This window comes from Clostridium sp. YIM B02500, from assembly GCF_022324665.1.
Lineage (GTDB): Bacteria > Bacillota > Clostridia > Clostridiales > Clostridiaceae > Clostridium > Clostridium beijerinckii.
The window spans coordinates 168,651-226,321 of record NZ_JAKGTE010000004.1 but is presented as its reverse complement, the minus strand read 5'-3'; the positions used below and the strand labels follow the sequence as shown (position 1 = coordinate 226,321).

Here is a 57,671-nt window from a genome sequence, read left to right as displayed (position 1 = left end):
TACAACTTTTTGTATTACACTCATAATATATGGTTCAATGATGTTTTCGAAATTTGCAGTATCAGCTTTATTATGGAACTTAATCATATAATTTTTAAAATACTCTTCTATATCACTTTCCATTTCTTCTTCAAATTCTTTACCTTCAATTCCTTTTGCTTTAAGTTCCCTGGTTTTAGCATCTAACATTTCATAAATATTTTGATTTTGCTCATTTTCTTCAAAAATCATTTGCTTTTCATTTTTGTCAAAAACACAATATCTATTATTTATATCAATTAATTTATTCCATAATTGTCTATGCTCGACTTCCTTATATAATCCTTCTCTTATATAAGGTTGCAATTCTAAACTGCTAATCCTTATATCTTCCTTTCTATTTGAAAGAAAATCTGCATAGGCTTTAGCACAAGTTAACTGTATATCAGATTTTAACTGCCCTATATTATTTGGACAATCATAAGATAAAAAAGCTTTTAAGGAATTTACTGATACCTTAATACTCTTTCCTAAGCGTCCAGATTCTTCAATCATGAATTGTTTTATAAGATTAAATCTTTCTTCCATCCCTCTATTTCTCAAAGGTGGTATAGTTATTACCATCGGAATTCTTCTTGTAAAGGTTTGAAGTAAATTCATGTTTGGGTCTTCAGTTGTAGCCGTTATTATAAGAACCTTTGCACTTCTTTCACTATCAGTTTCTCCAAGTCTTCTATATACACCTCTATCCATAAAGGTAAAAAACATTTCCTGTCCCTCTGCTGGTAGTCTATGAACTTCATCTAAAAATAAAATTCCCCCATCAGCTTTTTCTAAAAGACCTTGCTTATCAGAATCAGCACCTGTATATGCACCTTTTTTCACTCCAAATAATTGTCCAAGCAGCAATTGAGGATTATTAGCATAATCAGCACAATTAAATGTTATAAAAGGACTATCTTTAGGTTTTATTTTCATTTCAACTGCATACTTATATATCAATCCAGCAAAAGTTGACTTCCCAACACCTGTTTCTCCAAGGAGTAACATATTCATTCCATTAGGGGGGTATAGTATTGCAGCTTTTGCTTGCTCAATTGCCGTATATAAACTTGGATTAGATTCTGCAAATCTATTTATCATTGACACTTCAGATTTATCAATTTCTTTATCTATAAAAATAAATAGTGTTGGTTTTCCCTTTATCTTTTTTACTTTCCCTTCGCTTACTAACTTATTTAAATCAGTACTGACATTTCCTCTAGTAAGATTTAACTCCTCTGCAATTTCAGTTGCTGAAAACCCTTTCGCATCTGTACTCGTTTTCTCTTTAAGCTTCATAAGAATTAATTCAATCCTCTTCATAAATCACTCCTCTTTCTTATCTCCACTCTTATATAACCTTAAATATTATTTTTTATGCGTACACAATATAAAATTTTAATATTTAAATATTAACACATACTAATATTCTGACTTATACTAAAAGCTATGTTCAGTTAATGATTCTTAAAATTTTCAACAAAAATTGTTGCAAATTATTACTTTAAATTTAAGTATATCATAATAGCATTAGTAAAAAAATATATGCATTCGCCTCTTATTCAGCCTTTAACTTATAAAAACAAGAAAATGCTAAGCATCAATATTTTCAACTAATGCATAGCACTTTCTTTAATTAATATTTTTTCTCTATTTACATCTCTTAATAAAATTACTTTTACTTAATATTATTGGAGTTACAGGTTCACCATAAAAATCTTCTGCCTCTCCAATTACTTTGCATTCGAATTTCATTAACATATTTAGAGTTGCATCTCTTGCTTCAATGTAAATTTCGTCAGTATAAGAATTAAAAATTTCTTTTAATGAAGCTATAGCAAGCTTCTGACCAATTCCCATACCTCTCAATCTTTTATCAACAGCAAATCTTCCCCAATGCCATTTATCCTTTTCTTTCCATGCTGATACTACTCCAATAATATCTTCTCCTACTCTTGCACACCACCAAATTGGTTTTAAATACTCACTCACTGGAACCAATTCTGCTGGAATGCTTTGCTCATTAGTAAATACTTCTGTTGCTAATTCAATTGCTTCTTTTATATAATTTTCAGAAATTCTTTCTATTAATATTCTAGAATCATTCTTCTTGAGATTGTTTTTTAATGCAAGAACGCGAAATAATCTAAATGCTCCCACAATATTTTCTGTATCCTCACTATCGCCTAAATTTAAAATTTCATTAATAAATTTATTTGCTTCATGGTCTCCACTATTTATAGCCTCAATACCTAATGGAAGAATACAAGTATCTTTCATTCTTTTATCAGCTTCTGATTTCTTCAGCTCCAAATAATTTTTAGCCTCCAAATTATTAAGTATCCTGCTTAACGAAGCCTTATCAATACCTAAATTTATTAGCAATTCATTAAAAGGAGTTTTTCCATTTTGTTTTATGTAATTTAATATATGAGCTTGAGCCAGTGTTAATTCAGAATTTAGGCAATTGTGATTAAGCAGCCCTAATTCTCTCACAATTAATCTTACCTCTTTTCTAATTATCTCTTCGTTTCTCATATTCGCCTCCAAATTAATTGATATTATCAACAATTATAACTCACTTTCGTTTTTATTACAAGTTGACTTCATAAATCAATTTATAATTTACAGAGCTTTTATGACTATTACAGGAAAGAAATAACGTGCTACATTATTCTGAATTCTTATGCTAAAAATATGGCATAATTATGATTCCATTAAGAGCAATAAGCTTAATGATGAATATTATTTATTCTAAGATAAGCTGCTTTAATTTATTCTTTGTTTCATCATCTATAGGCATTTGAATGGTGATACTTGCTCCCTCTATTTCTGTGGACCTAAATGAAATATAACTTAGGTATAAATCCCCTACTAAAGGATGATGCAAAAGTTTTTGACCTTCTGGTGTTCCCATAATACCTTGATTATTCCACCATTTATTAAATAGAGAATCTTTTTCATTTAATTCATTTATAATTGCATTTATTGTATTATCATTCTCATAATAGCCGTAATTTGCTCTCAATTGTTCAACACGTAATTTAGAATGCCCTTCCCAATTATCTAACAGTTCTTTTAGATAATCATCATTAAAAGCTCTCCAAACCGAGTTTCTTTCTTTTTCATCCATTTCTTCATAATTACCATAAACTTTTAGTGCCGCCATATTCCATCCAATCATTGTTAATTTACTATCAGTAACATAAGCTATACTTGGATTTTGATTGTCTAAGAATTTTTGTAATGTATTAGAAATAGTAACAGCTGCGAAGTCTTCTACAGGTAATTTCTTATCTGATAAATTAAATAAATATCTTTTTTCTTCATTATTTAATTGCAAAACCCTACTCAAGGAAAGCAACACATCTATTGATGGATTAACATCTTGTCCTTGTTCAATACGCACATACCAGTCAATACTTACCCCGGCTAAATCAGCTACTTCCTCTCTCTTTAATCCTTTCACCCTTCTTTTTTTATCAAATTTGAGTCCAAATTGTTCTGGTCTTAATGTGGATCTTTTCTTTTTTAAAAATAATCCAAGTTCTTTGTTTTTAGATATCATTATTACCGCCCCATCTCTATTCATATAAACTTTATTATTATATATGTTGTAATTCACAATGCACATTTCACAATTGCGGCTAAAATTCTTGCAATACTTTTAGAATTATGATTAAGGTCTGCTAAACATAGTATTATTAATCATATGATAACTTAGGTTCTATTTAAAATAATACTTTTATTATACACTATCTTCATAAGCCATAGAGAGGAAGATGTAAAAATGAATAGAGCTTTAAAAAACAAAAATTTTTCAAACAAACTATTATTAATTTTATCAATTATTTGTGCAATTATAGTAGCTAATTTGTACTACGATCAAGTTTTATTGACCAATATTTCCAATGATTTTTTTATACCTGCTTCATCATCTGGTAAGCTTGTAACAGCTATACAGATAGGCTATACAATGGGATTGTTGTTCATTGTTCCACTAGGAGACAGGTATAGTAGAAAACTATTAATCATTTTAAGTATTATTTGTTCAGCTATATTATTATATTTAATGACTTTAGTCTCTACCTTTAATTTAATAGTAATTGTAGGCTTTTTTATGGGGATTTCAAGTGTTTCAGCACAGCTTATAATCCCGTTTGTTTCTTCAAATATTTCGTCAGAAAAACGTGGTATAATTGTTGGTCACTTATTAACCGGAGTATTTCTTGGAGTTTTACTCGGTAGAGTTCTAGGTGGAGTTCTAGGCCAACTAATTGGCTGGAGAGGAGTTCATGAATTTGCAGCAATAGTTTTATTAATTTTTGCAGTATACTTATTTTATTCTCTCCCAAATGATAATGTAAAAAAGGAAAGTTCATATAAAAATATCATACTATCTTTACCTCCATTATTAAAAAAAGAAAAAGTATTAAGAGAAACAATAGTTTTTGGTGCTGCTGCCTTTTGTGCCTTTAATATTTTTTGGGTTTCATTATCCTTTATTTTAGAAGGTTCTCCTTATAGTTATGGAAGTGCAATAGTTGGACTCTTTGGCTTTTTAGGTATAGCAGGTGCGTTAGCCGCTGGATTTTCGGGAAAACTTACAAATAGTAAAAAAGTAAGCTTATGGAACCTTTTTGCTTTAGCTATAATGTTTGTTTCTTTTTTAATCTTAGGTGTAGGCTGGTCTAAACTTATAATTATAATTCTCGTAACCTTTACTTTAGATGTTGGTTCAAGAATGAATATGTCTCTAAATCAAGGAAGGATTTATAAGCTTAGTCTCCAAAATCATAGCAGATTAAATTCTCTTTACATGGTTGGGTATTACTTAGGTGGGTCCCTTGGATCATGGATAAGTACCTCTGTATATCATTCATTTGGTGTTATTGGAATTACAATTGCAAGTTGCAGTGTACTTTTACTAGCGTGTGTTTATTATTTAATCACTAATGGTCTCTTAAATAGAGAAAATAATACTAAATCCTCAAGTGCATTTACCCCTGGAAATCAACCAACTCGTCAGTAATTTGTGAAATACTTTAAGACATAATCAAAAAAATAACAAGCTCATATTCCTAAAAAATTATTTACTGCTAATAATGATAATACTGCTGTGATTATTTATCCTATGATAATTTATCATCTATTTAAAAGAATTCTTTAATTGTATAATGGATTAAAAAGAATTTACTTTCATTAATTTTGTATTGTTAAGCATATTATAGATATCTTTAATACGATAATACTATTAAATAAATCTTATTACTTAAAGGAATATGTTTAAATTAAAGGAGAAGATAAAAATGAATTTAATAACTGTAAATCAAGATAAATGTATTAAATGTGGTTTGTGCGTAAATGAGTGCCCAGAACGTGTATTAGAACTTAGTGAAAATGGACCTAAAGAAATTTGCGGTGAAGAGTGTATTTCCTGTGGTCATTGTGTAGCTATATGCCCAAGGGAAGCAATTGATAATATAAAAACACCATTAACCAATCAAACCAGCTCCAAAAAATTTCCTAAACTAAGTCCTGAAGAGGCTGAAAACTTCCTTCGTTCAAGGCGTTCAATCCGCTCATATAAGGAAACTCCCGTCCCAAGAGAAAAATTAATAGATCTTGTGAATATAGCACATTTTGCTCCTAGTGGACATAATCTTCAAGGAATATCTTACACTATCATAGATGATAGAAAACTACTTGATAAAGCCGTTAAAATTGCCATTGAGGAATTTGAAAAGAATAATGTATCCAGTGAATTTACAAGACCATATCGTGAAAAAGGAATTGATACAATTTTGCGTGGAGCCTCAAGCCTTGTCCTGGCAACTGCTGATTCAAACTTTCCACGAGGAAGAGAAAATTCAATCCTTTCATTAACATATTTAGAGTTATATGCGCCAACACTAGGCTTAGGATCATGCTGGGCTGGAATGTTTGAAAGAATTGCTATGAAAGATAATTCTCCATTACTTAAATTATTTAACATCCCTGAAAATAAGAAAATTACTGGTGCTATTATGGTGGGATATCCTAAATATACTTATCCAAGATTAGTTGATAAAAATCCATTAGAGTTTACTTTTGTAAATTAGCATTGCTTATAAAATCAAAATAAATATTTGTATATTTTACATTAAAACAACCCACTAAAATCTAATATCTATTTTAGTGGGTTTCATGGTAGAAAGAAAAATGCAAGACAAAATACCCTTTGTTGCATAAGTTCAACTAAATTCAACTGTGAATATAAAACTCTATCTGAAAAGTTTTACTTTATAAACATGATGACTTCTTTAGTCGATCAGCTCTTCTTCTTAAATGTAGATTTCAGTGCTCGTTTTACTACATCAACAAAACTTAATGAATAAACCATATGATTTGGATCAACATAATTTCGAACAGTACGAAGCACTTTCTTCGCTTCTTTAGAAGAAAAAGTATATGTTCCATTTTTCTTCGTTCGAATTGCATATCGTGGAATCCATTTTCCCTTAAATAATACAGATGCAATCACATAGTCAACTTCTTCCCAAGGAATTTGAATAAATTTACGATAATCACGAGAATTATAGAACTCAAAACCTTTGTCACCTATCATAATCTTGCCATAATCTGCAACACCAGCAAAAGATGTTCCATCAATTGCTAGATCCACCTTTGTATTGAGTGACTCAACCATCCTATCTACCTCTTTTCTACTTATATACACATTTATTTTTATTATATATTCTTTACATGCTTTTATCAATTATTCCAAAGTCTATTAAAAGTAACACGATTAATATTGTTAACAAAAGCCCAGGCTAAAAAGCCTAGGCTAAGTAAAAAAGTACTACATTAAACCGATCAAGTGGAAAACAATACCAATTATGAATAATCCAAGAATTATGATAATTGGAGATACCTTCCTCTTAAGTAACCACATACAAAGAAGTGTAATTAATAATCCTACAAATCCAGGGATTAATGAATCTAAGTTATTTTGTAATGTTGTAATCTTAGTATCAGTTAATGACATACCTGATGCTTGTTGTAATAGAGCTTGCTTAACACCTTCTGCTCCAGCAGGAAGTTTGCTCCAATCAATAAATGCACCATCACTTAATTTAACAGATGATACTACTGGTGCAAATTTAACAGATACCCATCTGTTAACTAACGATCCTAAGATGAACATACCAAGGATAGATGCTCCTTTTGTAATATCTTGTAGCATATTACCTGATAAATCTTCACTAATACGAGATCCTGCTTTGTAACCAAACTCTTGTGTATACCACATAAATGCCATACGGATGATATTCCAAGCGAAGAAGAAGATAATTGGTCCAAGGATGTTACCACCTAGAGCAAGTGAAGCAGCTAATGCTCCTAAAATTGGTCTTACAGTGAACCAGAAAACTGGATCTCCGATACCTGCTAAAGGTCCCATCATACCAATCTTAACACCTTGAATAGTTACATCGTCGATTGGTGCACCATTTGCACGTTCTTCTTCTAAAGCTAATGTTACACCAACAACTGGTGAAGCTACATATGGGTGAGTGTTAAAGAACTCTAAGTGACGTTCTAATGCTGCAGCTCTCTCTTCTTTAGTCTTATATAATTTTCTGATTGCTGGAATCATTGCAAATGCCCAACCACCATTTTGCATTCTTTCATAGTTCCAAGAACCTTGAAGGAAAAATGAACGGAACCAAACAGAAATACGGTCTCTTTTTGTTAATTTTAATTCTTTTGACATTTTCGTTTCCTCTCCCTTCTTAGTATCTATCTATTAGATCCCCTAAAGGATCACCAGTATTTGAACTTCCACCATTACCTGAGCCACCTTGTTTGCTAAGTGCTAAGTAAAGAAGTGCTAAAGCTACACCTATTGCACCAAGTCCGATAAGTGTAATTTGTGAAACAGTTGCTAATACAAAACCAATTGCAAAGAATGGCCATACTTCTTTTGTAGCCATCATGTTGATTACCATTGCATAACCAACAGCTACAACCATTCCACCACCAATTGCTAAACCGCCTGTTAACCAAGTAGGCATAGCAGCAAGTAATGAACTAATAGGACCAGCACCGATTGCTAATACTAGTGCAGCTGGAATCGCAATACGTATACCTTGTAAACAAATAGCAGCGATTTGCCACATATCAATAGCTCTAAGATTTCCTTCTTTAGCAGCAGCATCCATAAAATGTACGAACGCTGTAGCAAGTGTACGACAAATAATTGTTAATAATAATCCTGCAACTGCTAGAGGAACAGCAATAGCAATCGCTGAAGCAACTCCTGCTTCACCTTGACCTCCAAGAACTAAAATAATTGCAGATGCAACAGCGGCTAATGCTGCATCAGGTGCTACAGCAGCACCAATATTTGCCCAACCTAAGGCTATCATTTGAAGAGTACCACCTAAGATTAAGCATGGTAGTAAATTACCTGTAACCAAGCCAATTAATGTACAAGCAATTATCGGTTGGTGAAATTGGAATTCATCTAAGATACCTTCTACACCAGCTAAAAATGCTATTAAAATGACTAATATAATTTGAACTATATTTAAAGTCATGGTTATTAATCCTCCTTTTTCTCTAAATAATTAGATTATTTTAATTTTTTTAATTCTTCTTGTGCTTTTTTAAGTATTTCGTCCATATTTGCTTTTGAATCATTTGGTACTTTACGCACATCAAAAGTAAGTCCAGCTTGTTTAAGCTTATTAAATATATCGATATCTTCTTGATTGAAAGCTAAAACTTTGCTTGGTTGAACCTTACCTGGAGAATGAGCCATTGAACCAACATTGATTGTCTTTAGCGGTATTCCGCCTTCTACAGCTCTAAGCACATCTTTTGGATTTTCAAAAAGAAGCATTGCACGTTGGCCTCCAAAATGCTTATCATCTTTTGCAAGTTTAATCATATGATCAACTGGAACAACATGAGCCTTAACCCCCGGAGGAGAAGCTTGCGTAATCAAATTCTTACGAAGAGTATCTCTAGCTACATCATCTGACACGACAATAATTCGTGTAGGATTTACAGTTTTTGTCCAAGCAGTTGCTACTTGACCATGAAGTAAACGAGAGTCGATACGAGCTAAAACGTATTCAAACGATCCAGGTGCACCTGCATTAGATTGCCCTGCTCCCGCTCCTGAAGCATTACCAGTATCTGCTGGTTCTAACTCCTCGGGTTTAACTTTAACTCCTTCTTTACCTGCATTTAAGATATAAGCTGCAATTTCATGAGCAGATTCCATTGAAAGACGTGCACCATAAGTTTCAATCAACATTGGCAAATTCAAACCAGCTACGATTGCCCATTTGTCTTTATGTTCTTCAAATAGCATATTCGCTTGGTTGAATGGTGTACCACCCCAAAGATCAACTAAGAATAAAACCTCATCTTGGTTGTCAAAGGATGCGATTGCATCTTTCATTTTTGCTCTAAGATCATCAGGTCCTTCGCTAGGCATCAACGTAACAGCTTTTACGTTTTCTTGTTCTCCGAAAATCATCGCACCAGATTGCATGATGCCTTTAGCAAATTCTCCGTGACTAGCAAGAATAATTCCTACCATTTTTATACCTCCTATTTTTTATTTGTTACAAAAACAAAAGGCATAAGCATTTGGAAATAAAACAATAGTATATATTCGTATATCGTCACAATATTTGTACACCAAAATTAAATCATAAAAAAATATGATAATACCCTATAAAAACTGTACAAAATATGTGTTTTTAACGAATAAATATTACTTCATTTTACTTCTCTATGCTTATGCCTGATCGAATCAGTAACATGCTAGATATTATTATTATTTCATTATAGTCTACTAAAAGCCCTTTCTAGGCACCCCTCTCTAGACTACGTTTTCATAATAGCACTTTTTTTTTCATTGTGCAAGATATTTTTTAAAATTTTTTAACTGGTGTTTACACCAAAATTTTAACATTATCACAAAAAAGTAAACTCCAATAGCATGTCATAATATGGTTATATAAAAACTATATTATCGGAGTTCTAAGACTTAGTGGGTAAATATTAGAAATAAATTAATATATTTTTCTACCTTTTTCATCCTGTATTCCAGACATTCTATAGAAATATGTATTAACTTGGTCTCTCCAATCTCTAGCGCTATCTAGTTGTATATTAAGTCGTTCAAGAACTTGCTCATATACCTTTTCATCTATGATATCTTTTAATTCATTCCACTTATGGATAAAATTATCTACTATTTCAAAGCCCTCAAAATGTGTATCATAGATATGCTGAATTACTGTTTTTCCTGATTTCAATACCTTAGTATAAGGTACATGATGGAAAAATAATAATAATTCATCCGGGCAGCTTTCTAAATTATTATATTTACTCTTAATAGGTTCATTATATTGTTCTGAATAACCTGTTCCTTTTTCAATGGTACGATCAATTCCAACGCCTTTACAGTCTGCTCTATGATATGTACCCCAAGGCGAAAATTCATATCCATCTACATCTGGTCCATAGTGATGTCCTGGCGATACCATCCAACCTATTCCAAGAGGTGATGTATACTTTTCATATGCTTCCCAGGAATTTATTAATATATCTTTTACGTTTTTCATAACTACTGGATTATTGCCAAGAGTTAGAGTTATCCACTCTTCTGCAATCGCCTCACTAGTAATATCACTATTCCAAGCAAGACGCCCATATCCATAAAGATTAGCTTGAGCTAAGAAGTGACCAGTCCAGTTTTCATCGTTTCCTACATTAACTATTGCATTAATTCCACTGACTCTCTTAGCAACATTGCTTTCAATATTACCATTTGCGTAAGTTTGAGTATTTAAAACCTCTTTCCACATAGGAATTAAATAGCATACATGCTTTTGTTGTCCTGTGTATTCCTGAGTTATTTGAAGTTCCAATAATTTATTAGTTTTATCCATTGTCCCAAATAATGGTGATACTGGTTCCCTAACTTGGAAATCCAATGGACCATTCTTAATTTGTAAATATACATTATCTAAAAATTGTCCATCTAATGGGTTAAAACAATCATAAGCTGCCTTGGCTCTATCTATTGAATGATCTCGCCAATCCTGCTTGCAGTTGTATACAAAGCATCTCCATATTAATATTCCTCCATATGGTACAAGTGCTTCTCCAAGCATATTAGCTCCATCTGCATGGTTACGTCCATAAGTAAATGGCCCTGGTCTTCCCTCTGAATCAGCTTTTACCATGAAACCTCCCAAATTAGGAATCACTTTATACATATATTGAACTTTTTTATTCCACCATTCTTTTACCCTTTCATCTAATGGATCAGAAGTATCTAAATCCTTCAATGTAATTGGAGCAGCAAAATTTATACTCAAATAAGTTTTAATTCCCCATTTATCAAATATATCACTAATATTTTTCACAATATCAATTTTACTATCCATTAAGTGAGTCTCTGCTTCATGAACATTAGTGTTATTTATGATTACTCCATTAATTCCAATAGAGGAAAGCATTCTTGCATAATCATTAACCCTATCTAAATCAGAAGCTACCTTATAGTCATCATTAAACGCTTTTCTTAAGGCCGGTCTAGTTGCTGTTATGCCACCAATTTCATCCATAACCTCCTTCATAATATCTTTGTTCCTGCAGCTTTCGAACAAAACAGAAGCACCAGCAAAGCCACGTTCAATAGTTCCATCTCCATTATCCCAATGATTTATTAATCTAAGATCTTTCTCTGGATTATCTACTATTTCAATTCCTTCAAGCTGCTTATTTTGTTCAAGTAAACGCAATAAAGCAAACACTCCATAAAGAATACCATTATCATTCTTAGCAGAAATACTTATACATTCATTTTTTCCATTAATAATCTCATGTTTTATCTTATATCCATCATTAACTAAACTTTCATCTTGATTTTTCTCCAATTTAATATAGCTAATATCTTTAATGTCTTTTTCATTTTCGTAAATTGCTTGAGTCTTTTTACTATCACAAATTTCTTTAAATACCCTTCCTAATTCAGATACTGCCGAATCTATAATTTCGCTTTTACAGGAAACCAAGACATTTTCAAGATATTCTTTATACTTACTGTTTTTAATATTACTGTAGCTTAGCCAACAAGAATATAATTTACTTTTTTTATCTATCATCTTAACTACCTCCACATTTTCAGTATACTACTAGTTATTAATTGTTTTTAGATAGTTTTGTAATTGACTTCTGTAAGCTTTCCAATATTCCATTTAAATATGCTACTCCAAGAGCTCTATCATAAAGTCCATATCCTGGCATAGCTACTTCTCCCCAAATCATGCGACCATGATCTGGTCTTACAATTCCTTTAAACCCTATTTCATATAAGGCTTTCATAACTTCATACATATCTAAAGATCCATCAGAGGATAGATGTGCAGCTTCATCAAATTTTCCTGGAGCATAGTGTTTAATATTTCTAACATGAGCAAAATGAATTTTTCCCTTTAATGCTCTTATAATATCTGGAATATCATTATTCATATTTGATCATAAAGATCCAGTACATAAGGTAACTCCATTACATGGACTATCTACCATAGTTACTAGTCTTAATAAGTTTTCTTTACATGTCATAATTCTTGGTAATCCAAATACTGGCCATGCTGGATCATCTGGATGTATTGCCATCTTTATATTGTACTTCTCACACGTTGGCATGATTGCCTCTAAGAAGTATTTTAAATTACTAAATAATTTCTCATTATCCACATCTTTATACATTTCAAATAATTCTTTAATTCTAGCCATACGCTCAGGCTCCCAGCCTGGAAGCATAAAGCCATTAGATTTTGAATCCATTGAAGATAATAAATTCTCAGGATTAATTTTGTCAACAAGTTCTTGGTCATAAGATAACACTGTTGAACCGTCAGGTCTTACTTTAGCAAGGTCAGATCTAGTCCAATCAAATACTGGCATAAAATTATAACAAACAACATCTATGCCTTCTTGCCCTAATCTCTCTAAAGTAGTAATATAATTAGCTATATATTTATCTCTATCTGGTGTACCTACTTTAATCGAATCATGTATATTAACACTTTCTATACCTGCTATTCTAAGACCAGCCGCCTCTACTTCAGCTTTCATGGCTTTAATTCTCTCATGAGGCCAAACCTCTCCTGGCATTGTATCGTATAAAGTTGTTACAACACCTGTAACTCCAGGAATTTGTCTAATTTGTTCCAGTGTTACTGAATCTGCTTCTTTTCCAAACCATCTTAATGTCATTTCCATATATTTCTCACCTTTTCTTTGTTTATTTTTGTATGTTAAATCCAATATTAAACATCTCTATTACTTCTTATTTATTCTCAAATCTAAATTTATTAAATATCCTGTTAACCGAAATAATTCAATCGTTTAGTAATTTAATTAATTAGAACTCATATGAATTATAAACTCTTTCTATTCGAAACATTTATCCCAAGAACATCCTGCAAGACCATCTATAATGGATCCGCTTGCCCATGGCATTAGGCAAAACCACGTACTAGCAAGTGAGCCGTCACTATATTTTTCTGATACTAACCCTTCACAATGACAGAATCTCTCAGACATCCAGCCTTTTTTCCCATAATCATATTCTTTATCATATGTGTTATAGGTCTGGCATCCCCAGCCTATTACATCCATCATACGATTTCTTACATATTCATCTTCACTATTCTCCACAAAATATAACAATTCATCTACAAGATTACTCGACATTGGATGGATATGAGGATTAGCAATGGATGTCACACTTCCTCCACAGCTGGACCATCCAATTCTACTAAGTGGATTTATTTTAACAGGAGAGTTATAGCAGAACTTAAAAGAAAACTCATAGCATATTGCATCTCGCATGTGTTCTAAATATTGCTTTTCACCTGTTAAGGCATGTAGAAATCTGACTGCTTTTATGTATGCTAAAATCCCCTCAGAATCTGTAGCCTTATCTGTATCCAATGGTGCTCCATAGCATTCCATATGCTTAATGTATTCTTCATAATAATGCTTTTCACTTTTCCTTAAGCTATCTATATGTGATTTGTCTCCTGTAATATAGCAATAATATCCCAATGCGGCCATACACCATGTGCCACTAAACGAATCGTATTCAATACCGGCTCCAGTTTTCTCTGATAAAATAAAAGGATATTCTTCATCAGTATTTTTTGTCTTTTCAACTTTCATAAGAACTTCTTTTACAAATGACATCCAATCCTCATGAAGGCAATTTTTAAGTCTCTTTTCATAATCATAAGCCTTAAGAATATAAAATAGTGACTGTCCTATTAAATATGAACTATGTCCTGGTGTATGCATACCATCGAACCACCATCCATTAACTGACCATTTTCCATCACTATAAGCCTCATAAGGTAACCCATTAGCAGGGTTTAGGGAATTTTTAATAATATTTTCTATGCAGGATAGTGCCTGCTGACGCATACACTCATCCCCAAGCCGCAAAGCTGCCATTAACATAGGTGTTGCTACTGATAATCCATTAGTCCAAGTAATCGATATAATTTTGTTATATCTGTATCCTCCAGTATCCTTATCTTCAAAAACCTGACCAGAATAACTTAACTCTTCTGGAAGCCATGCATCTTGATAAACAGCACGGGCCAAATCAGCAACTGTCGTTCTTATATCGCTGGCCTTTCTTGGATTCTGATGATAATGATAATATACCTCTTCAATCACAGCATTAACATCCAGCATTGTTTTAGAGTCAAATTCGTATAAATCCAATGTGAATTCAACAGTCTCTCCAGGCTCCAATTCAAAACAATTCTCACCTAGTGGTGCTCTTTCCCTAACGTCATGTGATTTTATAAATAGCCATGGTGCATTTTCATAACCCAATGTATAGCCTACAGTTCCTTTAGATAGCGAACATGTATATCCTGCATATTGATAAAATTCACCTTCAACTTCGGGTTTCCATTGCTGTTTTATTCCACTTTTACTTATGAAATATGGGCTTGCACTAAATCCGTATATTTTATCACTGTCATATACCAAGGCTACTGGATGGGATAACCTGTCGCCTCTTACCATCCACCAAGGTGAGGATGGGCGCTTCGTCTCCTCTCTAAGTCTTGGAAACTCATTAGGAACATTCTGTGGACACTCACCACGATTTCTACCATACATAAATGCTGGCAGGAAATAGCGTGGATTTACTTTATTGAATGGCAATTCAATATGAATAACTCCATACCACTTTGCATTATTTTCGTTATTAATTAATACTTTTGCATGAAATGGGTTCTTTATACCCCCATTTCCGCCTAATATCTCTACAGAAGCATTTAATCCCTGTTCATGCAATGTGAGATAATCAGTATTCTCTTGTTCCTTACTTCTTGCCGTCATGATAAATTCCATGTTAATTAACCTCCAATCATTATTCATATGACTGCGTTTTCGCCATTTATCATTTAATACGCTCTCCCATCATTCTTAGATATTCTCATATCTTTCACATCTCTAATCGTCGTTGTTATCTAAAAAATAGAAGCTTCATTCTTTTGGTATGTCCAAAATACAAAAGCATAGCTATCATAACTTAACTATGCTTTGGTCGCTAATAGCAATAATAACTTACCCCTTCATACCTGTTGTAGCAATTCCTTCTACAAAATGTTTCTGAGCAAAGAAGAATATTAGTATACAAGGTAATATACTTACTAGTGCCATAGCCATTATCTGATTCCAGTTAACTGAAGCTGATGCATCAAGAGATACCCTAAGTGCTAAAGGCAACGTTAACTTGTTAACACTATTAATATAAACTAAGGAATTGAAGAAATCATTCCATGTCCACATAAATTGAAATATTCCTGCTGAAAATAATGCTGGTTTACTTAGAGGCAACATAATCCTTAAGAAAATTGTAAAGGAATTACAGCCATCAATTGTTGCCGCTTCATCCAATTCTCTCGGAACACCTCTAAAAAACTGAACTAACATAAAGATAAAAAATGGATATCCGGCAAAAATTGCAGGTACAATAAAAGGATTATAACTATCAATCCAGCCTAAATCTCTAAATAGCATATATTTAGGAATGATAACAACAGCATTTGGTAGCATCAGTGTAGATATCATAAGAGCAAATAATATCTTTTTAAATGGAAACTTAAATCTTGCAAAACCGTAAGCTACCACAGCACTTGAAATTACCGTAAATAATACAGTTGGTATAACAAGTTTTATTGTATTAAGGAAAAATGTACTATATCCATATTGTCCACTTCCCTTCCATCCTTGTATATATGAATCCCATGTAAATGCTTTAGGAAGTAATGATGCCGAACCAAATAATTCATCATTACTTTTAAATGAAGCAAAGAAAAGCCATACAACTGGATAAATCATGATTATTCCGACTACTACTAAAATTACATATCTTAGAATTGTGCTTCTTGACTTTTTATTCATTAAAACTCGCCTCCATCATCGTAATAAACCCATTTCTTTGAAGATTTAAATATTATAAGCGTGAAAACTAATATTATTAAAAATAGAATCCAAGATAAGGCAGATGCATATCCCATTTTAAAATATCTGAAAGCTTCTAAATACAACTTCATTCCATATAAATAAGTTGATTGCATAGGACCTCCACCTGTTATTACAAAAGCGGATGTGAACTCTTGGAAAGCTCCAACTAATTGCATAATAACGTTAAAAAATACTATTGGTGTTAGCATTGGTATAGTAATTGTAAAGAACATTCTAATTTTTGATGCTCCATCCATTATTCCGGCTTCATATAGTTCTGCTGGTATCTGTTTTAAGCCCGCAAGAAACAACACCATAGATGAACCAAACTGCCAAACAGTAAGTATATCTATTGTGAATAACGCCAAACTAGGACTGCCAATCCAATCAAGAGGTGGTATTGAGAATACAGATAAAATCTGATTTATTGTACCTTCTTTCATAAACAAGAAACGCCATAATACAGATACTGCTACACTTCCCCCAAGTATAGATGGAATATAGTATATAGTCCTAAAAGCATTTATAAATTTTAATTTTGAGTTTAATATCATTGCAATCAGTAATGCAAACGCTAATTTTGCAGGAACTGATGTAAATACATATACAATTGTTACACTTAAGGATTTCCAAAACTCTGGATCCACTGTAAATATACGTATATAATTATCTAAACCAACAAATTTAGGGTTTCCACCTAAACTTAAATTAGTAAATGAATAATAAAATGATGAAACTAAAGGATATAGCTGAAAACCAAGAAAACCTAATAGCCATGGGGCTATGTATAATAATCCAGTGTATTTTTTCAATGTCTTACTTCTTTTATGGTGAAGACTACTTTTTAATTCTATTGCTGTACTTTGTTCCACGTAAAAACCTCCTACCTTTACTTTATATTAATCTCTTGCAATGCTAATTATTTACTAATAGATGAGCTCCAGCATAATATATTAATCCTTCATTAGAAACACCCAATAATCAATTTGGTTAATATCTATGCTGAAGCTTCTAATTACTACATTGCCATACATTGACTAATTAATTCTAGTTTGCAGCACTCTTTAATTCTTTTAGCTTACTTTCATAAAGTTTAATCATGTCATCTGCTGCTTGGTCAGGTGCAAACTTTTTATATGCAACATTTTCAATTTCAGTTAATAAAATATTTCTTAATTCTGAATTACTAGAAACACCATTGTATATTAGCCCTGGGTTTTTTGTTGCTTGCTCAACAGCTTTTACTGATAATGGATTTACTTTGTTTGCATCTAATGCAGCCTTTCTTGAAGCCTCTACAGGAGGTATAGATCTAACATCTCCTAAAATTTTAGCTGCTTCCTTATCGTTAAAGAAAAAGTTCATAAACTTTGCTGCTTCTTTTGCATTAGGAGATTTTTTATTAATACAAAGTAAAGTCGCAGGTCTTACTACTATTCCTGAATTCTTTGCATCTTTAGGTACTGGGAATAATGTAACATCAGCACTATCTCCTAAAGTACCAAGAAGTACACCCAAACCAGCTGCCCAATTAATAGTCCCACCAAACTGCTTATTTATCCATGCAGTATTTTGCTCTGGCTTAGATTTGAATGTAAAGCTTTGTTCTGCTGGTTGTACAATACCTTCATCAAATAGTTTCCTTTCAAGTTCAAATGCTTGAGTAAGTGTAGCTTTATCAAATCCCATTGTATAATCATCTTTTACCCATTGCTGACCAGTCTTTTGAATAACATATGGCATAATAATAAAATCTAAAAAGTTATTTTGTTCAGCATTCAATAAATAGTTATTACTATTTTGTGCATGAACTTTCTTGCCTTCTTCAATTAATTTGTCCCAATCTAAATCTTTAGTTATATCAGCATTAGCGTTTTTCATTATATCCTTGTTGTAGACTATAGTTAATGCATTTAACCCCATTGGTAGACCTTGAATTTTTCCATTAAGTGTACAATATCCATCTAAGAATTTTTTATCGAATCCACTCATGTCAATTATGTCTTTAAATTCATTTAAATCATAAAACATTTCTCCTTGTTTTGCATAATCATAAATCCAAGGGTTGTCTACTTGAATAAGATCTGGTGCAGTACCACCGCCTAACTGAGTTGATAACTTATCCTGATACCCATCAACTCCACCATATTCTGCTTCTATCTTTACATTAGGATTTTGTTTCATGTATAAATCTATTGCTTCTAAAGTTGCCTTATGGCGCGTATCACTTCCCCACCAAGAGAATCTTAGAGTTACCTGATCTCCTTTGCTACTATCTTTACCAGCATCTTTTGAAGCACCTCCACAACCTATAAACATAGATGTGGCTATTGAAAAAGCACATAAAATACTAATGATTTTTTTTCTATTTTTCATAAATATCCTCCTAATTTTATATAGTGCTAAATGCACCAGAGATTTCACTGTTATTGCTGCAGCTTTAATGTTATTCTATCATACATGTAATTATTTACATAAGTGACCTATTATTATAAATGGTATCGTTTTAACAGGACTTTTTTATAGTTCACTTAAAAAAAGTATCTTTATCTTATAAAATGCATCATTTTCTTATAATCATAAATATATGCGCTATTTAAAATGTATTAAAAATAGAATACTCACCTTATAAATACAGTTTTATCATTTTAGCTGTTTCTATAAAGGCGAGCATATATTTATGATTTTTATACTTTAAATTTTTGTAATATTACAATTTATCCTCTCTAAATACAATAGAAACATAGTCTGGAGTAACAAAAGGCTCTCCACCTTCAGAATACATAAATGCCTTATATGGATATGCTTCATTAAAATATGGTGTACTTTTAGAAACATTAATATTATTAACACAATGGATTAAATTACTTAATAACTCTTTGCTATAGGGTTCACTAGAATGAGAGGTAAGAATAATATTAACCTCTGATTCGTCTAACTTTTTAAGGCTCTCAATATATTCACTCATTTTTCTACTTTCTTCTAGAAACATCCATACATGCTGCAATATTGTATCTCCAGAGAGCAACAGCTTGTTTTTCCTTTCAATTAATGAAATACACCCAGCTGTATGTCCTTTACAATAAATTACTTCAAGTTCATATCCCCCCACATCAAACACTTCTCCTTCTTTTACTGGAATAAAATCTATATTACACTCCCTATTTATATATTCTTCTTCCCTAAAATCTTTTGGAAGTCCTATATTTTTTTTATAACTATCCACAGTTGATTTTCTCTTATCTGATAAAAGAATATGCTTCGCTAATGATATATCATCTTCATGAATATGTATTTCATCAAACTGATAATTACCTCCCATATGATCAAGATGTCCATGGCTGTTGACTACAACAATAGGTAAGTCAGTTATAGATTTAATTACTTGTTTTAAATCCCCAATTCCATAACCTGTATCAAATAGTAATGCTTTTTTATTTCCCACAATTAATGTGCAGCATATATTATTGGGATCACTTATATGATATACCCCTTCTATTATTTTATTAATATTATAATATTCATTACACATACCAAACACTCCTATGCTTAATATTACTTATTACTAGTCTTAACTTAATTGCTCATTTTTTGCAAATAAAATTAAACTATGTATCTTCTCAATATACATTAATGCTATTCTAGCACAAATGTAATTATTTACATAAGATATCTATCATTATAAATGGTATCTTTAAAACAGAACTTCCTAATGACTAATTAAAAAAGGTATCTTTTTCTTATAAAAAGTATCATCTTCTTATTATTAGCATCACTTTCTCATAGGTTTCAGTGCACTTGCTGTTTTGTATATGCAATTTTGGTTGTTATATGGTAAAATCTTAATGACTACTTAACCATATAATATAAGCCGTAGTCTTGCTTTGATAAAACATTAAATTTACAGTAATTATAACATTAGACTCAATCATATGACTCTTTGAAAACATCTTGATAGGGGGAACATAATAATGTACAAACTACTTGTAGTCGATGATGAAAGTGAATCAAGAAACTTACTATGCAGCTATTTTCCATGGAATGATTTAGGTTTTGAAATTGTTGATCAATTAGAGAATGGAAAACTTGCCTTAGAGTACATTTTAAATACTCCTGTAAATGTAATCCTTTGCGATATAAAAATGCCGTTTTTAGATGGCATTGGCCTTGCAAAAGAGATATTTAATCGTAAGCTAAAAATAAAAGTTATCTTTCTAAGTGCATATAAGGACTTTGAATATGCACATAGCGCTCTAGTTTATGGAGTTAGTGATTATATTGTAAAGCCTTCAAAATACAATGAAATTTTTGAAGTTTTTTCTTCTTTAAAAAAAAGCTTGGACAGCGAATGTTCACCTAATGTAGATAAAGTTTTGGATGAGGATATAAATAATTTTAAAGACTCATCAAGTTATAACTCAAAAATTATATCATTTGTCAAAAATTATGTGAGTGAACACTATAAAGATGCAAGGCTTGAAGACATTGCTGAATCAGTTCACATGAATCCTAACTATCTAAGTCAATTTTTTAAACAAAAAACTGGAGAGCGTTTTTCTAATTACTTAATAAGGGTGAAAATGAATCGCGCTGCTGAGTTACTAAATGATATAAGATATAAAACTTATGAAATTAGTGAAATGGTTGGCTATAGTAATACGAAAAATTTTACTAGAACTTTTAAAAACTATTATGGCAAGAGTCCCAAGGAATATAGAAATCAAAAAGATACTATTAATCCTAAGCCTTTTGAAAGGTGATGAATTTTTTGAATAAGAATTTTTTCAGAAAAAATTTGATTATATTTTTAATTCCTTTACTAATACCAACACTACTATTAGGCTCTTTGTCAATAGCTATTACCCAAGGATATATAAAAAACCAAATAGCTCAAAATAATACGGATCTTCTAAATCAAACAAAATCTAATATTGACCTGATTTTTAATGAAATCGATACCCTAAATATTCAATTTGATTATAATTCTAATATTGCTTTTACTTTAAAAAATGTTTTAAAAGAAGAAACAATATATTCATCAGATTTGATAAATACAGATAAAATTTGCTTCTTTCTGAATTCATTTGCTAATTCAAAACCTTACATTTATTCCATACATATTTACTATGAAAATGAAAATGGTAGGTTTTATACAACTAATAATGGTATAACAAATCTAAACAATTACTTTGATAGCTCTTGGTACAAGAACTATTTGAATCATCCATCAAATGAAAAATTATGGATAGAAACAAGGGATGTAAAGCAATATGACTTTGAAGAAAAAGAGACAAAACTTATAACAGTTTATAAAAGAATGGCTCTTAATAATGGTGTGATAGTTTTAAATATTAAAGCTGATTACATACAAGATTTACTAAATAAATCTGTTACTGCACCTGAACAAAAGATATTTATATTAGATGGAAACAATAGTGAAATTATCAGTAACAAAACTTCTAATAATATAAATAATTTTGGTATTAATGAACTATTAAAATCGAATACTAATGTAGTTTACTCTACATCAGAAAATAAATTTTTAAGTAAAACAATTATTCATTCTGACAGATTTTCATGGAATTATATATCTATAATTCCAGAGGATGCTTTATATTATGTTTCTATAAGATTAGGTAAATATACTATTATATTATTATTAGTTTCATTTATTTTAGGATTAATTTTAACCTTTTATCTTACTAGAAAAAATTACAAACAAATTTCGAATATTATATCAATAATTGATTCAGCTAAGAAAAATCAGACTCTTCCTGTAATTAATAGCAATGCAAAAAATGAATTTAGTTATATTATAGAAAATCTGATTACTACATTTATTGAACAAGACTATTTAAAGGTGCAGTTATCTGAAAGAAAATATAAATTAGAAAATATGGAACTTATTGCATTGCAGTCTCAAATAAATCCTCATTTTTTATATAACACATTACACACAATATATTGGGAAGTAATAAAGGCAACCGGGAGTAATAGTAAACCTATTAGGATGATAGAAAATCTATCTAGTATATTAGACTACTCCTTAACAACTCCTTGCGGTAAAGTTTCTGTTGGCGACGAAATTAGATACACTAAAACTTATCTAGATATTCAAATGATAAGATATGCAGATAAATTTGATGTATTATGGACCTATAATAAGAATGTAGAACCTGTCCACACAATTAAATTATTGATACAGCCATTGGTTGAGAATTCTATATATCACGGCATTAAAAATAAAGATGGAAAAGGTAAGATTAAAATTAAAATATTACTCAAAAATGATCTATTAACACTCGTAATTATTGACAACGGCATTGGAATTGATACACAGAACCTTAAGAGCATAAGAGACAAGCTTAATTTTGACGGTGAATACTCAAATCATATTGGCTTGTTTAATACAAATAAACGTCTTAAGTTAACCTATGGAGATAATTTTGGTCTCCTTATAAATAGCAAATTAGGACTTGGAACTGTAATTTATATTAAAATACCTATATAGTATGGTTAAAAATTATAGAGAATTTGATTGTATTAATTAGCTTGATATCTAAATATTTTAAAATTCCTTTAAGAACCATAGTGATTACTAAATGAATATTACTTATTATTCAACTTATCATAATATTTAGTATATTATTTAAATTAATAAATACCATTTAAATCTTTTGTTCCGAAATTTACAATCTTTAAAAATTTAAATTTGCTATTATAACAGAAAGAAGCTTCTCACAAACATATATTTAAAAGTAATTTTTATTGGATTTAGGGCAAGGGTGCTCTGCTTAGCAGAATACCCTTGCCTTTTATAATTTGGAATATAATGGAGGCGTTTATTATGGAACATGGAAAATTAAAACGAACTTTAAAAACAAGCGATCTGGTAATTTTTGGTTTGGTATTTATGATACCTCTAGCTCCTGCAGGCATGTATGGTGTATATTTAGGACCATCTGGTGGAATGGTTGCATTATGTTATTTGATAGGAATGGTGGCTATGTTCTTTACTGGAATGAGTTACAGGGTAATGGCACAGAAGTTTCCAACGGCAGGTTCTGTATATGTATATGTTCAAAAAGGTGTATCACCTGCATTAGGTTTTCTAACTGGCTGGGCCATATTATTAGATTATTTCTTAATGCCAGCAACTGTTGTTATTATTGGGAGTATTTATGGCAATGCACTTATCCCTTCTGTTCCTGCTTGGACTTGGATACTAATATTTATCGTCTTTAGTACAGTAATTAATGTTTTAGGTGTAGATTTGATGTCTAAATGCAGTTGGATACTATTTACATTGCAAATTATTGTGATTATAGCCTTTATAGGATGTACTATAAGACTTTTACTTAATGGAACAATTCATTTTAGCATGATTTCATTTTATAATCCTGAGCAGTTTGACTTGTCTAGCATCCTAAAAGCAACAGGTATCGTTATTCTTAGCTATTTAGGGTACGATGCTATTAGTACCTTGGCAGAAGAAACTATTAATCCCGAGAAATCTGTAGGAAAAGCAATTATACTTTCGATTTTAATTATTGGACTAATATTTATTGCAACTACTTTTTTTGCAGGAATGGCTTATCCTAATTATCAAGACTTAAATCCTGATACTGCTTTTACAGATGTTGTTACCTTTGTAGGTGGAACATGGCTTAATATATTAACAACAATTACATTGATAGTTTCCTTTGGAATAGCAACAACACAAGCTTCACAAGTTGCAGTTGCAAGAGTACTTTTTGCAATGGGACGAGATGGAGTATTGCCAAAGCAACTTGCATATATCAGTAAAAAAACACAAAGTCCAATAGTTGCTACTGTATTAGTAGGAATCATTATAACACCTATTTCTCTCTTCTGTTCTCTTGACTTCATTACTTCAATCGTAAGCTTTGGTGCTTTACTAGGCTTTATCTTATTAAATATTGCAGTAATCAGTAGATTTTTACTAAAAAATGATGAACCAATCAGCTTACAAAAGAAAATAATAAATTATGGAATATGTCCTACGATTGGCTTAGCAGTAACTATGTGGATCTTTATTAATCTGGATGCAAATGCACATTTAATTGGAGCAATTTGGCTGTTAGTTGGCTGCTTATATTTAGCAGGTGTCACAAAATTCTTTAGAAATCCTGTCCCACAGTTAGAATTAAGTTAAGAATATTCAAAAAAGCAAAGCAGCCTAAGCAGCTGCAACGTACTTATAAAAAAGGAATACTCAAAGCATCTGTTGCTCTGAATATTCCTTTTACTTTTTATTTACTATATGATAATTATTCGTTTTTTATATTCGGATTCTTTTAATGACTTTATATACATCTTAGGTGTTGTATTTGTAAATTCGTGAAAATCCTTAATCATATGAGACTGATCATAATATCCTAGATCCATAGAAATCTGTGCTAAATTAGATTCAAATATATCTTTATCTAGCTCATTTAAAGTACTTAATAAATATTGAAACCGCATAAGTTTACAAAATACTTTCGGAGATAATCCAAACTCCTCCGAAAATGTCTTATTTATATATCTAACTGAATATCCAGTTGCCTCTGCAAGTTCATTAATTTTAATTTTTCCTGCTGTCTGCATAATGTTATTCAACATATATTTCTTTAGATCTTTATATTTATTTATTTCATTAAAATTAGCATAAAGCTTTATATATCTGTCTAAAAACACCTGTATCTGATGATTGAAATCTCTGCTTGAGGTAATTTTTTCAAACAATTCATTATCTTTTATCACTTCTAAAAATGGAATTTCCTGTTCAACCAAGTCTGACATGGTGATATTTTTGAATTTAAATGGGCTTCCTGGTAAAAATCTTACTCCAAAGAAGTATTTATTTTCACTATTATGGGTCAAGGTTGGACGAAGAACTGTTCCACATATATGTGCATATGGAGCCTTATCATCACAACAGAATAAGATGTCAATACATCCATCTGGTACCGCGATAAAAGGTCTTTCTATAATATCTTCTTTTTGGAAGCAATAGAAATGAGAAATTCCGTAATTCATTATAACTGCCTTATAATAATGAGATGTAGTCATTACAAAGTATGGCTGCTTAGGCCTAATAATATTTCCTTTTGTTTCTACTGCCATATTTCCTCCACTCCACTTCTTTTCCTATATAAATCAAAATTTCCTTGGTTTGTAAAATCATCTTTTAAAAGTAAAAATATAATCAAAATTCATATATACAGCTTTTAATTAAATTTCACTTATTCTTAAGTATTTTAAAAAAACTATCACGTATTTTTACTGATAATTATTAATAATTCAATATTTAATCACTAACTTTAAAAAACAGATATTTATATCAACTATACATTATTTATTTTATATTGAGAATACATTTTTCATGGTTATGTAGGAATAAATTTATTTTTAATTCTATATATTGCAATAATAATTCTGCATTTTGAAAAATTCTGTAAGGATTTAAGTTGAATCTATCAATTGAACTTTGCGGATTGTTAATTATGGCATATATTTATCAAATAAATCATTATAAAAAAATAGCCAAGTCGATCTCCTTGGCCATTTAGACTTGGTATTTTCTTTCGTATTTCTAAGCTTTCTTATTGTTCATTAGTTATAATTACTGCATCCATTTCTATTTCAATTAACTGAGAAGGCCTATTAAGCATAGGAGTACCAACCATTGTAAAAAGCGGTTTGATATCATGAAAAATCTCTGAATAAGCCCTTGCAATTTCAGCTCCATACTTCATATCAGTTGTATAACCTTTTATTCTAATTACTTCTTCTTTTTTAGAACCCGATTTCTCTAATAATTTTACTAACTTTTCTAAAATATATTTTGTCTGCTCATAAGCACTGCCCTCACCATACACTGTGCCATCAGGCTGTACAGAAGTAGTACCTCCGATATAAACAAATGGCCCTACCTTTACCATTCTAGAATATCCTGTTTTTTCTTCTAATGGAGCGCCTGATGAATAATTTGTTCTCGTTAAATCCATATTAATTCTCCTTCTTTGACACTATTCACAAAAAATCTCATACTGAAAAATCAAACTATATCTTATAATTACTAAATAATTAATCTTTTATTATTTGATATCTAAATCTTAGCTTTAAACCTATCATAGCGGAAGGATCTTATATCAAGAGTAGTTCCATTTCCTTCTACCATTTCTGATAAAAGCATGCCTACTGTTGGAGAAATTCCAAAGCCATGCCCACAAAATGCACAGGCAAGTATAAGTCCAGGAGCTTCTTCTACCTGACTTATCACAGGTACATGATCTTTACAATCATCTATCCAGCCTGCCCAAGTACGAACTATCTTGGCATCTTTTAAATCTGGAAAATACTTCATTATTCCTCTACATATACATGAAGCTGTAATACTTGCTGTAGTTGGTGTTCCATTATCCTTATTAAGCGCTTCATAACCTGATGCACCACCAAATACAAAGGAACCGTGTTTACTTTGATGCCCATAAAAATCCGCTTCAGCAGTACCAAGCATTTGGTAAAACATTGGCTTTTGAGCTTCTGTAACAAGAACTTCTAACAAAACTTTATTCATTGGAATATCTATCCCAACTGTAGCAGCTATCCTTCGGCTTTCATAGCCTGCTGCAAGAATTATATGATTTCCTTCATATACATTATTCTTAGTTACTACCTTCCTAGCTCTTCCTTTTATTTTTCTAATTTCAACAACTTCTTCTCCTGTAATAAAACGAGCACCTAATTCTCTTGCTTCACGATAAAAACCTAAAGTTGTAGTTAAAGGATTGGCATGTCCATCAGTAGGACACCAGCTTGCACCTATAACTTCCTCTGAAAGATATGGATTAATTTCTCTTACCTCATCTCCAGAGATTATGTTTACCTCAAGCCCACAATCCTGAGCATTCTTTGCAAGATTAGTTAATATCTTCATATGCTCTACTGTTTTACCTAATCTTAAATTACCTTCTTGATAATATTCTACATCGACTCCTAATTCTTCTGAAAGATTAGGCCAAAGATTTTTTATACCATACATGGCAAGTGGAAGTTCTCTCTTATCACGTCCTGATTGACGAACTCCTCCGCCATTTCTTGTTGAACCTCCATCTCCAATACTGTCACCTTTATCGAGGACAATAACAGAATGGCCTTTTTTTGATAAGTAGTATGCTGCTGCATTTCCAATTACACCACTTCCAATGATTATTACATCTGCACTATTTTTCATGCTATTTACCTCCTACTTGTTCATTTCCGAAGACTCCCATTTCTATAGGTCTCATAGGTGCACGCGATACTGCTGGCTCTAATTCTAAAGGTGATATTTTAAGCTCTCTTGCCACAATCCCCTTAACCAATTTACCGCAGGTTTGTCCCTGACAAAGGCCCATACCTGTTCTTAAATATCTTCTAATTTCAGTTATGGTAAACATACCATCATGTACTGCTTTTCGTATTTCACCCTTTGTAATTTCTTCACAGCGGCAGATTATCATATCATCATCAGGCTGCGAAATAAATTCACCTATATCTCTTGATCTATCATTTACTTTACTCATAATCTTACCTCCTATGCCTGCTTAAAGAATCTTACTTTCATTCCCATTTCACTTGGAACCTTTATTGTTAATAAGTTTGTGTTATCAAAGGCTTTAACAGATTTAACATCTACTACTTCCACTTCACATGCTTCTTTTCCACTTCTATCGAGTCCAATGCCTTTTGCACCTTTTTCTGGCAGCGGTAAAAATTCATACGGAAGAGTAACTGAAGTATAACCTTCTTCAAAATCTTCATTCACAAGGAAAATTGATTGTCCAGAACAAGATGCAACGCACATTCCACAGCCAATACATGTTGATTCTTCATCAACAACTGGAAGAGATGTAATATTTATTCCAATCTTGATACAGCTTTTAGGGCACGCATCTTGACATGGATTACAAGGAATATTTTGTGAACATTCTATAACTGGATGTATTCCCTTCATAGACTTAACCCCTGGATATTTTATCACTTCTTCATCAGTTAAATATCCTTTCTTAAGAAGATTTTTTGAAACCTCAAAGCCTTCATCTGTTTTTTCAATATCTTTTCCTTTATTTTCTGGACCAAACATACCTTGTCTTAAACTAGATAATGCCTTTTCCAATTCCTCTGCCTTTTCTTCTAATTCTTCTTTGTCAATAAATCCCAATCTATAAGAAGCTGCTACCCCTGCAATTCTTCCTTCTATCATTGCCGAACTTGCTTCTTCAATTCCTGAAACATCACCTGCTGCAAATATTCCTTTAATTGAAGTCTCACCATATTCATCACAAACAGGAACATACCCACCCTTTTTAGGATTTTCCTCCATAATGCAGCCAGCCATTTTAGTAAGCTGGGACATAGGAGAAAGTCCTACTGCAAGGCATATAGTATCAACATCAAAATATTTTTCTGTTCCAGGTATTATCTGCCAGCTGCTATCAACTTCACCAATAGTAACTCCTGTTACACATTCTTCACCTTCCGCTTTGATTATAGTGTGAGATAAATAAAAAGGAACTCCGCATCTAGCCACCTTAGCAGCATGAACACCATATCCTCCGATTCTAGGTGCCGCATCTACTATTGCAACTACTTCACAGCCTGCTTGCATAAGTTGATATCCTACAACTACTCCAACATTTCCGCTGCCAAGCATAAGAATTTTCTTTCCTGGTTGTACTCCATGAAGATTCATCATTGTTTGGGCTGCACCTGCACCAATTACTCCTGGAAGTGTCCATCCATCGAAAGTAACCATATTCTCAGATGCACCTGTTGCAATTATTACTGCGTCTCCTTTATAATGAATAACTTCATCATCTATCTTTACAGTAACTTCTTTATCTAAATAAAGACCAATAACTATAGCATTCAAAACAACTTCTACTCCCGCATCATTTGCTTCTTGTAAAAGCTCTTCACCTATTTTAAAGCCTCTAATTTTTGCTCTATGCTCTTTTGATCCAAAGAACTTGTGTATTTGCTTAAATAGTTGTCCACCAGACTTAAAATTTTCATCAAATACAACAACCTTTAGTCCTCTTTTTGCTGCTTCTATAGCTGCTGACAGACCCGCTGGCCCTGCTCCAACAACAATACAATCATATCTTTTCATACGAATACCTATCCTTTCATAAAAATTTTATGCTTCTTTTTGGGCTGAAACACCATATTGCGTTTGAACCTTCATACCTTCTATAAGAGGTGTTACACAAGTTCTTACATTTGGCTTACCATCAACTACCATTACGCAGTCTGTACATCTACCAATAGCACAGAATATGCCTCTTGGTGATCCTTTTTTAGTATGTCTATGAACTAATACACCCGCGGCTCTTAGTGCTGCTGCTATTGGTTCTCCTTCATATCCTTCAAATGCTTTCCCATCAAATTCAAAATTCACTAAACGTCCTTTATTAGGCTCACCTAAAATTGGATGCTTTTCAATTCTCATATAAAGATCTCCTTTCAACTGTAATAATTAAACTTAAGCTAATTGTGGCTCATCCCAAAGATTTAGCTTAGTCCCAATTCCTTTTTCAATAGCATTTCTATAAACTATAGTCCCCCATGCAACATCTTCTACTGGCATACCACCAACTGAATAAATAACAATTTCATCTTCCTTGCGATGTACCGGCACTTTACCAATTAATACATCCCCTAAATCATCAACTTGTTCTTTGCTCATTTTGCCTTCTGCAATTAAGTCCATACAATGTACTGCTGGAATTGGAATAGAATTATATGCTGGGAACTCCATTTCTTCTTCCCAAGCTTCATACAATTGAATATTATCTGTAACAGTTCTTGCTCTATTTAAAATAAAATCATCATCAAATCTTGCTGCTGCTGGACAACATAATACTGCACCTGGTTTAATCCATTCTTCATTTATATATGGATATTCATTTATATCACCCGTTGGACTTGATGTAGCAATATGCACAATATCACAATCTCTAACAGCATCTTCTATTGTGTCTACAACAATGATGTCTTTAATTTGTGGATAGTCTTCATTAAGGTACTTTATAAATCCATCAATTGATTTTTTACTTCTTCCTTTTATTTTTACAATTCCAATTTCCGATCTAACAGCCATAGTTGCTGCAAATGCTGTTTTACTCATAACCCCTGGTCCAATAATTCCGACAACCTTTGAATCTTCTTTAGCAAAATATTTCACCCCAACACCTGGAACTGCACCTGTTCTATAAGCACTTAAAATATTTGCTGACATATATGCAATTGGAGCTCCAGTATCTTTGTCATTTAAAGTTAACATAAGTATTGATCTTGGAAGCCCCTTATCCCTATTTTCTGTATTTGAACCATACCATTTCATTCCGGCCATATCAAACTTACCGCCTAAATAAGCAGGCATTGCCATAAATCTTCTGTCTGGACCATCCTTAGGCATATTAGAGAATGGTGATTCTTCAGGGAAAACCATCATAACTCCGTGTGAATTTCCATTAGGCCCACCCATGCGATAATCTCCAATTTTTAATAACTTGAACATTTCTTCCATGGCCTCTACACATCCAGCCATTTCTTTAACTCCAGCCTTAATCATATCGTCTTCATTTAAATATAAGAAATCTATTTTTGTTTCGTTCATATTCTCATTACCTCCTATAAATATAATTATTTTTTATAAAAAAATAGATCTAACTTCTTCTTTGAAGCTAGACCTCTTTGCCTTTCTTGTATTTAATATTACTTTATGAACTTAAAATAAAATTGTAAAAATCGGAACTAATTAATAAGTACTCAATTATATTAAAGCTTACTTTTTGCAAAACACTAACGATTTAAAGTTCAATTTATCTATATTTAATTTAATATTAGGTTTCCCTTCTAATTTTGTATTAATAAGTTAAAGTCAGCTGCATCACATATCAGCCCTGCTGTTACTCCTATTAGTGATGGCCAAAGTGGCACATTGTTTATAAATACTCTATTTATAATTGTTGCTATACTTAGTAATAACTTCTTTAAGTTTCATAACTTCAATTGGTTTACTAATATAATCATCCATGCCTGTATTAATACATATATCTCTATCTCCTCCCATTGCATATGCTGTCATTGCAATTATAGTGATATGTTTGCCAGTCAACTTTTCTTTTTCCCGAATTATTTTTGTAAGCTCAATTCCGCTCATATCTGGCATCTGAATATCCATAAGAATTATATCGAAATTCTCATTTTCAAGTATATTCAATGCTTCTAATCCATTTGAGGCTATTTTTATTTTCCACCCTGCAATCTTACATAATTGATTCATAAATCGCTGGCTGATAATATCATCTTCAACTTGTAATATCCTAGTTTCTAAATAAGCCTTGTTATCTATACACATTTTTTGAATATTTGATGATTCCTTACTATCACTAGCAATATTAAACAAACAAGTAAAGTAGAATGTACTTCCTTTACCATACTGACTTTCAACAGATATTTCTCCCCCCATAAGCTCAACGATATTTTTAGAAATAGCAAGCCCCAGACCAGTCCCTTGAAATTTTTTTGAAGCTGATATATCTAATTGTGTAAAATAATTAAATAATCTCGGGATGTCTTCTTCCTTAATTCCAATCCCTGTATCTTTTACAGAAAACATTAGCTTCACTTTATTCTCTTTATCCTCAACTTTATCTACGGATACTTGAATTTTACCTTTTTCAGTAAACTTAATTGCATTTCCTATTAAATTGCTTAAAACTTGCATTAATCTACCCTTATCTAATATGATTTCATTTGGTAAATTATTGTCAACAATAATCTCAAGCTTCAGTCCTTTATTCTCCGCTAAATATGTAAATAAATTTCTACTTTCATTCATTAAATTAAATATATTTATGCGTTCTGGCTTTAGTTCGATCTTACCTACATCCATTACTGAGAGATCAAGTATATCATTAATAATCTGAAGAAGATGTTTTGAAGAAGTTTCAATCATTTTTACTATGTCAATTTGCTCATCTGTCAACTTTGAAAATTCCAATAAGCTAGTCATTCCCATAATCCCATTCATAGGTGTCCTTATTTCATGACTCATATTTGCTAAAAACTGACTTTTAGCTGAGTTTGCTCTTTCTGCTTCCTCTTTTGCAGCTTTAAGCTTAGTCTCAGTTAACTTATGCTCTTCGATTTCTTCTTCTAACATACAGTTTGTTTCTTCGAGGCTTCCATTAACCTCCAACAGTTGAGAAGTACGTTTATCAACAAGAACCTCAAGCTCATTATTCAATGAAAGAAGTTCCTCATTTGTATCAATTAATTTCTCATAAATCTTTGAATTAAAAAGCATTATTCCTAGAATTATCATGATTGTTTTTGATAAATCTAAGTAGCTTTCCATATAATTAGGAAACATAATATCTTCCACTTCCATATAACCCATTAATTCATTATCAAAAGTTATCTTAAAAATAAATCCTGCTCCTGAGGAAGTAAGAAAATAACTTTGCCTAAATTCTGAGTTGTCGATATCATATAGTTTACTTTTATACAACTTCTCTTGATGGAAGATTATTTCTCCTTTTTTATGTTCAATTACAGGAAGAAATGCGAGATGCTTAGCACCGGTCAACATTTCAAATAAAGTAAAAATATTCTTAATCAGGTCTTCACGTTTTAAAAGTGTTGCTTTTTTTTCAAGAAAATCAAATACAAGAGCATAATCAGTGACCTGCTTGTTTTTTAAATTTAGAATGTATTCTAGTCTATTAACTTTCCAATTTTTATATGAATTATTTATAATGCTTGAAAAGTACTCCAAACCTACATCTATAATTTCATATTTCATTCCTATATATTCTGAAAACTCTATTAAATCAAGTAAGATATTGCTATATACGCCACTGTCAATAAGAACCACCTTTTTACAGTATTCTGAAAAAAATTCACGTGCAGTTTCTTGATCAAATCCATATATGTCCATAATAATATGCTTCCATCTTTTTAGCCAACCTGGTGTAGTCAAATAATACCCCATTGAAGAAAGGTAATTTATCAGATCACCCCCAGCCAATAATGACAGGCATGAATTGAAAATACTTTCACCAACAAGATTCTCATCTTTTCCAGAGCCCTTCTGAGTTGGCAGCAAAATAACTGAGTCACTACAATAACCTGATTCAATAAGGCCATCGTATAATTTCTGTCTTTGACGATTGCAATTTATACAATCCATTGAATAGTATTTAAATTCAATCTCTCCATTTTTCAAAACGCCTCGCATACTCTCCACTTCAGCTTTGAAACTTTCACAAATTAAAATACATAGTTTATCGTTCATATAATCACCTCCAATTTAATGGATATCTTCCCCACTTATTTACACTCTCTAATATTTCATAAAGAATATCCTCACTAACCTGATAAGGAATATCTCCTAAACTGTCGCACAAGATAAAGCCACCACCAACCCCAGCTTTTCTTATTGCTTCCTTAACATTATATTCAGCATCAAATCTGGTCCATCTGCACATTTCAATACCATTTAGATTTCCAAGCAATGTAGCTCTTTGACCAACTTTTTTCTTTATTTCAGCTAGATCATCAGTATGACTTACTAGAATGGCTTTAATCCCAGATTCAAGGATTTCCTCAAGTATTGAGGAAGAGCTTGCCGAGGACGTAGCAATGGCTACATCACTTTTAATAGTGGGTATTGTTCTCTTTGCAGAAAGAAATCCAGTCTTTAAATATATGCTTTTAGGAATAATTGAAGACACAGACATAGAATCTATAGTCGTTATAAAGGATGCGCCTGCCGCCAATTGCATATTAGCCCACTCAGTGCAAAACCTTTCATTGATTTTTATAAGATGCTCCAACAACTCTGGTCTTTCATAAATAAGTTCAATATATTTATCAAAACCCATTTGAAGAATAGGAAGTGAAAAAGGTGATAACACGCCCCCAGCAATAGGTACAGACATCCCCACTTCCTCCTTCAGTATGGATATTGTTTCAAGACAATTTCTAAGAATTTTTGAATTTTTAACATCTGGTGGTTGTAATTTTAAAATATCGTCAAAGTTTTTTATTATTGGTTCACCAGCATTAGGAGGTCCTGCTTCATTGAAAATAACTTCACTTCCAAAAGCTGCATACTCATGAGCAGCAGAATAAAATGGATTCAAACAATCATTGTTGAATTTTTTGAGAAGCATCATTTGTCCCCTTGCTACATTTTCAGGTTTACTAAAATAGTTTTTAATAGATACATCCAAAAATTTTGCGCAGTAATGTGTACACATTAAAAACAATGGAACCTTGTCTGGTTCATGCTTACTCATAGTTATAGATACTCTTTCCATAGAAGTATACCTTTTTTCCATTAAGAATCCTCCTTCATCCATTGTTCTATAATAGCAATATTATCGGCTGCGCTTTTCCCCATTTTATCTGCACCGACTTCCTTCCAAAGTGTGGTGTCCATTAAAAAAGGTGCACCTCCAACCAATATTTTAATTGAAGGATCCTTTTCATGAAGCATTTGAGATATTTTCTTAATTTTTAAAGCAGATGGATACATTAATACTGATATCATAAGTATTTTTATCCTATCTTCAGTGACTCTCTTTATTATCTCCTCCGATCCACTTATAGAACCGTAGTCTATAAGGTCAAAACCGCTTGACCTCACAACGATACTTACAATTTTCTTTCCAAGAGTGTGATAGTCCTCAAGAGTCAATATTGCAATCGGCTTAGCATTCTTAATTGGAAAATTCTTTTCACCCAAAATAGAAATTGCAATTTCCTCACAAAGCCTGCTGCTCATATATATCTGTGATAAAGCTACTTCTCCTCTTTCCCACTTTTCCCCAATTGAAGTCAAGGACTTAACTATATACTCATCAATAAAATCAATTCCATTTTTTTCAGCTAAAAAATGTTGAAGAATTTTATTAACTTCTAACTTATCGTAACTAATTAAAGCCTTTTCAAACGCCTCCCAATTCATCATTTAGCTCCCTTCTTTATTAAGTGAACTTTTTAATTTCACTTAATATTTTCTTGTTACTTTACACCATAGTTTTATGTTAAGAAATATTTATGTCTAAATAATTTAAAATTTTTATATGAATGTTAGTGGATTCTCCACTCAGTTATGTTAAAGAGTAATTGAATTATTAATAGAACTATTATACTCTTTATTATTATATTTTAACATTATTTGCATATAAATTCCTATTAATTACAACTTAAATTCCTTCTCCCCACTTTTTGGTACTATTTAAATATCAACTTAAATCTCATTAGTTATAAGTAAAAATTTTATTGAATTCATCAGTCAAATTAGTTGCACAAGAAACTAATTTATGTTATTGTTATATTAGTTGCAAAGGAAACTAATATTCAAAGGAGAGAACATTTATGGAAAAAGATAAGGTTCTTTGGACAAAAAACTTCGTTATTATAAACATAATAAACTTATTAATATTTTTTGGATTTCAAATGTTATTACCTACACTTCCGCTCTATGCTAAAAAACTCGGAGGGACAAACTCTATCATTGGATTAGTAACTGGAGCATTTGTAGTATCTTCAGTAATAATTAGGCCAATCTCTGGATTACTTCTTGATAAGTTAGGCCGACAAAAGGTATTTTTAGTTGGATTATTTATATTTATTATATCAGTATTTTCTTATTCAATAGTTCCATTTATTAGTGCAATTATTATGATACGGTTTATCCATGGCTTTGGCTGGGGGGCAGTAAGTACAGCTTCTAATACAATTGCTTCGGATAATATCCCGAATGATCGTTTTGGAGAAGGAATGGGATATTTTAGTCTGACAAGTAGTTTAGCTATGGCAGTAGCTCCTACAATTGGACTATTTGTGATATCAAAATATAGCTTTCAAGCTCTATTTTTAACATCTACTATACTAGCCGTGCTTGGGGGTATTATTGCTTTTAAATTAGAATATAAAAAAATTGAAAATAAAGAGCAAACTAAAATAAAAGCTTCATTGTATGAAAAAATATCTATAAATCCTTCTATTATAGTATTTTTTGTAACAATAACTTATGGTGCATTAACCAGTTTCTTACCTCTTTATGCTTCACAAAAAGGCATAGAGAACATTGGAATTTTCTTTACAGTCTATGCAATATCCTTATTTATATCTAGACCAATATTCGGTAAAATAATAGATAAATTAGGTTTTGACTATGCAATTATTCCAGGTTTTATATGTGTAATTATATCTATGTTGCTGTTATCTGAGTCTTCAAATATTAGCATGTTTTTAATCGCCGCATTTATTTACGGAATAGGCTTTGGTGCAACTCAATCTACTTTACAGACAATGGCCATGGTTGGAGTCCCACCTTCACGTCTAGGTGCTGCCAATGCTACATTTTTCACTGCATTTGATTGTGGTATAGGATTAGGTGCAGTAATTTTAGGAGTGGTTTCATCAAACGTTGGATATGCTCAAATGTATCTGTGGGCAAGTGGGGCTGCTATTATAGCATTTATTCTTTATTTCATTATTGGCAGAAAGAGAAAACCTCAATTACAAGTAAAAAAGTAGTATTTTACCTTAGGATTAGTACGTAACACAAATTCTCAAAACGTATATTAATCACATACAAAGTTAGCTCTGCGTTTTATCAATGGCAGAGTTTTCTTTTTCCAAATAATATAATCTATATTTTAAAATACCAATTCATAATTTCAAAAAATATATATCCTAGTAAATCATTGAAACTATAATTATTTATATATATAATTTAAGATGGTTTTATCCGATAGCTAGCATCCGTAGCACTCCCTTTTCTTTAAGCGGGAGATAACGGCTGCACGCTTCTGGACAATGTGCCCCTTGAGGGTATAAGTTCAACTAAATTCAGCTGGAGTTAAAACTCCACCTGAAAAGTTTCACTTTATAGGAAACTAATCTAAAGGAGATAAGTAACTATGGAAAACATTAGTAAACTTAATGCAGCAATTTATAGAAATGCTCAAAGCATAATAAATTCAAAGCTTATAGATTTAAATATTAGAAGTGGCCAACATGATTTTTTATATGTGATTTCAAAAAATGAAGGTATAAGTCAGAAAGAGTTAAGTGAGTTTCTGTATGTAGGTAAATCAACTACTGCAAAAGCAGTAAAAAATCTAGTAGAAAATGATTATGTAAAAAGAATTCAGGATGAAAATGATAAGCGTATTTATAGACTATATCTAACAGATGCAGGAAAAAAAGTTATACCTAAAATAGATGCAACATTTTTAGAATTAGTTGCTATTTTTTCTAAAAACTTATCTAAGAAAGAAGAAGAACAAACAGTCATTATTCTAAAGAGAATCCTACATACGATTTCTGAAGAAAAACATAAAATTAATTCTGATATTGATTAATTTATAGATTGTTTCATCTTTTACAAAATATATAAGACTAAGCCGCCAGTATCAAGAAAAACACGACCACCTGCAACCAGCTATTTAAGCCACATGCAAATGGTCGTGGGGTTCATAAATAATATCAATGAACATTTCACTTGGGGGAGAATTATTTTACTATAAAACTTGTTCTGTTCTTTCAATTATATCATCTTGAGTTTGTTTCGATAATACATTAAAGAAAGCACTATATCCTGCTACTCTAACAATTAGGTCTCTATGCTCTTCTGGATGTTTTTGCGCATCAAGTAAAGTATCTCTTGATACTACATTGTATTGTACATGAAAACCTTCTAAACGATTAAAGAAAGTTCTAATTAATAAAATTAACTTTTCTCTATCACTTTCCTTAGATAACATTTGTGGTGTTACCTTTTGATTTAATAATACTCCACCAGTAATATCGTGTGTTGGTAATTTTGAGACTGATTTAAATACTGCTGTAGGACCATTTTTATCCATTGCATGAGATGGTGAACACCCTTCAGCTAAAGGCTCTCCAGCCTTTCTTCCATCTGGAGTTGCCAAAGTTCCTGCTCCTTGTGGTACATTAGCTGAAATTGAAGAAGTTCCAGCATAATAGCATCCTCCAATTGGTCCTCTACCATATCTAGTATTTTTGTATTTCTTTATCTCATCAATATAGATTTCATAAGCTTCTCTTAATAATAAATCTATATAATCATCGTCATTTCCATACTTAGGAGCATCATTAAGTAATATATCTTGAATTCTTTTACCATCTTCTCCTTCAAAATTATTAAGCAATGCATCCCAAACTTGTGCTGGGGTAAAACTCTTATCTTCAAATACACATTTTTTAATTGCTGCAAGAGAATCTCCAAGGTTAGCAATACCTACTTGTAGATCACTGATAAAGTCATATACGGCTCCACCTTCTTTTAAGTTTAAACCTCTTTCAATGCAATCATCAGTTAAAGCTGAGCATAATACATCTGCTGTAACTTCTTCTATTGCTAAGTCTGCACAACTATCTATTATTACACTATGTCTTGTAAATTCACGAATTATCTTATCCCAGGCTTTCATAACCTCATCAAAGGTTGTCATATCCTTAAAGTGACCTACACCCTCGCAAAGCTTAGTTCCTGACTCGGGATCAACTCCATCATTTAAAGCTATTAATAATGATTTAGGGAAATTCAAGAAACTCATACCAGTACATCTATAACCCCATTTACCCGGAACCGCTACTTCAACACATCCAATTGCACTATAGTTATAGGCATCTTTTTCATCTACACCTTTTTCTATGAATGATGGAATAATAACTTCATCACTATTAAAGGCTGGCATTCCGAATCCTAATCTTACTACTTCTATGCATTCTTTCATAAAATCATCAGATAACCCTCTATGATAACGTACTGTTAAGTTAGGTTGTGGTAATTTTGTCTGAGCAACACTCCTTAGAATCAAGTAACTCAATGGATTTACTGCATCTTTTTTATCTACAGTCTGGCCACCAACTGTAACATTTTGATATAAGGGACTACCTGCACTAAAACGTGTATGTGACCAGCTTCTTATCTTATTTATAGTAAAAGTCTTAAGCCACAAGTTTGTTAATAATTCAGTAGCACTATCCTCAGTAATCTTTCCAAGTTTTAAATCTTTTTCATAGAAAGGATTTAAATATTGATCCATTCTTCCATATGAAAGTGAATGTCCATTTGACTCAATTTGCAAAACTAAGTGAATTATCCACAAAGATTGAACTGCTTCATGGAAAGTTTCTGCTGGATAATATGGAACTTTATTTAATATTCTTGACATTTCAAGTAATTCTTCTTTTCTATTTACATCAGATTCTTTTTCAGCTAATTCTAATGCTAAATCTGCATAACGCTTTGCAAAAGCTGCTACTGCATCAAGTACAATTAAAATTGCTCTATAAAAATAAGACTTATTTAAATTCCTATAGTCTGTAAGGTCTAGTTCCTTTAATTTCTTTTCTGTTCGCTCTTTATAATTAGTTAACCCAAGGTTTAATACAGTTTCATAATTTACCGCTATATGAGCATCCCCAGAAGTAATATTACCTTCTGCTTTTATAATCCCTAGATCATAAAAAATTCTACTTTCAGCAGGCATCCCTGCAAGACCTCTGTCTTTTAAAGTTTTATGCTCCCAAAAAGGTGCTATTTCTCTTAAAACATTCTTACTTTCTTCAGTAATATAAAATATATCACCTTCACGTTTTTCAAATTCATCAAGTTCATTTATAACCCAATCCATTGCATATTCGGGGAAAATAGGAGCTGAGCGATTTGATTCTGCTTGATTTCCCGCAATTATCGAGTTATCTTCAATAAATATAGTCATATTTTTCAATATATTTTCTAAGCATAACGCTCTACGTAATACCATTGGCTTATCAGCGTGTTCTTTGTAACTTTCCGTAGTAAGTCTAGCTCTTTCTACACTAACCATAGATTTTGCATTTAATAATTCTTCTCTAAAATTATGCATTCTATCAGTTAATTCTCCAAAATGATTCATAAATATTCTCCCCTCATTATCAATTTAATATTATAACAAGCTTTTTTACTTTCATTTGAAACTATTTTTATTTTCTTTCATAATTAAATTATATATCAACAATATCTTTTGTCAATATTATTATTTCATTTGAAATTTATATAATTATTTTCGAAACAAATAACAAAATCCTTTTTATTTAAGATAATAAAAAAATGCATAGATTATAATTTTTACTCATTAAAGTAAAACCTATACCTATGCATCTTATAAATTCCTATATTATGATTGTTCTATTCTTATAAACCATATTAATTTACACTTACCATTTGAACATCCACTTTTTCCTTCTTTAAACTTTCTAAAACATCTTCAGGAATATTAGTATCTGTAAATAAATAGCTTATCTCTTCTGCTTTAAATTGAGCTACCACTCCACGCTCAGAAAACTTTGATGATTCTGTTAATATTATAATTTTATTAGAACTTTCAGCCATGGCTTTTACCGTTTCTGTACGCATTAAGTTTTTTCCTGTAAACCCTATTTTAGAATTATAACCATCAGTTCCGATAAACAATTTATCTACAAAAAAATCTTTGACGCACTTTCTTGTTAGAGGACCTACTGATACCTGAGATTCCGGCTGGTAATCTCCTCCAAGCAACACCACTTTCGCATTTCCTTCTCTAATATAGTTTGCAATAAATGTAGAATTAGTTATTACTGTTATATCCTTTTTATTATATGCGAGTTCTTCTGCAAGTAAGGCACAAGATGAGCCCGATTCAATCATAACTGTTTCACCATCATTAACAAGTTTACTTGCCAATTGTGCTATTTTTCTTTTTATATCGTAATTAAAAGCTAATCTGCTATTGATATCATCACTTGAAGTCATAACTGCATACCCATGTTCACGCTTCAATAATCCTTTTTCTTCTAATGCACCAAGATCTTTACGTATAGTCACTTGAGATACATTTAAAAGCTCTGATAATTTACTGACTTCTATACGCTTGTTTTCATTGACAATTTCAAGAAGCTTTGTATACCTACTTGTCATAGAAACTCCTCCTTCTCTTAGGTATATTCAAAAAATAACTAGTTTATATACCTAAATCCAATGGTAATTATATCATAAACTACTTACAAAATGAACTATTTATATTTCGAATAAAAGCAACTCTGCTCATTATTGATTATATACTACTTCAAATAATATTAAACATCAAATTATTATTCTTATGAAATGCACTCTTATTTCAAATGAAACTTTTTATTTACACTTATATTTTTTCATGTTAACATTGAATCATCAATTGAAACTTAAATTATTGCGGTTCAATCATAATACTAATCTTGCTTTTACTATATGGGGGTGTTTTTATGAAAGATATAAAGGATTGCATTTTCAATATTCAAAAATACAGCATACACGATGGTCCTGGAATCAGAACTGTAGTTTTTTTCAAGGGCTGTCCCTTAAGTTGCCTATGGTGTTCAAATCCAGAATCTCAAGATAGTAAGATACAAATCATATGTGATAAAACTAAGTGCACACAATGTCTTCATTGCATAGACGTTTGTCAAAATAATGCTATTTCCTTAAATGATAATCATATAAAAATTGATTCTAACAACTGTATTTCTTGTTTTGCTTGTAAAAATTCCTGTCCTCATAAAGCTCTTTCAGCAGAAGGTGAATTTTTAACCCTTTCTCATGTTATGAATGAAGTTATGAAAGATGAAATGTTTTATGAAGAATCAAATGGTGGCGTTACTTTATCTGGTGGTGAAGTATTAATGCAGCATGAGTTTGCATCAGAATTATTAAAACTATTGAAGAATAGAAACATACACACAACCATTGAAACCACTGGATATGCTTCAAATAAAACATTCTCAAAGTTTATACAAGATGTAGATTTATTATTATTTGATATAAAACACTATGATAGAGAAAAGCATTTTAAAGTAACAAATGTTTATAATGATTTAATTATTGAAAATTTGAAAATTGCTATAGATAACGGTAAAGATGTCATTATTCGTATTCCTGTCATTCCAAACATAAACTCTAGTTTAGAAGATGCTAAAGAATTTTGTAAATTACTTGAGTCCGTTAATGCTAAGAAAGTAAACTTACTTCCATTCCATCAATTTGGGCAGAAAAAATACGAACTTCTGAACAAACCATATACTTTCCAAAATACGCAACAACTTCATGAAGAAGATTTATTAGATTATAAAAATATATTTATTAAAAACGGATTTGATTGTTATTTTTAATAAAAACCTGCATCATTTGTATATAGTTCACCTTTACTAATTCTAAAATACTTTTCTATTGCTACTTTTTAATATGTTTTTTATAGTGATGTCATTCTCTTAATATCTATAAACTAAAATAACCCAAGACAATACTAATAAATATTGTCTTGGGTTTTATAGTTACAGCACAGCGTAACCTTTAAATTTTTTATATTAAACATTCACCGTTTGTTTCTATTACTTTTTTATACCAATAAAAAGATTTTTTTCTTTTTCTCTCTAAAGTTCCAGTTCCATCATCTTGTTTATCTACATATACAAATCCATATCTTTTACTCATCTCTCCAGTGGATGCTGAAACTAAATCTATACATCCCCAAGATGTATATCCTAATAGTTCAACTCCATCTTCCATGGCTTCTTTCATTTCCATGATATGCTGTCTAAGATAATCAATCCTGTAATCATCATTTATTGAGCCATCCTCTTCTATTGTATCTTTAGCACCTAGTCCATTTTCTACTATAAATAAAGGCTTTTCGTATCTATCATATAGAGTATTCATAGTTATTCTAAGTCCTAATGGATCAATGGCCCATCCCCATTCACTAACTTCTAAATGAGGATTTTTTATGGATTTAACAACATTAGCTTCAGTTTGATTTTCCATATCCTTAGATGCACATCTAGAAGCATAATAACTAAAAGATATAAAATCTACTGTATTTTTTAATATATCCAAATCATTTTCTTCCATTACAATACTAACTTCTTTTTCTGCAAATACCCTCTTTGAATAAGATGGATACTTACCTCTAGCCTGTACATCTATGAAAAACAAATTTTCTCTATCCTTTGTATGAGCCATCCATACATCTCTTGGATCACATGAATACGGATAAAAATCTCCTCCAGCAAGCATACATCCAACTTTATTTTCTTGATTTTGTTCATGGGCTATTTTAGTTACTAAAGCACTTGCTACTAACATATGATGAGCTGCCTGATACTTAACCTGCTCTTTGTTTTCACCTTCTTTGAAATATATACCGGCTCCCGAAAAAGGACTGTGTATCAATATATTTATTTCATTAAATGTCAGCCAGTATTTAACCAAGCCATCAAATTCTTTAAAGCAGCATCTTGCATAATTTTCAAAAAATGATATCATTTTTCTACTCTTCCATGATCCATATTTATTAACCAGTTCCATTGGAACATCAAAGTGACATAAGGTTACTAATGGTTCTATATTATATTTTTTACATTCTAAAAATAAATCTTTATAAAATTTAATTCCTGCTTCATTAGGTTTACTATCATCTCCATTAGGGAAGATTCTTGTCCATGCGATTGAAGTTCTAAAAACTTTGAAGCCCATTTCAGCCATCAGAGCAATATCTTCTTTATAATGATGATAAAAATCAATTGCCTCATGACTTGGATAAAATTCACTATCTTTCAAAGTCAAATCTTCTTCTAACCCTAATTTTACTTTCATTCTGTTTATTCCATGTGGTATAACATCTACAGTGCTTAAACCTTTTCCATCTTCTCTATACGCACCTTCAGCCTGATTTGCTGCAATAGCTCCGCCCCATAGAAATTCCTCTGGAAAACTGTATTTACTCATTATCTGCCCCCATTATTTCGATATTCTCTTCTGCTGGAATATCTTCAAATCCAAATATTAGAGTTAATACGAAAGATAATACGACTGCCAGTATCATTATTCCAATTATCCAAATAAGGCTTGATGGATTTTGTGGATCAAAAAACTGAACACTTGTGAATAAACCTGGTGCAGCCATAGATCTACTTGCGAGTCCTGCTATCCCTGCTACTGCACCACATACACCACCTGAAATTAATGATGCTATCAAAGGCCTTTTAAATCTTAATGCTACTCCATACAGTGCTGGCTCTGTGATTCCTGCAATGATTGCAGAAGAAGCAGCTGCAATTGCAGTTTGTCTTAACTCTTTATTTTTAGTTTTGAAAGCAACAGCTAAAGCTGATCCTCCTAATGAAAGGTTCGCACCTATTTCTGAAGGCATTACCATTCCTTCCATGCCTGTTTCTGCTATAGTTGTTAATATAGTTGGAGTAAATACTCTATGCATTCCAGTCATAACAAGTAATGGCCATAAAGCTCCCATTATTGCTACTGACACCCATCCTAATTTGCTGTGAACAAAATAAACTAAACCTGATATTGCTGTACCAATCCATATACCTAAAGGTCCTATAAGTCCAATTGCTATTGGAGCTGCAATCAATACTATAATCGCTGGTTTTAAGAAATTTTTAGTTACTTCTGGTGTTATCTTATCTACAAATCTTTCAATATATGATAATATCCAAGTCATACAAAGTGCTGGTATTACCGTATACGTATACTTAACAGATGCAATAGGAATAAACGCTAAAGTTACTTCCTTACCTTCTGATGCGCTTACCATTAGTTTCATAAAATCTGGATGTACCATAAGTCCTGCTATTGCAATAGCTAAATAAGTATTAGTTTTAAATTTCTTAGATGCTGATACTGCCACCATAATTGGAAGGAAATAAAACGCTGCATCTCCCATAGCATTCAATAAAGTATATGTAGTACTGTCTGCTGGTAGTACTTTTAACATAGATAACATCATTACTACTAACTTTACCATTGAACCACCAATAATTGCTGGTATCAATGGTGACATTGTACTTACTAATGCATCTAATATATTAGTTCCAACTTTTTTGATAGTTAGCTTTTCTTTTTTTATCCCTTTTGCAATGTCACTTTGATCTCCAAAGTTTCCCAATTTTAAAACTTCCTTATAAACATAAGATACATTATTTCCAATAATAACTTGATGTTGCCCACCTTGGTTTACATATCCCATTACTCCATTAATTTTTTTAATCTCATCTACATTTACTTTTGAGTCGTCCTTTAAACAAACTCTTAAACGAGTCATACAATGAGTTACACTTTCAATATTTGAGATACCGCCTAAATTTTTTGCAATCGTTTTCGCAATTAATGCATAATCCTTTGCCATTTTATTACCTCACTTATATTTATTATTTTCGAATAGCTATTGAATGTATCTTAATATTAATTGAAAAAGCTTATTCTGTCACTATGTAAACCATTATAAAAAACATGTCTGTTTTTTAATAATTTGTTATTGCAAAAAAACAAAATGTTTTTTTGCAATTAAAATCGAAATGTGTTCTTGACATTTCATATATTTAAAAAACTGTGATTAACAAACAAAAAGAGTAATTAAAATAAGCTTTATCAATTTGAGTTAAAAACTTCAAATCAATAAAGCCCTATGTAAAATACTTTTATTTTTTGCGCATAGCTATTTACTCATCTTGTATAGATTCTTCTCGACGATTTTGTAGTTTCCTTCCAATTCTTTCTATTATACTGATTATTGGAATTTGAGTTGTAATATCATATATTCCTACTTTAACATATGGTACATAATATGGGATATTATAATCAGACATTTTTGCTATAGTGCAATTTTCAGTGTTAGTAATACTAACAATACAGCAATCATCTTTTTTAAATCTATTTATATGACCTATAATATCTTTTGATTCACCGGACACAGAACATACTATCACAACTGAATTTTCATAAAATTTACCTGTAGTCGGGTAATATGGATCATCAATGCATAAACTAAATTGCCCAACACTTGATAGATATCGAGCTCCATATCTTGCTACAATCCCAGACATGCTACTTCCTATAAAAATTGTTCTCTTTGCTTTTAATATAGCTTTTACAATTTCCTCTATCTTCTCATCATATTCTTCAGTATTTGTTTTCTTAAAAAAATCAATTATCTCTGTATTATCTTCACTTACTTTTTTAATTTCTTTTTCTTCTATAAATAATTTAAATTTTAGTTTAAACTCTGAATAACCACTACAACCTACTTTTTTGCAGAAATTTAATATGGTTGTAGTTGATACATGAGATTCAACTGCTAATTCCCTTATTTTCATATATCGGACCTTATCTTTATTATCCATAATATAATTATAAACAGAAATTTCTAAATCATTAAGACTTTTGATTTGACTATAACTGAACATATAATACTTCCTTCCATTGGACTATTGCATACATTATATCAACTGATAACGTTTTTTTCAATCAAGATAGATATTAAGTTTGAGTCAATTAGAAGTTGGAAATAATTTTTATCTTAAGTTTTCCTCCAGTAAATTTTTCAGCTTCATTAAAAATTTCTAAGGTATTTTCAGCATAATCACCTAATAAGTCTTTACTTTTTTGAAAGTCAACCCATTCAATTGTAACTGGCAATTGAACATCAGCAGTTAGACAATCCCAGAGTGCATCTAAGTTTTCACCGTAATGAGCAGGAAGCTTTAATTCCTGTTTTAAAATTTGGTGTAACATATTTTTATCCGTAAGCTTACTGCCTTGTATTACTACTTTATTCAAGCTATTCACATCCTTAAAAAAACTACTTTCCTTTATATAATAATTTGAATGTTTTATAATGATCTGAGGTAGAGTAAATTAATCCATCATTTGAATAAAGAATCCTATCATCCCCACGATGTCCTCCATTATAGTTAATATCGCATTCATGCCAAATTCTATTAGGCGCATCTGGTAGAGATTTTTCAGCATTCTTAAAAATATCTCCTCCAATGCTTTTACCAGGCGCTACTTTGCTAAGATCGTCTCCTGGCTTCCATCCAAGTTTATTAGCTTGCGCTTTTGTTATAAAATTTTCAGGCAAAGTTCCATTTTTATGTATATAATCTGCAACGCCTTGAAAATCATTAATAATTTTTTTATTCTTTGAATCTCCATCTTGGCTAGAATCTATCTTTTTATCTTCTGATTTTGTAGCTTCCACATGGTTATCCTGCTGCTTATTTACAGCAGTTTTATTTGTTGCTGCACACCCAAATAAACCTATTAACATAAGTAAAAGTATAAAAACAGCAGAAATTTTCTTTATAAATGATTTTTTCATTTTCATAACCATTCCTTTCGCGCTTTGCTCAAGGCACAAAACGCAATTAAATTCTATCGATTCTTGGCTTTGAGCGAATTTATTTTATATTCTTTATTCGTAGGGATAACAGCTAACTATAAATCATGTGAATGCGAGTGGACTACACCTATTTAGATGAATGAGCACTTTATCAAACCCATTTGTATCAGCCGTAAAAGAGAGTAATTCTGAAAATTCTTTTTCCATATGTATCTCTCCATCCCATAAATTCTTTTGTACCATCATACTACTTTTATTATATCTAATACTTCTTGTTTTTTCTATAATTTTACACAAGGGAGTGTCGCAAAATGATTAAATTTTAATCAGGAGCGATACTCCTTTTCGGTTTAAACTAACAAATTTCTAAATATTTGAAATACAATATTAATTATTTAAAGATTTCTAATTTTTAAGTGCACTAAAATAAGCCCAGTTAATTTATTCCATAATTAGGCAGTAGGTTTCAATTCATGAAGATGATTCTTAGTTTTTTCATTTTGTATTTTTGAATGTAATTTGTTAATGTTATAACCAAAACAAAGCAAAATAAATTCAGTTTGAACGCTATTTTTTCCACGTGTTAAAAATCTATTGAATTCATAATCACTTTTTAGAACTCCAAATGTTCCTTCGAGAAGTACGGCCTTTAAAATATCCCTATTTGGGGGATTATATAAAAAAAATTAAGAATACAACAGGACAGTTTCAGCTATTATTTACAAATTTAATGTAATAGTTAGTTTTGTTCCAATGCCTTCTTCGCTTTCTACATCTATTGTACCCCTATGCATATCAGCAATCCATTTTGCAATAGATAAACCAAGACCTGTTCCACCTTTTTCCTTAGACCTGGATTTATCAACGATATAAAATCTATCAAATATATTCTTAATTTCATCCCCAGGTATTCCAATGCCGTTATCAGTAATAGTTAGCTTCACAACCTTATCCTGTATCTCTGAACTTACATCTATTTTATTTCCCTCTTGTGTGAATTTAATACCATTATCAATAAATATCCTTAGCATTTGTTTTATCCTTTTATAATCAGCTATAATGAGAACCGCATCATTTTTATTACTTGTGATTATATGATTTGGAGCTATCAGTTTGCTTTCTGTTACTATTTCATCAACAAGTTCATTCAGATAAAAGCTTTTCTTTTCAATCACTTGAGTTCCACTATCACCTCTTGCCAGGAATAATAGCTTTTCAACTAAATCAGCCATATTAGTAGCCTCTAATTTAATTGCATAAATAGATTTTTCCAACGCTTCTCTATCATCTTTTCCCCATCTATCTAATAGGTTTGCATATCCTCGAATAACTGCAATGGGAGTTCTAAGTTCATGTGATGCATCTGATACAAACTGGGCCTGCCTGCTAAATGACTCTTGAAGCCTATCTATCATCTTATTAAAAGTATTTACAAGTCTATTAAGTTCATCATCAGAATCAGTTCCTTCTATTCTTTCCTTTAAGTTATTAATGCTTATATTTTCAGCAGTTGTAGTTATATAATCAATAGGCTTTAACATTTTCTTACTTACTATGTACCCTAATATTAGAGATATTATCATACCTATAAAATCAGTTATAACCATAGATACAAATAACGTTTCTAAAAAATGATATTCATTATTCATATCTTTTACTATTTGAAAATATACACCGCCATATTCTTTACTTTCATATTCAACATTTTCATATAATAAATAAACGTCATTTTCTTTTAAATATTTTACCTTTTCTAGTGAGGGATCTGTTTTATCCTGAGGCATTTCAATTTCATAGTTAAAATCATCAGATGTATTTATTACTGTCCCATCTTCCTTTATTACCCTTATGAATATATTTTGATTAGATGGAACATCTGAAAAAATATCATCATCTGATACATCTAAATGTTGATTTTCTGATTTGATGTCATTTAATACAACGTCCTTCGTATCTTCAATTTGATTAATCCCTTCATTATATAAATGATACTTTACTCCATATAAAATTGAAGCATTTAACAAAAGTAATATTCCTAGAAACATAAAGGCATAAACTATTGCTATCTTAATAGAAATTTTTCTGTTTTTAATACTTTTTAAAACCTTACTAATTATCTTTGATAACATAGCCTACTCCCCTTATTGTAGTTATAAGACTCTCTTCAAAACTATCATCAATTTTGCTTCGCAAATATCTTATAAATACATCTACAACATTTGTATCTCCTGCATAATCATACCCCCATACATCTTCAGTTAATTTATCTCTTGAAAGCACAATATTTTTATTAATCAATAAAGTTTCAAGAAGATCATATTCCTTTTTGGTGAGTTTAATTTCCTTACCTGATCTCCATACCTGATGAGTTGCATTATTAATTACAATATCCTTAACTTTTATTTCATCAATCTTATTTTTCAATACATTTTCTCTTGTATACACTCTAATTCTTGCTAATAATTCTTCTATTGCAAATGGCTTTGTTAAATAATCATTAGCTCCAATATCAAGTCCTAGAACTTTGTCAGATATGTCACTTTTAGCAGTAATCATTATAATAGGAACATTAGAGAATTGCCTAATTCTCCTACAAACTTCAATTCCATTTAAACTTGGTATCATTATATCTAGGAGAATTAAATCATACTCAGTATTCTCAACCTTCTCCAATGCTTTTCTTCCATCATATTCTGTATACGTTATATATCCTTCATGCTTAAGCTCCATTTCAATAAACATTGACATTTGTTTCTCATCTTCTACTATTAAAATTTTATGCTTCCCCATGTTATCATCTCCCATCAAAATTATTTTCAGCTTTATAAAAAATATTGTTTTTTATAATTATAATGTTACTATTCAAACAGCCTTTCCCATATCATGGTAATGTTTATAACCATATTTTTAACTATTATGTACTTTTCTTTATCAATTTATATATAATTTATTTAATATACTAAATTGCCAAAAATATTGCTGGAAACAAAGTTCCCAGCAATATTTTGGATCTTAAAAATTATGTTTAAAAATTTTATTATAAATCTCTGCCCGAGCATGCAGAAACTTAAATTTTAGGAAAAATGTTTAAAACAGCAAACAATTTTTTCTACATTCTTATTGTCACATCAAAACATTAAGATAACATTAAAATAGTATTAGAATAACATTAGAATGGTAATATAATATTATAGGTAAATTACACAAAACCTAGAATTATGCGATAACTCTCCAAAATAAGTTAAAGTTTAGCAAATACAAATATACGGGGATATTCCATCAATGGATCTCACTCTTAAATCAGATTAATATCTTAAATTATATACTACAACAGAAAGAACATATAGTCCTTTTCGCGGTGTTGCATTGAGAATAGGGCTGTAAGAATTTCTTCATATAGAAGTTGTTCCATTTTAACTTGTCCCAACTTCACATTGAGAGCAAGTTAAAATAGGTACAACTTCTACTGTTAGAAATCCGCAGCCCTATTCTCTAGCAACAGAGCAAAAGACTATATGTCCTTTCAGTAAGTTATCTAATCCAAGCTCCATTAGCTCCTAATACATAACCATCAACAGTTGTGTTAGCTAGCATAGCGCCTGATGAATTTAAGTAGTACCAAGTTCCATTGTCATTTAACCATCCAGTTGCCATGGCACCTGATGCTGATAAGAAATACCAAGTTCCGTTATCATTCACCCAGCCTGTCCCCATAACACCATCAGCTTTTAAGTAGTACCAATTACCACCTAAGTTTAACCATCCTGCAGCTTTAGTTCCATCAGCTTTGTTATAAGTCCAAGTACCGTTAGTAGCTTGTACCCATCCAGCGGTTACTGCTGGTGTTGTAGCTGCTGTATCAGTTGTGGTATCATCAGCTTTTGTTCCACCGATTACTGAGTAAACTGCATCACTTTGATTCCAAGCAACAATATTATCTTTATTATAGACTGACATTTCATCAAAAGAGCCATCTACTTTATATACTTTGTCCCAATCTTTATCATTATTCCATTCATAGATATATCCTCCGTTTAATCTCCAAAGGTTTCCACTTGCATCTATATCAAATGCATAACCGTCATAACTATTACCACTATCAGATGACTTTTCTATATCTTCACCCTTGCTTAAATCTGCAAAGTCGGTGTAAGTATATCCATTAGTACCTTTTAATGTTATTGTTTGAGTAGCTATTTGCTTGTCCGATGTTATTCCATAATTAACTATTTTTCCATCTACAACAGTGTATCCTGAATCCGTATAACCGTTAGCAGCATTAATTAAATCGCCAGTTTTATCTGCACCTTTATCATCAGAGATTACATAAGCAGTTACTGTCTTAGCATACTTTGCTCCCTTAATATTATCAGATGCTTGCGCTTTTGATATTTTTTGAATGACATCAAAAGTTACTGCACCAGTTGTTTGCTTAAATGCACTATTACCACTAACAGCAATTCCATTTATTTTTTGTACAATTGAATTAGTAGTGCTTATAGTAACAGTTGCTGTTCTATAGATATAATCTGCATCTTGTCCAATTACTTTTGCAGTTGTACTGTCAACACTTCCTGTTACATCACCTTTAGTAGTATTTGCATCATACTTATCATTTGTATTATCTACACTTACTGTTTTACTAACTCCGCTTTCTGTTGTTGTTACTTTAATTTTTCCTAAGTTGTAATCTGCATCAATATATGCTCCATTTGCATCTGTGTATACATTTAAATATGAAGTATTTTTATTTGTTGCATCCTGTGCAGAATATTGAGTTTCATACCATACTTCTCCAAACTTTGCTCCAGGAAGCTCTGTTACAGTTGGAATTGCTTCTGATTGGTTCGCTGAACTTCCTTCAACATATCTTCCATCTGTATCCTTTTTAATCTTTTTTCTTAAAGCTGCAGCAGCATCATCTTCTGCATTAGATTTTATAGATTCATCAGTTGCTTTACCTGTTCCTAAATCAAGGAAATAATCACCATTTGATACATCAACATATTTATCACCATATGCTGCAACAGATGATCCTGTATCAATATCTGATACATCATTGTATTTACCATTATTTAAATAATAAACAGCTTCGTCTTTATCATTAACCTCTCCATCAATATAAAATTTACCGTCTTTATATGCTACGGCATCATAAATAGTACCATCTTGTGCTTCTATTTTTTTATAATCTGCAGCATAAGCTCCAGTTGCAGGTGCTATTGAAACAATAGCAGCTGCTGCTAATAATAATGATGTAATTTTATTTGCTCTTCTAAACATGTTTATTTCTTCCTCCATTAGTTAATATTCTTAATGTTCCACATTTGTATTTTTGCATTAAAGCATTAAAATAAGATTAAAATAGCATTAGAATAACATTAGAATAATTTAGCAAAAAATATATCACAGCATTAGAAATAAAATTTATTTTAAGAAAACCTGACTAAAAAAACATAAAAATAAAGATCCTCATGAAATAGAAAGTGTAACATATTATTATAAGCTAAGCTCATTATGGTAACATTATATTTAATATATTAACTAAATTTGTAGATAATAAGGATTTGCTTTCAATTTATTTATATAAATGAAGTTTCATATCAAAATAGATTGATTAATGCAATAGATTTTACTGAGTTAATGAATTATAGAAATAAGAATGTACAGGTTTCTCATATAGGACATTCTCAAATAAATCTAAAATTTATCCTGTTTGAACGTTATCATATTATATGAAAGGTCTACCTTTTACAAATTCACCATTAAATCTGTTTATTGGTTCTTAACAATGTTATTATATATAATTTGTTATAATAAAATAACCCACGAAAATCCGAATTCCAGATTTTCGTGGGTTTCATGGTGGAGGCGACGGGTGTCGAACCCGTGTTTATTACATAATGGTAACGCGTATTTTACTAGTTCCTCTTATAACAGCATGTTTTGAAAATATCATTTTTGATATACTGCATATTCATTACTGTACGGTAACATATGCAGTATAGTTTAAAACAATGTGTGTCAAAATGGGATGTCAATTGAGTATCTTCGATAGCTCTATATTCAAGGCTTTGCATAACTTTATGGATGTAGATAATTTTACTTTAGAAAAAGGACAATATAACAAATATATCAATTTTAATATATTTATATTAGCTTTCTTAGATAACGAGACCATCTTTTCTTTTCTATCATACATATATCTTTTAATATTCTTCTTTATATTTGTTTGGCTGACCATTTGCGCTTGTTTTCCCTTCTCATCTTCTACTTTAATGTTTAATGTTTTTTCTGTCATGGCTTTGACCCCCTTGTATTTTACCCTTGAATTAATCATTGATTAGATTGTATCATATACACCGATAAAAGCAAACATACGTTCTTTTAAAATGCATAAGATTTCCTTAGTTATTTCTTTTTTATGTATTTTTGCTCCTTTTATTAGCAAAATAGCACATTTTTGAATTTCATTGTTAGAATTGTCTCGAGGTGATTAATAATGTTAGCTTCGAGATTAACATATCTTCGTAAAGAACTTGAATTTACTCAAGCCGAACTTTCAAAAAAACTTAAAATATCACGTAGCGCTTATTCACATTATGAAAGTGGCCAACATGATCCACCGATTTCTACTTTAATTTTATTAGCGGATTTTTATGGAGTTAGTATTGATTTTTTGGTTGGTAGGACTAGCACCAGAAAACCATATCCCAAATAAGTTTTGTAAATCATGTATCAAGCTTAAATCTTTTTGAAAACTACATTTCAATCTTCCTTCTATTCAATTAATATCATTCGTTAATTTTTTAACTTTTCTTTATAACCCCTCTCTATTTTTCATATAAGATATTGATCAATTCCTATAATCTAATTATACAACTAAAATCGTTCACTGACAGTAACCGTTAGACTCAATTCGAGTTTTGACCTTTCTTTAAATTCTGTGTTTTCTTGATTTTTTATAGAATATTAGGTCTAATATGTAAATATTTTATATTTTATTGTGTTATACATTTAAAATACATAGTCTTAATTTAAATTCATTTAAAACAATAATTATAATTGATTGTTTTTGTCTTAAATTTACAATAGTTTTAAATCTAACTAATATATTTAAAATAATTATTGAAAATTTTGTAGAAAATAGAGGAATATTATGATAATTGTAGAATAATAAATATACTACAAATTACAAATGAAAAATCTGTTTACTGAGGTGGTTTGCCTGCTCGAGGAAAAGCGAACTGAAAAAGAACTTTCTTTAACTGAATTAGCTCTTAAAATTGGGGTTAGTAAATCTTATCTATCAAAAATGGAAAAGCATCCTGGTATTTGCAACCCTACTATAAGAGTTATATTCAAAATCTCTCAAGAGCTTGGGATAAGCCCTTATAGAGTTCTACACTATTTTAAACAACATTATATTCCTGATAATGAGGAAGACCAAGATAGTTAATTATCCTGGTCTTTTAACTGATTATTTAATAGCAGCAATATTAATCCAATTAGGATCTATTTGCTTAGGTCCTGTAGAAATTAAAGATTGTACTATATCTAAATTTCTAGTGGTAATATCTTTAGCCTTAAGCATTGCGTAAATAGCGTGTGCATCATTTTTAAACTTCTTATGTTCATATTGCTTTACACTCTTTTCTAAGTAGTATTTTATAGCTAATATCCTTTCTCTACTAAGCTCCTTGTTCCTAAGATTGTCATGAAATAATTTTTGAGTATAATTATATTTCATTTCTACCTTTAAGGACCTTATCTTGTGTCTGTTCATATCCTCTATTACCATTTCGGCTGTTATAACTGATCTGGGTAATAGACTAAGTTTTCTTAATCCTAGATTTGTGAATAATTTTATTAATATTGGTAATGTTAATAATACAATGATGAAATACATAATCATCATCCTTTCATCTAATATTCATATTACTGTTTTGTATAAATATTATCTGGCGTTTGGTGTAAAATTTATCTTAAGTAATATGTAAATTAAATCGTTGGATTTGGTGTTGTATTATGTATTGGGTAGATTATAGGTATATCCCTACAATCTACCTTTTTCATTTTTGATATAAATTCATTCTTCACATTCAATAAAATAAAAGTATTATATAATAGTAGGATTTTGTAATAATAAAGAATTTATATTATTGTAAAACAAATCTAAGTAAACTACATTGAAGTTTTTACTATTGTATCTCAATCTTGCGTTTGATGGTCTTGATATTATGACTATAGGGAATGTACCACAACACTGTTTTTGCACTTCTCCACTATTGAATAATTCCTCATACTTTTGCATCTTGCCTATAGGTGTATTATGAGTTAGATCAATTTCCAACAATACGAAAAATACATTGCCATTATGTGAAAATGTAATAAATGCATCTGGTCTAATTTCTCCATCTAGAAATCTAGGTTGGTTTTTGACAGCTATTATATTAGCTCCATATTTTTTGACTTCTTTTAGGAACTCATAGACTAACAAATCATGATTACTTATCATCTTTTCTCTAAAGTATACCTTTGCTTTTAACAAAGTGCTTACGGTACTTTTTAATATACTCATATCCTCTAGCTGTTTCAGTCTTCTTCTACACCCTTCGTAATTACCATTAAAGTATAATTGTGTGCATTGTGGCACTGTTATTGCCTTATATTCTTCTATCCACGTTAAAATCTCTCTATCTCTATTTGTTAGCATTCTTGAAATCCTCCAGTGAAATTACTCCTTTACGTAACTTATTATTCTTAGGTTTTTCTTCTACTATATCAGTTTCCTCAATATCAATTATCTTTGGCTGTTCAATAGAGTAAATTTTATTATTGATCTTCTTAACATTAAGTATCTCTTGTTTTTCTTCATCTGAAGGTATTTTAATATCAGGAACATACTTATGCAAAACAATGTAATCTTCATCAATCCACGGAGTTTTAACCATTATATAATCACTATTTCCGTCAATAATGCACTCTCTTTCTTTTAATTTAGTCGCATCTGTGGTATTTATAATATTTGTACTGTCTATAACGGATTTTTGTCTAAAGGTTATTCTGGTCATTTGACTCTTTAAATCCGGTGGCAGGTTTGTTGCTGTGCTTCTTTGGATACAAGTTATTAAATGTATTCCCACTGATCTTCCTGCCTTTGCTATTTTCATAATGTAATCCCATAAGTCTGTTTCCATAAAAAATGATAATTCTTCAATCGTAACAAATATTCTTCTCATAAATTTTTCTTTTTTATGTTTGTTCCACTGAGTTATATTTCTAATACCGAATTTTTTGAATTGCTCACTACGCCTGTCCATTTCCTTGATAAGTTTCAATAAAGCCACCTTGCACATATCTTCGTTATAGGCTGTATACTTAACGCAATCGCAGTTTTCGAAAGCACTTATTTCGCTTTTACATATTTGCAATAAATATAAGTCTATATATTTGCTGCTATTATAAATTAAATTTGCTAATATTGAAGCTAATAAAAATGTTTTTCCGGTTCCTGTTGCTCCACCTATTAGAATATGAGGGTCCTTATTTAAATTCACAAAATAGTTTTGTCCTTTAAAGTCTTTTCCAATACATAATAGATGACTTAAACACTTGACTGGCTCAAATTTAAACTTATTTATGTCTTTATTTACTACATACATTTTTATATAGTCTTCAAATCTCTCTTTTTGAATCTGAACAATTGAATTTAAATTACATTCTAAAATATTTATCTTGCTTTCTAAATGTTCTACGCTTAAACCTTTTGTATTCTTCAGA

At 31.0% G+C, this 57,671-nt stretch carries 48 protein-coding genes and 2 pseudogenes (2 of these 50 cut by a window edge); 10 read left to right on the top strand and 40 right to left on the bottom strand.

Going from position 1 to position 57,671, the window contains the following annotated elements:
* The 3 genes from L1S46_RS05185 to L1S46_RS05175 form a co-directional block, all read right to left on the bottom strand.
* Window positions 1–1,344, bottom strand: partial view of a sigma-54-dependent transcriptional regulator gene (locus L1S46_RS05185; protein ID WP_236895556.1) — the 5' end (the start) only. Its footprint begins 1,356 nt before the window's first position; 1,344 of the gene's 2,700 nt are visible here — the first part of the coding sequence; its start codon is at window positions 1,342–1,344; the stop codon falls past the left edge of the window.
* A gap of 327 nt (window positions 1,345–1,671) precedes the next feature.
* On the bottom strand, window positions 1,672–2,559 hold the full coding sequence (locus tag L1S46_RS05180) for a bifunctional helix-turn-helix transcriptional regulator/GNAT family N-acetyltransferase (protein ID WP_077830208.1): 888 nt from the start codon (window positions 2,557–2,559) through the stop codon (window positions 1,672–1,674).
* A 211-nt stretch (window positions 2,560–2,770) separates the two neighbouring features.
* A complete protein-coding gene (locus tag L1S46_RS05175; protein WP_236895558.1) occupies window positions 2,771–3,613 on the bottom strand; it encodes a helix-turn-helix transcriptional regulator in 843 nt (280 codons plus the stop codon).
* Between the two features lie 198 nt (window positions 3,614–3,811).
* Between L1S46_RS05175 and L1S46_RS05170 the strand changes: the two genes are divergently transcribed.
* The gene (locus tag L1S46_RS05170; protein WP_236895560.1) at window positions 3,812–5,053 is read left to right on the top strand and encodes an MFS transporter; all 1,242 of its coding nucleotides are present in this window, start codon (window positions 3,812–3,814) and stop codon (window positions 5,051–5,053) included.
* A 277-nt stretch (window positions 5,054–5,330) separates the two neighbouring features.
* The gene (locus tag L1S46_RS05165) at window positions 5,331–6,122 is read left to right on the top strand and encodes a nitroreductase family protein (RefSeq protein WP_077829041.1); all 792 of its coding nucleotides are present in this window, start codon (window positions 5,331–5,333) and stop codon (window positions 6,120–6,122) included.
* Window positions 6,123–6,331: 209 nt separating this feature from the next.
* Here L1S46_RS05165 and L1S46_RS05160 read toward each other — a convergent pair whose 3' ends face one another.
* The 11 genes and pseudogenes from L1S46_RS05160 to L1S46_RS05110 form a co-directional block, all read right to left on the bottom strand.
* Entirely contained in the window at window positions 6,332–6,709 is a 378-nt protein-coding gene (locus tag L1S46_RS05160) for a DUF956 family protein (protein WP_023975728.1), read from the bottom strand.
* A gap of 153 nt (window positions 6,710–6,862) precedes the next feature.
* Window positions 6,863–7,774 carry a PTS system mannose/fructose/sorbose family transporter subunit IID gene (locus L1S46_RS05155; protein ID WP_077829040.1) on the bottom strand — a complete coding sequence of 304 codons (912 nt, stop codon included), beginning with the start codon at window positions 7,772–7,774 and terminating at the stop codon, window positions 6,863–6,865.
* A gap of 19 nt (window positions 7,775–7,793) precedes the next feature.
* Complete coding sequence (locus L1S46_RS05150; RefSeq protein ID WP_017209435.1) at window positions 7,794–8,600, bottom strand: PTS mannose/fructose/sorbose transporter subunit IIC; 807 nt, start codon at window positions 8,598–8,600, stop codon at window positions 7,794–7,796.
* 35 nt (window positions 8,601–8,635) lie between these two features.
* Window positions 8,636–9,613: a mannose/fructose/sorbose PTS transporter subunit IIA gene (locus L1S46_RS05145; protein WP_077829039.1), complete on the bottom strand. Its 978-nt coding sequence runs from the start codon at window positions 9,611–9,613 to the stop codon at window positions 8,636–8,638.
* 478 nt (window positions 9,614–10,091) lie between these two features.
* The gene (locus tag L1S46_RS05140) at window positions 10,092–12,194 is read right to left on the bottom strand and encodes an alpha-glucuronidase family glycosyl hydrolase (protein ID WP_077829038.1); all 2,103 of its coding nucleotides are present in this window, start codon (window positions 12,192–12,194) and stop codon (window positions 10,092–10,094) included.
* A gap of 37 nt (window positions 12,195–12,231) precedes the next feature.
* A pseudogene (gene uxuA / locus L1S46_RS05135) lies at window positions 12,232–13,317 on the bottom strand (mannonate dehydratase).
* A 171-nt stretch (window positions 13,318–13,488) separates the two neighbouring features.
* Window positions 13,489–15,462, bottom strand: coding sequence for a hypothetical protein (locus L1S46_RS05130; protein ID WP_236895564.1), 1,974 nt, complete (start codon window positions 15,460–15,462; stop codon window positions 13,489–13,491).
* Window positions 15,463–15,678: 216 nt separating this feature from the next.
* Entirely contained in the window at window positions 15,679–16,518 is an 840-nt protein-coding gene (locus L1S46_RS05125) for a carbohydrate ABC transporter permease (RefSeq protein ID WP_017209431.1), read from the bottom strand.
* Entirely contained in the window at window positions 16,518–17,453 is a 936-nt protein-coding gene (locus L1S46_RS05120; RefSeq protein ID WP_017209430.1) for a sugar ABC transporter permease, read from the bottom strand. Before L1S46_RS05120 ends, L1S46_RS05125 begins: the two co-directional genes overlap by 1 nt.
* 175 nt (window positions 17,454–17,628) lie before the next feature.
* Entirely contained in the window at window positions 17,629–18,957 is a 1,329-nt protein-coding gene (locus tag L1S46_RS05115; RefSeq protein WP_077855585.1) for an ABC transporter substrate-binding protein, read from the bottom strand.
* A 334-nt stretch (window positions 18,958–19,291) separates the two neighbouring features.
* Window positions 19,292–20,113, bottom strand: coding sequence for an MBL fold metallo-hydrolase (locus L1S46_RS05110; protein WP_238899413.1), 822 nt, complete (start codon window positions 20,111–20,113; stop codon window positions 19,292–19,294).
* A 439-nt stretch (window positions 20,114–20,552) separates the two neighbouring features.
* Between L1S46_RS05110 and L1S46_RS05105 the strand changes: the two genes are divergently transcribed.
* The 3 genes from L1S46_RS05105 to L1S46_RS05095 all read left to right on the top strand — a co-directional run bounded on the left by L1S46_RS05105 (window position 20,553) and on the right by L1S46_RS05095 (window position 24,757).
* Window positions 20,553–21,341, top strand: coding sequence for a response regulator (locus tag L1S46_RS05105; RefSeq protein ID WP_077304349.1), 789 nt, complete (start codon window positions 20,553–20,555; stop codon window positions 21,339–21,341).
* Window positions 21,341–23,092 (top strand): sensor histidine kinase, encoded by a 1,752-nt coding sequence (locus L1S46_RS05100; RefSeq protein WP_238899412.1) that lies wholly within the window; start codon window positions 21,341–21,343, stop codon window positions 23,090–23,092. The genes L1S46_RS05105 and L1S46_RS05100 overlap by 1 nt, the downstream gene beginning before the upstream one ends.
* Before the next feature lie 336 nt (window positions 23,093–23,428).
* Window positions 23,429–24,757, top strand: a complete 1,329-nt coding sequence (locus tag L1S46_RS05095; protein ID WP_238899411.1) for an APC family permease — start codon at window positions 23,429–23,431, stop codon at window positions 24,755–24,757.
* A 104-nt stretch (window positions 24,758–24,861) separates the two neighbouring features.
* Here the strand turns inward: L1S46_RS05095 and L1S46_RS05090 are convergent, their stop codons facing one another.
* The 10 genes from L1S46_RS05090 to L1S46_RS05045 form a co-directional block, all read right to left on the bottom strand.
* The gene (locus L1S46_RS05090; RefSeq protein ID WP_238899410.1) at window positions 24,862–25,710 is read right to left on the bottom strand and encodes a helix-turn-helix domain-containing protein; all 849 of its coding nucleotides are present in this window, start codon (window positions 25,708–25,710) and stop codon (window positions 24,862–24,864) included.
* 479 nt (window positions 25,711–26,189) lie between these two features.
* Window positions 26,190–26,594 (bottom strand): Rid family hydrolase, encoded by a 405-nt coding sequence (locus L1S46_RS05085; protein WP_017209423.1) that lies wholly within the window; start codon window positions 26,592–26,594, stop codon window positions 26,190–26,192.
* A gap of 101 nt (window positions 26,595–26,695) precedes the next feature.
* Window positions 26,696–27,823: an FAD-binding oxidoreductase gene (locus L1S46_RS05080; RefSeq protein ID WP_238899409.1), complete on the bottom strand. Its 1,128-nt coding sequence runs from the start codon at window positions 27,821–27,823 to the stop codon at window positions 26,696–26,698.
* A gap of 1 nt (window position 27,824) precedes the next feature.
* Window positions 27,825–28,154, bottom strand: coding sequence for a (2Fe-2S)-binding protein (locus L1S46_RS05075; protein WP_238899408.1), 330 nt, complete (start codon window positions 28,152–28,154; stop codon window positions 27,825–27,827).
* An 11-nt stretch (window positions 28,155–28,165) separates the two neighbouring features.
* On the bottom strand, window positions 28,166–29,743 hold the full coding sequence (locus L1S46_RS05070) for an FAD-dependent oxidoreductase (protein ID WP_238899407.1): 1,578 nt from the start codon (window positions 29,741–29,743) through the stop codon (window positions 28,166–28,168).
* A 27-nt stretch (window positions 29,744–29,770) separates the two neighbouring features.
* A complete protein-coding gene (locus L1S46_RS05065) occupies window positions 29,771–30,082 on the bottom strand; it encodes a (2Fe-2S)-binding protein (protein WP_238899406.1) in 312 nt (103 codons plus the stop codon).
* Between the two features lie 33 nt (window positions 30,083–30,115).
* Window positions 30,116–31,252: a tyramine oxidase subunit B gene (locus L1S46_RS05060; protein ID WP_238899405.1), complete on the bottom strand. Its 1,137-nt coding sequence runs from the start codon at window positions 31,250–31,252 to the stop codon at window positions 30,116–30,118.
* A 339-nt stretch (window positions 31,253–31,591) separates the two neighbouring features.
* On the bottom strand, window positions 31,592–33,937 hold the full coding sequence (locus tag L1S46_RS05055; protein WP_238899404.1) for an ATP-binding protein: 2,346 nt from the start codon (window positions 33,935–33,937) through the stop codon (window positions 31,592–31,594).
* Between the two features lie 4 nt (window positions 33,938–33,941).
* Window positions 33,942–34,985, bottom strand: a complete 1,044-nt coding sequence (locus L1S46_RS05050; RefSeq protein ID WP_238899403.1) for a uroporphyrinogen decarboxylase family protein — start codon at window positions 34,983–34,985, stop codon at window positions 33,942–33,944.
* Window positions 34,985–35,617, bottom strand: coding sequence for a cobalamin-dependent protein (locus L1S46_RS05045; protein ID WP_238899402.1), 633 nt, complete (start codon window positions 35,615–35,617; stop codon window positions 34,985–34,987). The genes L1S46_RS05050 and L1S46_RS05045 overlap by 1 nt, the downstream gene beginning before the upstream one ends.
* A gap of 410 nt (window positions 35,618–36,027) precedes the next feature.
* On the opposite strand from L1S46_RS05045, the gene L1S46_RS05040 reads away from it, so the two are divergent.
* Window positions 36,028–37,194 (top strand): MFS transporter, encoded by a 1,167-nt coding sequence (locus L1S46_RS05040; protein ID WP_238899401.1) that lies wholly within the window; start codon window positions 36,028–36,030, stop codon window positions 37,192–37,194.
* Between the two features lie 386 nt (window positions 37,195–37,580).
* The gene (locus L1S46_RS05035) at window positions 37,581–38,024 is read left to right on the top strand and encodes a MarR family transcriptional regulator (RefSeq protein WP_017209413.1); all 444 of its coding nucleotides are present in this window, start codon (window positions 37,581–37,583) and stop codon (window positions 38,022–38,024) included.
* Window positions 38,025–38,183: 159 nt separating this feature from the next.
* Here L1S46_RS05035 and L1S46_RS05030 read toward each other — a convergent pair whose 3' ends face one another.
* Window positions 38,184–40,589: a glycyl radical protein gene (locus tag L1S46_RS05030; RefSeq protein WP_238899400.1), complete on the bottom strand. Its 2,406-nt coding sequence runs from the start codon at window positions 40,587–40,589 to the stop codon at window positions 38,184–38,186.
* Window positions 40,590–40,879: 290 nt separating this feature from the next.
* Entirely contained in the window at window positions 40,880–41,632 is a 753-nt protein-coding gene (locus L1S46_RS05025) for a DeoR/GlpR family DNA-binding transcription regulator (RefSeq protein ID WP_077829027.1), read from the bottom strand.
* Window positions 41,633–41,955: 323 nt separating this feature from the next.
* Between L1S46_RS05025 and L1S46_RS05020 the strand changes: the two genes are divergently transcribed.
* Window positions 41,956–42,858 carry a glycyl-radical enzyme activating protein gene (locus tag L1S46_RS05020; protein WP_238899399.1) on the top strand — a complete coding sequence of 301 codons (903 nt, stop codon included), beginning with the start codon at window positions 41,956–41,958 and terminating at the stop codon, window positions 42,856–42,858.
* Between the two features lie 190 nt (window positions 42,859–43,048).
* On the opposite strand, the gene ascB is transcribed toward L1S46_RS05020, so the two are convergent.
* The 11 genes and pseudogenes from ascB to L1S46_RS04965 all read right to left on the bottom strand — a co-directional run bounded on the left by ascB (window position 43,049) and on the right by L1S46_RS04965 (window position 54,189).
* Window positions 43,049–44,473: a 6-phospho-beta-glucosidase gene (ascB, locus tag L1S46_RS05015; protein ID WP_238860826.1), complete on the bottom strand. Its 1,425-nt coding sequence runs from the start codon at window positions 44,471–44,473 to the stop codon at window positions 43,049–43,051.
* Window positions 44,466–45,893, bottom strand: coding sequence for a PTS cellobiose/arbutin/salicin transporter subunit IIBC (ascF, locus tag L1S46_RS05010; protein WP_171780031.1), 1,428 nt, complete (start codon window positions 45,891–45,893; stop codon window positions 44,466–44,468). The genes ascB and ascF overlap by 8 nt, the downstream gene beginning before the upstream one ends.
* 313 nt (window positions 45,894–46,206) lie before the next feature.
* On the bottom strand, window positions 46,207–46,950 hold the full coding sequence (locus tag L1S46_RS05005) for a MurR/RpiR family transcriptional regulator (RefSeq protein WP_023975752.1): 744 nt from the start codon (window positions 46,948–46,950) through the stop codon (window positions 46,207–46,209).
* An 88-nt stretch (window positions 46,951–47,038) separates the two neighbouring features.
* A complete protein-coding gene (locus L1S46_RS05000) occupies window positions 47,039–47,323 on the bottom strand; it encodes a barstar family protein (protein ID WP_017209407.1) in 285 nt (94 codons plus the stop codon).
* A 22-nt stretch (window positions 47,324–47,345) separates the two neighbouring features.
* A complete protein-coding gene (locus L1S46_RS04995) occupies window positions 47,346–47,867 on the bottom strand; it encodes a ribonuclease domain-containing protein (RefSeq protein WP_238899398.1) in 522 nt (173 codons plus the stop codon).
* Window positions 47,868–47,990: 123 nt separating this feature from the next.
* A complete protein-coding gene (locus tag L1S46_RS04990; RefSeq protein ID WP_238899397.1) occupies window positions 47,991–48,134 on the bottom strand; it encodes a hypothetical protein in 144 nt (47 codons plus the stop codon).
* A gap of 206 nt (window positions 48,135–48,340) precedes the next feature.
* A pseudogene (locus L1S46_RS04985) lies at window positions 48,341–48,538 on the bottom strand (transposase); the annotation flags it as partial.
* A 69-nt stretch (window positions 48,539–48,607) separates the two neighbouring features.
* Complete coding sequence (locus L1S46_RS04980; RefSeq protein ID WP_238899396.1) at window positions 48,608–50,017, bottom strand: HAMP domain-containing histidine kinase; 1,410 nt, start codon at window positions 50,015–50,017, stop codon at window positions 48,608–48,610.
* Window positions 49,998–50,678: a response regulator transcription factor gene (locus L1S46_RS04975; RefSeq protein ID WP_238860831.1), complete on the bottom strand. Its 681-nt coding sequence runs from the start codon at window positions 50,676–50,678 to the stop codon at window positions 49,998–50,000. Before L1S46_RS04975 ends, L1S46_RS04980 begins: the two co-directional genes overlap by 20 nt.
* Before the next feature lie 741 nt (window positions 50,679–51,419).
* Window positions 51,420–53,171: an N-acetylmuramoyl-L-alanine amidase family protein gene (locus L1S46_RS04970; protein ID WP_238899395.1), complete on the bottom strand. Its 1,752-nt coding sequence runs from the start codon at window positions 53,169–53,171 to the stop codon at window positions 51,420–51,422.
* A gap of 754 nt (window positions 53,172–53,925) precedes the next feature.
* Complete coding sequence (locus L1S46_RS04965; protein ID WP_238899394.1) at window positions 53,926–54,189, bottom strand: hypothetical protein; 264 nt, start codon at window positions 54,187–54,189, stop codon at window positions 53,926–53,928.
* A gap of 201 nt (window positions 54,190–54,390) precedes the next feature.
* Here L1S46_RS04965 and L1S46_RS04960 point away from each other — a divergent pair, with 201 nt between their 5' ends.
* Both L1S46_RS04960 and L1S46_RS04955 read left to right on the top strand, forming a co-directional pair.
* The gene (locus L1S46_RS04960; protein ID WP_238899393.1) at window positions 54,391–54,609 is read left to right on the top strand and encodes a helix-turn-helix transcriptional regulator; all 219 of its coding nucleotides are present in this window, start codon (window positions 54,391–54,393) and stop codon (window positions 54,607–54,609) included.
* Between the two features lie 477 nt (window positions 54,610–55,086).
* A complete protein-coding gene (locus L1S46_RS04955) occupies window positions 55,087–55,347 on the top strand; it encodes a helix-turn-helix transcriptional regulator (RefSeq protein ID WP_238899392.1) in 261 nt (86 codons plus the stop codon).
* 21 nt (window positions 55,348–55,368) lie between these two features.
* Here the strand turns inward: L1S46_RS04955 and L1S46_RS04950 are convergent, their stop codons facing one another.
* The 3 genes from L1S46_RS04950 to L1S46_RS04940 form a co-directional block, all read right to left on the bottom strand.
* A complete protein-coding gene (locus L1S46_RS04950) occupies window positions 55,369–55,797 on the bottom strand; it encodes a hypothetical protein (protein WP_238899391.1) in 429 nt (142 codons plus the stop codon).
* 210 nt (window positions 55,798–56,007) lie between these two features.
* Complete coding sequence (locus L1S46_RS04945) at window positions 56,008–56,604, bottom strand: replication-relaxation family protein (RefSeq protein WP_238899390.1); 597 nt, start codon at window positions 56,602–56,604, stop codon at window positions 56,008–56,010.
* A protein-coding gene (locus L1S46_RS04940) for an FtsK/SpoIIIE domain-containing protein (protein ID WP_238899389.1) crosses the window boundary here: on the bottom strand, window positions 56,591–57,671 show its 3' portion. Its footprint extends 185 nt past the window's final position; the window shows 1,081 of its 1,266 coding nt (coding positions 186–1,266); its start codon lies beyond the right edge, outside the window; it ends in the stop codon at window positions 56,591–56,593. Before L1S46_RS04940 ends, L1S46_RS04945 begins: the two co-directional genes overlap by 14 nt.

Excerpts from the sequence above, each read along its gene's own strand:
- L1S46_RS05180 (WP_077830208.1), bottom strand. The coding sequence starts at position 2,559 with ATGAGAAACGAAGAGATAATTAGAAAAGAGGTAAGATTAATTGTGAGA.
- L1S46_RS05175 (WP_236895558.1), bottom strand. The coding sequence starts at position 3,613 with ATGAATAGAGATGGGGCGGTAATAATGATATCTAAAAACAAAGAACTT.
- L1S46_RS05170 (WP_236895560.1), top strand. The coding sequence starts at position 3,812 with ATGAATAGAGCTTTAAAAAACAAAAATTTTTCAAACAAACTATTATTA.
- L1S46_RS05165 (WP_077829041.1), top strand. The coding sequence starts at position 5,331 with ATGAATTTAATAACTGTAAATCAAGATAAATGTATTAAATGTGGTTTG.
- L1S46_RS05160 (WP_023975728.1), bottom strand. The coding sequence starts at position 6,709 with ATGGTTGAGTCACTCAATACAAAGGTGGATCTAGCAATTGATGGAACA.
- L1S46_RS05155 (WP_077829040.1), bottom strand. The coding sequence starts at position 7,774 with ATGTCAAAAGAATTAAAATTAACAAAAAGAGACCGTATTTCTGTTTGG.
- L1S46_RS05150 (WP_017209435.1), bottom strand. The coding sequence starts at position 8,600 with ATGACTTTAAATATAGTTCAAATTATATTAGTCATTTTAATAGCATTT.
- L1S46_RS05145 (WP_077829039.1), bottom strand. The coding sequence starts at position 9,613 with ATGGTAGGAATTATTCTTGCTAGTCACGGAGAATTTGCTAAAGGCATC.
- L1S46_RS05140 (WP_077829038.1), bottom strand. The coding sequence starts at position 12,194 with ATGATAGATAAAAAAAGTAAATTATATTCTTGTTGGCTAAGCTACAGT.
- L1S46_RS05130 (WP_236895564.1), bottom strand. The coding sequence starts at position 15,462 with ATGGAATTTATCATGACGGCAAGAAGTAAGGAACAAGAGAATACTGAT.
- L1S46_RS05125 (WP_017209431.1), bottom strand. The coding sequence starts at position 16,518 with ATGAATAAAAAGTCAAGAAGCACAATTCTAAGATATGTAATTTTAGTA.
- L1S46_RS05115 (WP_077855585.1), bottom strand. The coding sequence starts at position 18,957 with ATGAAAAATAGAAAAAAAATCATTAGTATTTTATGTGCTTTTTCAATA.
- L1S46_RS05110 (WP_238899413.1), bottom strand. The coding sequence starts at position 20,113 with ATGTGTAATGAATATTATAATATTAATAAAATAATAGAAGGGGTATAT.
- L1S46_RS05105 (WP_077304349.1), top strand. The coding sequence starts at position 20,553 with ATGTACAAACTACTTGTAGTCGATGATGAAAGTGAATCAAGAAACTTA.
- L1S46_RS05100 (WP_238899412.1), top strand. The coding sequence starts at position 21,341 with ATGAATTTTTTGAATAAGAATTTTTTCAGAAAAAATTTGATTATATTT.
- L1S46_RS05095 (WP_238899411.1), top strand. The coding sequence starts at position 23,429 with ATGGAACATGGAAAATTAAAACGAACTTTAAAAACAAGCGATCTGGTA.
- L1S46_RS05090 (WP_238899410.1), bottom strand. The coding sequence starts at position 25,710 with ATGGCAGTAGAAACAAAAGGAAATATTATTAGGCCTAAGCAGCCATAC.
- L1S46_RS05085 (WP_017209423.1), bottom strand. The coding sequence starts at position 26,594 with ATGGATTTAACGAGAACAAATTATTCATCAGGCGCTCCATTAGAAGAA.
- L1S46_RS05080 (WP_238899409.1), bottom strand. The coding sequence starts at position 27,823 with ATGAAAAATAGTGCAGATGTAATAATCATTGGAAGTGGTGTAATTGGA.
- L1S46_RS05075 (WP_238899408.1), bottom strand. The coding sequence starts at position 28,154 with ATGAGTAAAGTAAATGATAGATCAAGAGATATAGGTGAATTTATTTCG.
- L1S46_RS05070 (WP_238899407.1), bottom strand. The coding sequence starts at position 29,743 with ATGAAAAGATATGATTGTATTGTTGTTGGAGCAGGGCCAGCGGGTCTG.
- L1S46_RS05065 (WP_238899406.1), bottom strand. The coding sequence starts at position 30,082 with ATGAGAATTGAAAAGCATCCAATTTTAGGTGAGCCTAATAAAGGACGT.
- L1S46_RS05060 (WP_238899405.1), bottom strand. The coding sequence starts at position 31,252 with ATGAACGAAACAAAAATAGATTTCTTATATTTAAATGAAGACGATATG.
- L1S46_RS05055 (WP_238899404.1), bottom strand. The coding sequence starts at position 33,937 with ATGAACGATAAACTATGTATTTTAATTTGTGAAAGTTTCAAAGCTGAA.
- L1S46_RS05050 (WP_238899403.1), bottom strand. The coding sequence starts at position 34,985 with ATGGAAAAAAGGTATACTTCTATGGAAAGAGTATCTATAACTATGAGT.
- L1S46_RS05045 (WP_238899402.1), bottom strand. The coding sequence starts at position 35,617 with ATGATGAATTGGGAGGCGTTTGAAAAGGCTTTAATTAGTTACGATAAG.
- L1S46_RS05040 (WP_238899401.1), top strand. The coding sequence starts at position 36,028 with ATGGAAAAAGATAAGGTTCTTTGGACAAAAAACTTCGTTATTATAAAC.
- L1S46_RS05035 (WP_017209413.1), top strand. The coding sequence starts at position 37,581 with ATGGAAAACATTAGTAAACTTAATGCAGCAATTTATAGAAATGCTCAA.
- L1S46_RS05030 (WP_238899400.1), bottom strand. The coding sequence starts at position 40,589 with ATGAATCATTTTGGAGAATTAACTGATAGAATGCATAATTTTAGAGAA.
- L1S46_RS05025 (WP_077829027.1), bottom strand. The coding sequence starts at position 41,632 with ATGACAAGTAGGTATACAAAGCTTCTTGAAATTGTCAATGAAAACAAG.
- L1S46_RS05020 (WP_238899399.1), top strand. The coding sequence starts at position 41,956 with ATGAAAGATATAAAGGATTGCATTTTCAATATTCAAAAATACAGCATA.
- ascB (WP_238860826.1), bottom strand. The coding sequence starts at position 44,473 with ATGAGTAAATACAGTTTTCCAGAGGAATTTCTATGGGGCGGAGCTATT.
- ascF (WP_171780031.1), bottom strand. The coding sequence starts at position 45,893 with ATGGCAAAGGATTATGCATTAATTGCGAAAACGATTGCAAAAAATTTA.
- L1S46_RS05005 (WP_023975752.1), bottom strand. The coding sequence starts at position 46,950 with ATGTTCAGTTATAGTCAAATCAAAAGTCTTAATGATTTAGAAATTTCT.
- L1S46_RS04995 (WP_238899398.1), bottom strand. The coding sequence starts at position 47,867 with ATGAAAAAATCATTTATAAAGAAAATTTCTGCTGTTTTTATACTTTTA.
- L1S46_RS04990 (WP_238899397.1), bottom strand. The coding sequence starts at position 48,134 with ATGATGGTACAAAAGAATTTATGGGATGGAGAGATACATATGGAAAAA.
- L1S46_RS04980 (WP_238899396.1), bottom strand. The coding sequence starts at position 50,017 with ATGTTATCAAAGATAATTAGTAAGGTTTTAAAAAGTATTAAAAACAGA.
- L1S46_RS04975 (WP_238860831.1), bottom strand. The coding sequence starts at position 50,678 with ATGGGGAAGCATAAAATTTTAATAGTAGAAGATGAGAAACAAATGTCA.
- L1S46_RS04970 (WP_238899395.1), bottom strand. The coding sequence starts at position 53,171 with ATGTTTAGAAGAGCAAATAAAATTACATCATTATTATTAGCAGCAGCT.
- L1S46_RS04965 (WP_238899394.1), bottom strand. The coding sequence starts at position 54,189 with ATGACAGAAAAAACATTAAACATTAAAGTAGAAGATGAGAAGGGAAAA.
- L1S46_RS04960 (WP_238899393.1), top strand. The coding sequence starts at position 54,391 with ATGTTAGCTTCGAGATTAACATATCTTCGTAAAGAACTTGAATTTACT.
- L1S46_RS04955 (WP_238899392.1), top strand. The coding sequence starts at position 55,087 with ATGAAAAATCTGTTTACTGAGGTGGTTTGCCTGCTCGAGGAAAAGCGA.
- L1S46_RS04950 (WP_238899391.1), bottom strand. The coding sequence starts at position 55,797 with ATGTATTTCATCATTGTATTATTAACATTACCAATATTAATAAAATTA.
- L1S46_RS04945 (WP_238899390.1), bottom strand. The coding sequence starts at position 56,604 with ATGCTAACAAATAGAGATAGAGAGATTTTAACGTGGATAGAAGAATAT.